Here is a 57,671-nt window from a genome sequence, read left to right on the forward strand (position 1 = left end):
AGATTGAAGCATGTAAATTAAAGGTTCCATATTCCGGAAACTTCCATACTTTTTCTGGCAACATTCTAAAAGCAACTACAACCTGTAGATTAGGGTTTAGTTCCTTAAGCTGTGCTTCAAATTCATCAGATTTTAAATTGGTTGGCTGTAAAATGGGCAAACCTTTGGTTAAAGCGAATTTTTTTACTGCGCTTTGGTTTAATTTTCTACCGCGACCCGCAGGGCGATCTGGCGCGGTAACTACACCAACAACATTATAGTCGGCTTCTAGAATTTTCGCAAGACCTTCTACAGCAAAGTCTGGCGTTCCCATAAATAATATTCGTAAATCTTTCATTTTATTGTGCTTTGTAGGTATTGGTTGGTGTTCTTTTTATTCGGTTTTTTTCTACTAAAAGGCGTAAAACTTCAAGAATATGTTCTTCAGCAAAAGGTAATTGTGCCACCAACTCTCTAGAAGATCTTTCTGCGGTTTTTAGTAGTTTGATAATTTCAAAATAGATGATATTCATTAAATCTCGAGTTAACTTTCCGGATTGCTTTTTTGTACAAACCGAGCAGATTCCGCAGTCATCAATCTCTTTTTCTCCAAAATAAGTTAAAAGTTGCTTACTACGGCAGGTTTCATTTTTATCGATATAAGTTAAAACCTGTTCTATTTTTTCTTTTTTATTCTGAAGATATTGCTCGATGAATTTAGTATGCGGAATTAACGTTCGTTCATCTTCACGCGGTACCAAAAAAGTGACCGAGGCATCATGTTGCGCATATTCAAATTCAATAATCTCATCTTTTTCTAATTTCTGAAGAATACGCAATGCTTCAGCATCTGAAATATTAGCTTTTTCAGCTAAAGAAGATAAATTAATAGCGGTAAGATTTTCAAAAATACCACCATAAGTTCTTAAAATACTTTTGGTAAATTCTGAAACTTCAGGTTGATTGTTTAAATAGGTATTTAAAGTGCCCGGAAAAACCTCGAATTTCACCAAAGTGCGTTTATGAAATTCTTCGCTTAACTTCAGTATAGAACAACGTTCTAAAATTTGCAATGCTGCGTAAGTTTTATGAATATTGAAGTTGTATTGCTTGCAAAACAGGTTAAAATTAAAATTAAAAGCTTCCTGTTCGCCTTCTCCATAGGCGATTCTAAAATAAGCGAGGATCTTTTTGTAGACTTCTTTAATTTCTAAAATAGATGGTAATTTTGCTAAAAATTGATTCTCTAAAACAGGAATATCGCTTTTATTGGTGATTATGCTAGCTTCCGCATATTTGCCATCCCGCCCGGCACGGCCTGCTTCCTGAAAATAACTTTCCAGGTTCTCGGGTAAATTTAAGTGAATTACATGCCTAACATCTGGTTTATCGATTCCCATTCCAAATGCAGTGGTCGCTACCATGATCCTAAATTTATTCTGAAGCCAATCTTCCAGTTTTCGTTTTTTATCGGCCATTTTCATTCCGCCATGAAAAGCTTCAGCTTTATAATCCTGAGATTGTAGGTAATTCGCAATTTCAGTAGTTGCATTTCGGCTTCTTACATAAATAATGGCAGTTTCTTCAATGGATTTTAGCAGCTTAGAAACTTCATAGAATTTATCTTCAGCATAAATAACATTATAGGCAATATTGGGCCTGTAAAAAGATTTTTTGTGCAACTTAAGATTGGGCAATTTTAGCTGCTCTTTTATATCTTCGATAACAGGCGGAGTTGCAGTTGCTGTTAATGCGATAAGCGGAACTTCTGGCTTTAATTCGTTAAAAATGGATATATTTCTATAAGCTGGTCTAAAGTCGTGCCCCCATTGTGAGATACAATGCGCTTCATCTACCGCGATTAGATTTACATTCATTAATCTAATGCGTTCCTGCACCAATTCCATTTGAAGTCTTTCAGGAGAGAGGTATAAGAATTTATAATTTCCGTAGATACAATTATCAAGTTTCTTATCAAGATCGGTATAAGAAATGCCACCTGTAATGGCCATAGCTTTTATGCCTTTAGCCTGTAAATTACTTACCTGGTCTTCCATTAAAGCGATAAGCGGAGAAACTACAATACAAATACCGCTACGCATTAAAGCAGGCACCTGAAAACAAATGGACTTTCCACCACCAGTTGGTAGTAGTGCCAATACGTTTTCGCCTTCTAAAACCGAAGCAATAATGGGCCACTGTAAAGGTCTAAATTCTTTGTGCCCCCAGTATTTATTTAGTATTTGTACAGCTTCCTGCAATATTATACCTCAATATTTTGTAAAATAAAATCGGCTCGTTCTTTAACTGTACCCGTTGGCACAATTAAAGGTTTGTAACCGTAATCGATATAAGTGTTAGAGAGGTATTTCGAGATTTTTACAGCTTCAGCAAAACTTTCGTAACGTTCGTTATCGCTCTGGTAAATCTCTTCCCAGGGAGGCAACATAAAAACCTGATCGTATTTTCGATCTTTACAGGTAGATATAAACGGCTCACCATATTTGGTATCAAAATAATCCATATAGGCTACCACATCGTGCACGCCCCGATCTATAAAGATAATATTTTCTTTAGATTTTTCAGCTTCGATAAATTGGGCATCTCTGCCTTCCAAAAGTTTTTCGCTAAACAACAAAGGTTGTTCTAAAAAAAGCTGGTCTATACCTTCTTTTTGAGCATCTAGCGTTACCTGTCTTGAAATTTCGTGCAGGCAGGTATAGCCGCGTTTTTCTAATTCGAAAATAATCGAAGATTTTCCTGTTCCGGGGCCACCGGTAATTACAATTTTCTTTGCTTTCACGCCGCAAATTTCGACATTTGATTTTGATTATAAAAATGGTATAAAGCTTGTATCTTTGTATCCTTTAAATTTGATGAAGAAAAATAATATGAGTGCATCCAATAATCCAGACGAATTTTACGCAAAACTGAAAACACAGCTTCAGGATACGGCAATGTGGCCTTCAGAATATCTATATAAATTTATTGTTCCTTCAAAAGAAGAAAAAATTAAAAGTGTAGAGAATATTTTTGATAATATGGGCGCTGTGATCACCACCAAGAAGTCTAAAAAAGGAACCTACACCAGTGTATCTGTAAATGTTAGGATGAAAAATCCAGATGCCGTGATCGAAAAATATAAAGAAGTAGGAGAGAAGGTAGAAGGCGTTATTTCGCTATAATAAGCCAATATTAGAGGTTTTAAAGCTGAATTTTCAGCACATATTTTCAATTGTTTTAAATTGAATTTACTTAAGAATCTTGTGGATATTAGCATCTTTTTTGTGCTTTTCTAGCCTTTAAAGCGATTTTTAATTGAAAATGATCTACTTATGCGCTTAGTTTATGACTTTATAGCGTTAAAATTTTGATTCTGGATTAAAAACCCGGGATCTTTTATACACATTAGTTAATATTTCTTATTTTGCAGGCAGAATTAACTTCTGCAATTTAATATTACCTAATTTAAATCGATTTTTTTTGACAAACGCATTAGAATATAACTCTGAGAGGAGTACGTTGATAATTCCTGAATATGGCAGGCACCTGCAAAAAATGGTAGAGCATGCTGTAAGTATTAAGGATGATGAAGAGCGAAACCGTGTAGCTAATTCTATAATCGCGGTAATGGGGAATATGAATCCGCATTTGCGTGATGTGCCAGATTTTCAGCATAAACTTTGGGATCAATTATTTATAATTAGTGATTTTAAACTAGATGTAGATTCTCCTTTTCCTAAACCAAGTAGGGAAATATTAGAAGAGCGTCCAGATCCTTTAAATTATCCTCAAAATCATCCAAAATATCGTTTCTACGGAAATAATATTAAACGAATGATCGACGAGGCTAAGAAGTATGATGATGGTGAGTTTAAAGATGCTTTGGTTTTAGCGATCGCTAACCACATGAAGAAATCTTTCCTTAATTGGAATCGTGATACGGTAGATGATAACGTAATTTTTGAGCATTTAAAAGAATTGAGTGAAGGAGCTTTAAATCTTAAAAACTCTGATGAAGATCTAAGTGATTCTTCTAACCTTATGCGTGGTAAAAAGAAATATACCAAGAACAATAATCCTAAAAGAACAGGCGGTCGTAAAAGCCGTAAACGCTACTAAAATTTAACCAATTTCATGGGAACTTTTCAGATAGAAGGAGGGCATCAGCTTCAAGGGAAAATACAACCTCAGGGAGCAAAAAACGAAGCCCTGCAGATTCTTTGTGCTGTTTTATTAACTTCAGAAGAAGTAATTATCAATAATATCCCAGATATTATCGATGTAAATAAACTTATAAGCTTACTAGAGAATCTAGGTGTTAAAATTCAGAAGTTAGGAAAAGGAAGTTATTCTTTTAAGAGCAACGAGCTGAACTTAGATTACCTGCAAAGTGAGCAATTTAAGAAAGATGGTAGCGGTTTGCGTGGTTCTATCATGATCGTTGGACCACTTTTGGCAAGATTTGGTAAAGGTTATATTCCAAAACCAGGCGGTGATAAAATAGGTCGCCGTCGTTTAGATACGCATTTTGAAGGTTTTATAAATCTTGGAGCCAGTTTTAGATATAATAAAGAAGAACGTTTTTATGGTGTAGAAGCACCAAACGGACTTAAAGGTAAATACATGCTTTTAGAAGAAGCATCTGTTACCGGTACCGCTAATATTGTTATGGCGGCTGTAATGGCTGAAGGTACTACAACAATTTACAATGCCGCTTGTGAGCCTTATTTACAGCAACTTTGTAAAATGCTTAATTCGATGGGAGCTAAAATAAGCGGAGTAGGTTCTAACTTACTTGTTATCGAAGGTGTTACAGAATTAGGGGGATGTGAGCATACTATTTTGCCAGATATGATTGAAATTGGATCGTGGATTGGTCTTGCCGCCATGACCAAAAGTGAGATCACTATCACGAATGTGAACTGGGAAATGCTAGGATTAATTCCTACCACTTTCAAGAAACTGGGAATTACGATAGAGCGTAGAGGAGATGATATTTTTATCCCGGCGCATAATAATGGTTACGAAGTGCAGAGTTTTATAGATGGCTCGATCATGAATATTAGCGATGCTCCCTGGCCAGGTTTTACACCCGATTTATTAAGTATTATTTTGGTGGTAGCAACGCAGGCAAGAGGTAGTGTACTAATACATCAAAAGATGTTTGAGAGTCGTTTATTCTTTGTAGATAAACTTATCGATATGGGAGCAAAGATCATCCTTTGTGATCCACACAGAGCTACCGTTATTGGGCACGATTTCCATTCGACATTAAAAGCGACTACAATGACGTCTCCAGATATTAGAGCCGGTATTTCGTTGTTAATCGCAGCACTTTCTGCAAAAGGAACGTCTACAATTCATAATATCGAGCAAATTGATAGAGGTTACGAAGATATCGAAGCGCGTTTAAAAAGTATTGGAGCTAAAATAGAGCGTGTAGATTAATTAATAATATCAACAAAAAAACCTCGGGAACATATTTTCTCGAGGTTTTTTGTTTAAAATAGGCTGCCCGTTATAAGAAGAAGGATAGGTTATGGGATTCTTTGTGAGCAAACGATATTGAACCCAAATTCGATGTTTTTCACATCTTTTTTCTTATGTAAGGGCAGCCATTCTTAGCTAGGTTGGCTAAATCAAATCAGGTTTTAAAGGATTTTCGTCAATTTTTTATTTATTTCTTCGGAAAACAATACGTGGCGCAATGCCAAATAAATTCGTAGTCTTCACCTTTATAAGTACCGGGTACATTTTCGTTTTTGGTGGTTTCTACCGTATATTTTGTATTCCACGGAAGTTTAAAAGAAATTTTTCCCTCAGCATCGGTACTTAGAGTTTTCGACCAAAGATCTGAAACGTAGATTTTTACCTCCTGTTCGCTAACTGGTTTGCCATGATAATAAACCTGAAGGATTTTTTCCTCATTTTTAGTAGGGAGTTCTTTGATGCTCAATCCTTCTTCAGTTATTTCTGAAGCTTTTGTAGCATTTCCCACATTTACTTTAGCGAAAGACTGATAATAAGTTTTAAAAATTCCGAAGTCATACTCTGTATAATCGATCACATCGATATTATCATTTTTAAGCTGAACGGTAAATGTACCTTCCTTTGTAGGAGTGAAATGTCCTAAATAATGATCGGCCTTTTTATCCAATTTTAGCTGAGTAGAAGTTCCATCTGGATTAATTACCCAAACTTCAAATTCTGAAACACTTTTAAAAGGATCGCCATCGGTTTTTTCAATGACTCCGTAGGTATATTCGCCATAATGAATTTTTACTTCCTGCTCTTTATTCAGTTTACCTGTTGGATTGGTCTCGATCCATAAATAATGGGCAAAAGAGGAGGTATAGCAAAGTAAGAATAGTAAAATTAGGCTCAGTTTTTTCATTAAAATAGAGATTTAAAGTGTTTGTTTTTAGTGTTCTGACTTTAATAATTAGTCTTAAAATTTATAATTCAGGCTTAATCTAAAATTTCTACCGGGTTCACTTTGCCAGTAAACATAAGTACCATAATCTGCACCCGAGTATAAGTATTCGTTTAGAAGATTATTTAGGTTAAGAGATACGCGGAAGTTGTCGTTTTCCCAGCTTAATGCACCGTCCATTCTAAAATAGTCTGGTAGATCTGTCTGGCCATCGGCTCCCCATACCCAAGAAGAGCGATCTACTAAATACTGGTAGCCCAGTGATACTCCAACTCCTTTTAAATTTTGTGTTTGAAATGTATAATCTAACCATCCATTAGTAACATGTTTAGAAAAGCCGGCAATTGGGTTTCCGTCAGCATCTTCTACATTGGTATAGGCGTAATTTAAAATAAGGTTTAAGCCTTTGGTAATTTCACCACGTGTATCAAATTCGAAACCACGCGAAGTAATATCGGTATCTACTTGTATAGAATAGTTAGCATCCTCTGGATCTGTAACCAGAAATTTATCTTTATGGATATCAAAATAAGTAGCCGTAGCATTCCAATTACCATCGGAAAATTCAAATTTTAATCCACCTTCGATATCTTCAGCCGTTACAGGATCAAATGGCTCACCGACTCTATTAGTTCCCTGTTCTGGTAAGAAAGTCTGGTCGTACATTCCGTAGACAATCAAATTATCTAAGATCGAATAGGAAACCGCAACACGTGGCGTAAATACTTTATCATCTGAAGGTACACCGTAAGCACTGCTTTCAAATTCTGTATATCTTCCTGCCAAGGTAAGGCGAAGATCATCATCTAAAAATCCTAATTGATCCTGAATGTAATAAGAAAGATAATTAGATGTGATAATTCCGCTAGCACGTTGTTGCAATGCTGTACTTCTGTCGAATTCTGGTATAATAGCAGCAGGTTGAGGATCGTAGATATTAAAAGGATTATCTTCTGTATCTATATTTACGGCTTGTGCCCAATCTGCGATATAATTTTTATTTCCGTAGTCTAAACCACCTAGGATCGTGTGGGAAACATCGCCAGTTAATTCTTTACCATTAATAAATACCTGTCCTAGTTTTTGCTCTTCTTTAGCGTCCCAGATACTAATACTTCGTAATAGATCACCATTTTCTTTAACTCCAAATGCGCTGTCTAACCAAAGACTAGAACCTTCGTGCTCATAATTAATGTAACTAAGCTGCGCGGTTAAATTCCAATTCTGATTTATCTGATGCTTAAAATTGATAAATCCATAATGCTCTTTCATAACCGCTGGCCCAAGTCTTGGATCAGATAATGTGAAATCTCTGTCTACATCGGCATACTCGTTTGGAGCGAAAACGTACGCAGAACCTATAAGTTTGGTTTTGTAGTATTGATAAGTATACTGGGCAGTTACCGATGTTTTATCGTTAAAATTGTATTTAATACTTGGTGCAATGGTATAACGATTTTCTGGCTCGTAATCTCTATGAGATTCTTTGGTTGAAGCCGCACCTACAAATCGATATTGGAGTTTTTTATCATCAGATAAATTTCCTTCGATATCTGCGGTAGCACGCAGCGTACTGTAACTACCGGTAAGAATACCAATTTCACCACCGGTATTTCCTGTTGGTTTTTTGGTAACCACATTATAAAGTCCGCCAGGTTCACCGCTAGAAAGCATAAAGGCAGATGGCCCTTTAACTACCTCAATTCTATCTACCAAAGCAAGATCCTCGGCCATTGGGCCCCAGGTAGAAAGAACATTCATTCCGTTTCGAAAAGGCGGAATTCTAAAGCCGCGCATATTGATTCTGGCAAAATTTCCCCAGTGTTCTATCATTTGTGCTCCACTTACATTTCGTGTAACATTTTCCATGATAGAAATAGTGGCCTGATCTTTTAAAACATCGTTGGTAATGATCTGGATATTTTGTGGAATATTAATTATTTCTTCATTTAATTTAAGAGAAGGTGAGACTTTACGAGTGCTGTATGAAGTTTCTTTTTCTCCTGAAATCAAAACGTCAGACAGCGAATTGATCTCTTTTTGAAGCTTAATCTCAATGTTTTCATTGGATTGAATATTGATCTTCAGTTCTTTTTTGATAAATCCGATTTCAGAAATTACAATCGTGTATTCTCCTTTTTTGATATTATCTAGTTTAAAAGAACCATCCTTATTGGTGTAGGTGCCGTAGGTTGAGTTTTTTAAATATACATTGGCATTACTAATGGGATTTTCTTGTTCATCAAAAACAAATCCGCTAAGTTCTACATTGACGTTTTGTGCATAACCGACGTAGAATCTACTTAGAATAAGAAGAAGTAAAAGTAGCGTTCTCTTCATTTTATTTTTATTTAGATTAGTTATAAATAATAAAACAAATGTATAAAAGCAGAACGAAGAATCACAAAAAAAGAAAACTTATTTTTAATGATTCTAGATAATGTTTTCACTAGTGAAATTTATATTGAAGTAAATTATTGAATTACAGTATTTTGATAATCGATAAAATTGAAGTGAAATTTTAAGTAAGTGAAGTTTTTCGATTAAGTCCGAAAAAAAAGCGATCAGATTACCTAATCGCTTTTCTATATATCTTATAACAAAGATTAGACTTTTTGAGCCTTTTCTTTATTTTCTTTATAATGAAATAAGTTTTGTTCTTTGATCATACTTGTGGTTTTTTCTGGTAGCATATCTTCCCACCCTTCTTTACCATCAGTGATCATTTGTAGCACTTCTCTAGAATAAATATCCAGAATATCTGGGTTATAATTTTCGATATCTTCTACACGGCCATTGTATTTAAAGAATTTATATAATTCTTTCATACGTGGGTGTACCATTAAGTTTTCACTTGTTGTAATTTCTCCAGTTTCTGGATCTTTTAGTGGATATAGATATACTTTAAGATCTTTAAAGAACAACTTACCAAATGCTTCAAGAATGCCTCCGCTTAAATGACGATAATATTTTTCATCAAAAACGTCTACCAGATTATTTACACCCATAGCAAGACCCATTCTCATCTTAGAATATTTGCTAAAGTATTCTACCACTTTATAATATTCCTGGAAATTAGAGATCATTACCGTTTGTCCTAAAGAACAAAGCAGTTTTGCACGATCCATAAAGTCTTTTTCATTAATCTCGCCTTCAGCTCTTAAGTTAGAAAGTGTAATCTCAAAAATTACTTCTGTATCTTCTTCAGAAACTCGGTTTTCACTAAAGAATAATTCTCGAGACTTCTCGAACATATCCATGTTCACTTTTGTCACTGGTCTAAAACTACCACGAAGTGCAAGGATATTTTTCTTGTAAAGAATTTTTGCCGGAAGTACATTGTTTCCATCTGGGCTAAACATTACCGCATCGGTCATTCCATTTTTAACCAGCTGTAAACTCATTAATCGGTTATCAACGCGTTCAAATCTTGGTCCAGAAAAGTTTATGGTGTCGATCTCTATTTGATCTTTATCAATATGATCGTATAAATATCTAAGTAATTTTTTAGGACTATCGTACTTGTAATAAGCACCGTAAATAAGATTTACTCCTAAAATCCCTAAAGTATTTTGTTGGTGACGGGCATCGTTTTCTTTAAAACGAATATGAAGACTAATCTCGTTATAATCTTCCTCTGGACTTACCTGATAGCGAATTCCTACCCAGCCATGTCCTTTATATTTTTTTGCAAAATCTATGGTTGCAACTGTATTGGCGTAGCTAAAGAAAAGTTTATTTGGGTGCTTTTCTCTGGAAATCCTTTCCTCAATTAGATTAATTTCATGAGAAAGCATTTTCTTTAGTCGGGCTTCTGTAACGTATCTTCTGTCGTTTTCTACGCCGTAAATAGCATCACTAAAGTCTTTATCGTAGGCACTCATCGCCTTCGCAATCGTACCAGAAGCACCGCCAGCTCTAAAAAAATTTCTTACAGTTTCCTGTCCTGCGCCAATTTCAGAAAAGGTACCATAAATATTTTCATTTAGATTGATGCGGAGTGCTTTACTCTTTATCGAAGGAACATTCTCAAATTCCTTGTCGCCCATTATGGTGATTGGCATATTTTTCCTTTTAGATGAATTTCCTTTTTACGCAGCCAAAGGTACTAAAACAGTAAAGTAAACAAAAAATAAATACCTAACTTTGTAACAAATATAACATTCTTGAAAGTTACATTTCTAGGTACAGGAACATCTCAGGGAATCCCCATCATAGGCAGCACACACCCAGTTTGCTTAAGTGAAAACCCTAAAGATAAGCGTTTAAGGGTCTCTGTAATGGTAGAGTGGGACGGGCTTAATATTTTAATAGATTGTGGTCCCGACTTTAGGATGCAAATGCTTGCAAACAATTTTTCCAGGCTGGATGCCATACTTTTTACCCACGAGCATAACGATCATGTAGCAGGTTTAGATGATATTAGACCCTTTTTTTTTAGACAGGGAGACATCCCAATTTATGCGCACCAACGTGTTTTAAATTCTTTAAAAAAACGCTTTGATTATATTTTTGTTACTGAAAATAAATATCCAGGTGCGCCCGGAGTAAAAGAGCATATTGTTACTGATAATGACTTCGAAATTGAAGGAAAGATAATTACTCCGGTAAGTTATATGCACAATAGGTTGCAGGTTTACGGTTACCGAATGGGTGATTTTGCATATTTAACGGATATAAAATCTATTTCTGAAAAAGAAGCCGAAAAATTAATGAATCTTGAAGTTGTAGTGGTAAGTGCGCTGCGAATAGAACCACATCATTCACACTTTAATCTTGCTGAAGCATTAGCTTTTATTGAGAAAATTCAACCAAAAAAAACTTATTTAACGCATATTAGTCATTTGCTGGGATTTCATGAAGAGGTCGAACAATCTTTACCTGAAAATGTTCATTTAGCTTATGATAATTTGAAAATTACTATCGATGAAAAATAAGATCCTACTATATTTATTCATTTTCGCCGCATTGTTTGCCATTTTCATTTATGTAAACGACAAGAAAATTCTAGACGATCAAATCGAAAAAATCGTGAGTTTACAAAAACAATTAGATGAAATAGAAGCTGAAAAAGAAAATGCAAAGACGACGGGATCTGAAGATTTTTATGATTTTAGCTTAAAAAGAAACGAACCTGCGATCACTTATTTTGAAAATATGGGATTAGAAGCAGCCGAAATTGAGCGTAAAGTTCAGGATGTTTTAATCGATATGAATAAAAGCAGTGAGGACAATAAAATGGTTCCTTTTGAAGGAATGAGTGGCCCAATGCGCATCAATAAAGTAAAGCTGCTAAATCACAAATGGCTTATCGCAAACTTCACCGATGGCGAACACTGGGGAGAAATTTTATTGAAGTATTACATCAACGAAGATGGGAGCATAGAATTTGAAGCTTTAAATTCATTTTTGTACCCTTCGGAATAATTTTTTATAGATAAACGTTAAGAAAATAATTATTTAATACCTTTATGGGAAATCTCTCATAAATGCAGAATTATTTACACTTTAATCGTTTAATTTTCTCAATACTTTTTATTCTAATTTTTGGTTCCTGTGATCAGTCAAAAGATGACGATGTAAAGGATAAGACAATTTTAGAAGGTACTATTAGGCAAAATTATAAGGATAGAACACTATTTTTAAAATATATTAAGGACGGCAATTTAGTTACTTCAAGCAAAACTCCATCAGAAAATGGAAAATTTGAGTTCGAATTGGATAGTATTTCAGAATATCCATTGCTTGCTACCCTATCTTTTGATACAGTTAATCATGCGCCAAAGGTTCCCCTTAAAAATCAATTTTTAGGTTTTGCAAATTTTCAATTTGGACTAAGTAACCCTGCCCAATACGGTCACGCTACAGATCGAAAAATTTTTATAATATCTAAGGGGAAAAATAAAATAGAAATAAAAGACTCATTAAAAACATCAAAAGTTTCTTCTAAAATCAATACAGAGTTAGATACTCTTTATCAAAATATTAATTTTTTGAAGGATATCAAAATGGAAAATACTAAGCTTTTTAATGATACAAAGGATGTAAAATATTTAACAGAGAATTCTAAGCATGATAAAAAAATTAATAATTTTCTTGATGCATTTATAAAGGATCATTCTAATTCTTTTTCTTCTGTTTTTGCCTTATATACTAAGCCATATTTACAGGAATCTGACACCAGTTTGGTAAAGGCTATTGATCCAAAACTTAGAAATCATTCTTTGATTAAAGATCATCTTACTGAGATTCAGAAAAAAGTGAACTCTGTTGAAGCTGGGGATACAATCTCTAATTTTAGTCTCAAAGATCAAAATGGAAAAACTATAGAATTTAAGGATATAAAAGCAAAATATGTGCTTGTAGATTTTTGGGCTTCCTGGTGCGCTCCTTGTAGAAAAGCAAATAAAGAAATAGTAAAGTTCTATTCAGATTATTCCAGAGAAGATTTTGAAATTATAAGTGTATCTGTAGATTCTGATGAAGAAAAATGGAAAAAAGCTATTGCTCAAGATAAGATAAACTGGATACATCTTTTGGATGAAAATGAAAAAGTCAATAATAAGTTTACGGTCTTAGGTTATCCAACCGCTTTTCTCTTAGATCCAGATCGTGTGGTTTTAAATGATAAAATTCATCCAGAAGAATTAAAGAAGAAATTGGACGAATTGTTAAACTAATTTTTCCCTGAAACAAATCTTTACCTGATTCGTCTTCAAAGAAAGACATCAATCATGAAAAGATTATCATCAGTTATTTTAGTTTCTTTATTCTTTATTTTTCAATCTGTTTTTGCTCAAAATCAGCAAATTTCAGCAGACTTAGATGCTATTTGGAAAACCGATCAGGGGATAAGAATGGAACTCATTCAACTTCAGCAACAGGGAAAAACGAATACTTCAGAATTTAAGGAGCTTATTGGCGCAATGAAAACACAGGATTCAATCAATCAAAAAAAAGTGATTGAAATCTTACAAAATGGATGGCCAGAAAACCTGAATTTGCAGCAAAATCAAACCATATTTTTAGTGATTCAGCATGCCGATGTAGATACGCAAAAAAAGTATCTACCTATTATCGAATCTGCGGTTATAAATGGTAAAACCTTAGCTTCTAATCTTGCTTTGCTGAAAGATCGAATAGCTTTAAGGGAAGGAGGGAAGCAAATTTATGGTAGCCAGGTGTGGTATGATGCAAAAACCGGTAAAAACTATGTTCAGCCTATCGAAAATCCTGAAAAAGTGGATAGTTTACGAGCAGAAGTTGGTCTTCCAGATATGAAAACCTATCTTCAGCAGGCTTTTCAGATGAATTGGAGCCTGGAGCAATATTATAAGGATCTACCAAAGCTAAAAGAATTACTTTCGAAGAAATAATTATAAAAATACAACTTAAAAAATAAGCTCAGATTTTAACGAATCTGAGCTTATTCAACTTAACAGATAAATATATTAGTTCACCAAAGCATATGACTGCTTGGCAATCTCTAATTCTTCGTTGGTAGGAACAATTAAAATTTGTTTCTCTGCATCAGGGGAATTTATTGGACGAATCGTTTTTCCACGAACATCATTTTTGCGATGATCCAGATGAAGTCCCAAATATTCCATATCCTCTAAAGCTATTTTTCTAATCACGCTACTGTTTTCGCCAATTCCGGCAGTAAAAATAACAGCATCTACACCATTCATAGCCGCGATATAAGATCCAATATATTTTTTGATCTTATAACCATTGATGTAAAGTGCAAGTCTGCAATTTTCGTCACCTTCAGCAGATCGTTCTTCGATATCACGCATATCGCTATAGCCGGTAAGGCCTAACATTCCGCTTTCTTTAAGTAAAATATTATTAACCTCTTCAGCAGTGTAACCAAGTTTATCGATTAGATAAAAAATAACCGATTGGTCGATATCGCCTGCACGAGTTCCCATTATCAATCCGTTTGCAGGTCCCATTCCTAAAGAGTGGTCGATGGCTTTTCCGTTTTTGATAGCGGTAATACTACAACCGTTACCAAGGTGAACGCTTATGATTTTTTCTGAAGGAAGTCCTTTTTCGTTTAAATATTCGATTGCTTTTTCAGAAACATATTTATGGCTGGTTCCATGAAATCCATAGGCTCTAACATCATGATCCTCTAAAAATTTCTTCGGAATTGCATATTGATAAGCTTTTTGAGGCATGGTTTGAAAATAAGCCGTATCGAAAACTACTACTTGTTTTGCTTCAGGAAAAACACTTTCAGCAACCTCGATTCCTCTTAAATTGTGAGGATTATGTAATGGCGCTAAAGGAAAAAGATTTCTAATTTTTGCTTTTACATCTTCGGTAACTTCAACAGTTTTAGAAAAACTTTTTCCGCCGTGAACCACACGATGTCCTACAACTTGAATATGTTTTTCATCCTCAACAACACCCACTTCTTTATCCATTAAAAACTGAGTGATTTGCTTTAAACCAGTTTCGTGATTAGGGATATCTATTTCTTTAGTGAGTTTAGTTTCGCCAGCTTTATAGTGAAGCAAAGAACCCTCTAGACCAATACGTTCTACGAGTCCGCTTGCTGCCACCGTTTCTTCTGGCATTTTTATAAGTTGGTATTTTATGGAAGAACTCCCTGAGTTGATTACTAAAATATTCATATTAAATTCCTTGTGCCTGGATCGCGGTTATTATTACGGTGTTAAATACGTCGTCTACGGTGCAGCCTCTACTAAGATCGTTAACAGGTTTGTTAAGCCCCTGTAACATTGGGCCAATAGCCAAAGCTCCGGTTTCACGTTGTACAGCCTTGTAGGTATTGTTCCCGGTGTTAAGATCTGGGAAAATAAGTACGCTGGCCTGTCCTGCAACTTCAGAATCTGGTAGTTTGCTTTTTCCTACCGTAGCATCTACTGCAGCGTCGTACTGAATAGGACCTTCAATCTTAAGATCTGGGCGTTTGCTTCTTACAATTTCTGTAGCCTCCCGAACACGATCTACATCTTCACCTTTTCCAGAGGTTCCAGAAGAGTAAGACAGCATCGCAATTTTTGGTTCGATACCAAAGGCTTTACTACTTTCTGCGGAAGAAATAGCGATTTCAGCAAGCTCGGCAGCATTAGGGTTTGGATTGATTGCGCAATCACCAAATACTGAAACACGATCTTCTAAACACATAAAGAACACTGAAGAAACTACAGATACCCCTGGTTTTGTTTTGATGAATTGAAGCGCCGGTCTAATGGTATGCTGAGTGGTATGTGCAGCTCCTGAAACCATCCCATCGGCATCACCTTTATGGATCATCATAGTTCCAAAATAAGACACATCTGCCATCATATCGCGAGCCATATCCATATTTACATTTTTATGTTTTCTAAGCTCGTAGAAGGTTTCAGAATAGTCTTCGTATTTATCGGAATGTACAGGATCGATCACGCTAACTTTACTTAGATCGATATTTAAACCAAGATCTGCAATTTTATTTTTAATCTTATCGATATTTCCAAGAAGGGTAATATCTACAATGTCCAGAGCGATTAAACGCATAGTCGCAATAAGAATTCGTTCATCTGTTCCCTCGGGAAGTACAATGCGTTTTCTAGATTGTTGTGCACGTTTATAAAGGCTATACTGAAACATTTTTGGCGTAAGCGCTTTTGGCTGAAAATTGAATAGTTTTTCGGTAAGGCTATCAAGATTCAGGTATTTATCAGACACCGCAAGGGAGGTCATGATCTTTTGCTTACTGTCCTTATAAATTTGGGATTTAATGCTTCCAATCTGGTTAGTCACTCCAAAAGTACCTCCTTGTACAGATACGATAGGGACAATTTGAGAAAGTCCTTCAATAAGCTTTAGAATGCTGTCTTCAGGAATTAATCCTCCTGTAAGTATAATTCCTGAAATTGGTGGATAATTAGCCGAAATATGAGCCTGTAATGCGCCAAGAATAATATCTGCACGATCTCCCGGAGTAATTACAAGGCTATTTTCTTTAAGCTTGGTGATATAATTTCTAAGCTGCATGGCACCAACGCCAAAGCTACCGGTTTGATTATTTAGGTGTGTTTCACCAAAAAGAACCTTACCATCTAATTCTTCTACGATTTCCTTAATGGTTGGATGCAAAAGAGTATTGATCATTGGTACGATAGAAACTTCTACCTCTTTTGGGAAAAATTTATCCAGATCTACCTTGACCTTTTCTATATTTTCTTCCTGAATTTTATTGGCAACAACACCAATAACTTTTACATCACGATTATTAAAAGAACTATATGCAAAGTTTAGCGCATCAACCAGTTCTTTCTGAGTTTTATCTTTTCCGCTGGAAATAATGATTGTTGGTAATCCCAGGTTCTTTGCCACTGTTACGTTGGTGTCGAACTCGAATACATTTCCCTTCACAGAAAAGTCAGTCCCTTCAACCAAAACAAAATTAAACTGTTCTTCCAGATCCTTGTATTTCTGGATAATTACGTCGATGATTTCGCCAGCTTTGCCTTCGTTTCTCTTATCTACTAACTCTTTACGGGTAACTCCGTATGCTTTTTCATAAGGGATTTCGATATCAAAATGGGAAAGAATAGTTTCAATGTGATTGTCTTTTTGACCTTCGGGGAAATCGTCGATGATGGGTCTAAAATATCCTACTTTATCGGTTTTTCCCAAAAGTGTTTGCATTAGCCCCAAGGAGATTAAAGACTTTCCACTGTCTTCTTCCATGGTAGCAATGTAGATACCTTTATTCATAGTGCTTATTTTTTCTCACTTAGTGAGATTTTTGATGCTAATTCCCTGTTTTATGGGGATATTTAACAATTAAATTAGTTTCAAAACACTTCTATTTTATTTAGAAGTGGTACAAATTTACCAGTAATTTGAAGCATGAAACCTAATAAATGTCATATTATAAAGTTAAAATAACTTTAAAAGGGATTCGAATTGATTCATTAAATTTACCAGAATAAAAAACTGAGTGTAGAAACACCTGTATTTAATTTTATGAAGCGAATTAAACTTAGCAAGAATAAATGGTTCTTTTATACGATTTTTATTCTAAGTATTTTATCGATGATAAGGACCTTTATAATCCCTCTTCAGGCAGATGAAATTACTTATTTCCAAATTGCTAAGAATATTTTAGAAGGTAGATATTATCAAGTAGATAATCCATCGACTGTAGCTCCTGTAATGCCTTTAATTTTGGCTTTCTTTTACAGTTTAGAATTTCCTGAGCTTTCAATTTTGATTGCTAAAATTTTCCCCATATTATTATTTTTGGGAGGACTTTTTTTTCTTTATAAATTTTTAAAAAACATAGAACTTGAAAAAAAGATTATTCTAACTATTATTTCTCTAACAATAGTTAATCCCATAGGAATAGTCTTTTATTCTAGTTTTTATCCAGAATCAGTGCTTTTCGTATGTTTTTGGGGGCTTATGTATTATTTATCTAAAAAAGAATATTCTGTTTCTAATTTTTATAAGATTGTTCTATTGTTCTTATTGATTTCTTTAACAAGGTATTTATATTTTATTCTTGGAGCAATAGTGGTTTACGATTTCATAATGGTGATGAAGCAAAATAATTTAAGAAATAGAATAAAATTATGTTTGTTTATCTGTATCGCCTTAATGCCAATCATTTTATGGTTTAAGTATGTATATATGATAGAACTCTCTAATTTATCTGAGATTAGCTATTTCAACAGGTTCAAAACTGAAAGCAAAACTCTTTATAATATAAAAGCAGGATTAGGGCTAATTCAGCATGAAGAGGTAAACAAAATTAATGGAATTCCTGCCTTTATTTCTTTGTTTTTACCGGTGACTGGATTACGGGATTTTTTTTCAAGCCTACTATTGATTTTTACTTTTATTTTAGGTTATATTTTGAACTTCAATTATCTAAGTAAAGGAATTCGAGTATTGTTTTTTGCACTTATTCTAACTATGTTAGGTTTAATTTACGCAGGAACTGGTTTTAGCCGATATTGGTTAATATTATTACCAGGATTCTTAATCGGATTTTATTTATTTTTTGATAAAATAGACTTTCCTAAAAAATGGTTTATTATTGTATCGCAGTTAATCTGTATAGTTTATGTCTTAAATGAAATAAGGATTGATATTCTGTATTTTGAAAGATATTTTTAGAATCTAATGATAGAAAAATCTAAAACGCTAGTTTATATACCAGCATTTAACGAAGAAAAAACCATTGAAGGTGTTATCAAATCAATCTTTAATTTAGATTCGCTTAAATGTGAGGTTCTTGTCGTGGATGACGGAAGTAATGATCTAACAGCTAAAGTTTCTAAAGAAGCAGGAGCCAAAGTCATAAGCCATTACTCTAATAAAGGAGTTGGTAAAGCATTTGAAACTGCGCTAAATTACTCTGTCAATAATAGGTATGATTTCCTAGTGAGTATAGATGCAGATGGACAATTTGATGTAAATCAGATATTGGATTTAGTAAATCCAATTATGCTTAAAGAAGCAGATTTTAGTATAGGTGATAGGTTTTACAATAGAAGACCTAATGAAATGCCAAAAATTAAATATTGGGGCAATAAAAGAATTAGTAATATTATTTCGGTTATTACTAAGATAAGAATTAGTGACTCTTCCTGTGGTTTTCGAGCATATTCAAGGGAATGTTTGATAAGTTTAAATTTACAGGGAGCGTTTACTTATACCCATGAAACAATCCTAGATCTTTTAGATAAAAATTTTAGAGTAGCTCAAATTCCTGTTAAAGTGAAGTATTTTGAAGGTAGGGTATCTAGAGTTGCTAACAATCTATTTAGATATGCTTTTAAAACGAGCATAATTATTTTTAAGGCATTGAAAGATTATAAACCATTTCAGTTCTTTTTTACCATAGCTTCAATAGTTTTTTTACTTGCAGTCATCATAGGTGGGTTTGTATTCTATCATTGGTTAGATACAGGATATATAACACCATATAAGAGCTTAGGAATATTTTCTTTGGCATTATTAGGGATGTCCGTATTACTGGTTATACTTGCTCTTATAGCAGATATGTTAAACAGGATAAGACGAAATCAAGAAAAGATTTTATTACTTCTTAAAAATAAATAAATTGGAGAAATTTGATCATTCAACTTTACAGGCTACCCCAGAGAACGAGGATTTTGCAGGTAAATATGAAAATAATGGTTTTATAGCTAAAAGATTAGTACATAACTATTTTCGATCTGTTGAAATATTAGTGAATCGAATTCCTGAAAATAATAAATCTTTGATAGCACATGAAATAGGTTGTGGAGAAGGCTTTTCTACAAAAAAACTTAATCAATTTAAGTTTAAAAAACTTTCTGCTTCAGAATATGTACAAAAATTAGTACCTAAAAGCATAAAAAATAACCCTACTTTAAATATTTTTCAGGAAAGCGTGTATCAACTAAAATATGACAGTTCAAAAGTAGATTTAGTTTTTTTACTAGAAGTTTTAGAACATTTAGATTATCCAAAACAAGCTCTTAAAGAAATTTCAAGAATTAGTTCCAATTATCTAATATTAGGTGTCCCGAGAGAACCATTATGGAGAATTCTTAATATGTGCAGATTAAAATATCTCAATAAATTTGGTAATACGCCTGGGCACTTAAATCACTGGTCAAGAAAAGGAATTATAGAATTCGTAGAAAAATATTTTGGAGAAGTGATCGCCGTTCAATCTCCTTTACCTTGGACAATTCTATTAGCTAAGAAAAGAAATGAATGAGTTTTTTAAAAATAATAGACTTTTATATAGATACATTTTTATTAGCATTGCTAGCTATGCCTTCGTTTTTATTAGCTTATATCTTTTTATTGAGATTTTAAAAATAAATAATCAAGAAGCTTTTTGTTTAGCTTATGCATTAAATTATATTCTATTATATGTAGTTCAGCTAAAATACCTGTTCAGAACCAAACATGATAATAAAAAATTATTGAAGTTTATTGTTTATATATTAAGCTTCTATGGGCTAGCTAATGTATTGTTTTTTCTTTTTTCAAAATTGGCTATTCATTATTTATTATGTACTATGTTGACAGTATCTATCCTAATGCCCTTTAGATTTTTAATATCTAAAAAGATAGTATTCTCAGATTAACTACCCATTCTTCTCTAACCATTCCTTAAGCTCATAGAAATTTTGTGGAGCAACACCATGACCTACGGGAAATTCAGAATAAGTGTTTTTGATAGTTAATTGATCCAGGAAAGGTTTGGTTTCTCTTGCCCATTCGATTGGGATTACCTGGTCTACCGTTCCGTGAGAACAGTAAAAATTTAAATGCTCAAAATCGTTATTTTCGAAGCCGTTTTTTATGATTGCTTTATTCACGTAGCCGCTTAGCGCAATAACATTTTTCACTTTTTCTGGATATGAAAGGGCAACAGCATAACTTAAAATACTTCCCTGGCTAAAACCTAAGAGCGTAACTTTATTTTTGTTTATAGGATAAGCTTCAATCGCTTCATCTATAAATTTAGCAATTAGATCTCTAGATTCGATCGCTTGCTCATCATCACTAAACTTTCCTTTTACATCATCAAAATAAATGGCGTACCAGGCATTTCCGCTGGGCTGCATTGGGTAGGGCGCTTTTACCGAGATCACAAAAAACTCTTCTGGTAACTCACCAGCAAAACTAAAAAGGTCCTGTTCATTGCTACCATAGCCATGAAACATAAAAACTACCGGAGCTTTTTCGGTTTGTCCTTTTGGTTGTTTAATAAGATGTTCTAAAGAAAGATTTGCAGTTTGCATTAAGTAATCGATTTAAACCATTTTTGAAAATAAACTCCGATATAAGGGATCATTTTAAATTCTCCCTGAACAGCAGCAACCAAACCATAAATCCAAATAATTACAGAGACTAAATAAAAAGCTGAAGGAATAAAAAGATCGCTAAACATTGAAGCTACAGCTCCTAATAAATAAAAGATGATATGAGCTCCAAAGGCCTGGCGAATATGAAAACTAGCCAGTTTATCTTTATCGTCCATATTCATAAATATGGCAATGATAAAACCTATGATTGTGATATAGGCGACGATAGCCGTGGTTTTTCCGTTTTTAGAAGTATTTTGGGCTTGATTCATTATTTCAGAATTACTCTTTAATAATTAATTGATTATTATTGAAGATCCCGATAGCTTTTCCTTTTAAAGACTGACCTAAAAATATACTGTTTTGTGAGGTAGAAAGAATATCAGATTTCTCGAAAGTATATTTCTCTTCAGGTAAAAAGAAACTCAGTTTCGCCGATTCTTCTTCAGCGATTTTAGAATTTTCAGCTTTAAAACGAACTCTTCCACGGGTTAAGATCTCGATAGTTTCTTCCGTAGAAAAAATTGTTTGTAAAGCTCCAAAAGCACTTTCTAAACCAATACTTCCGTAGCTGGCATTATCAAATTCTACTTTTTTATTCTCTATATCGATTGGATCGTGATCGCTGGTTACAAAATCGATCGTTCCTTCTTTTAATCCTTTAATTAAAGCTTTTGTATCGCTTTTAGTCCTTAGTGGAGGTAATACTTTTGCCCGAGTATCAAATTCGCTAAGTAAATCATCGGTTAATACAAGATTGTGAATGGCAACACTACAGGTGACATCCAGACCTTTTTTCTTAGCTTCTTTAATTAGCGCAACAGATTTTTCTGTAGAAACGGTTGGGATATGGAGTTTCCCGCCGGTATATTCTAAAAGATAAAGATCACGTGCAATTTGTAGATCTTCAGCAAGATTAGGGATTCCTTTTAAACCTAAAAGTGTGCTGTTATGATGCTCGTTTACAATTCCCTTACCAGCAATTTTCTTTTCTAACGGAAAAGATTGCACCAATCCGTCAAAATTTTGTGCGTATTGCAATGCAATTTTTAGAAGATTAGGATTGCTTACCGGTTTTTTATAATCTGCAAAACTCACCGCACCGGCATTGCTCATATCGTAAAGTTCGGCTAGATCTACACCTTCGGCCTTTACGGTTAACGTACCGGTTGGCAATAGATTTACCGCATTTGCATGGGCCTTCGCCTTTACCGAATATAATGCAGCACTATTATCGATAGTAGGATTACTTTGCGCATTTAAAACTACATCTGTAAAACCGCTAAAAGCAGCTGTTTTTAGTCCGTTTTCTATCGTTTCACGTTCTTCATAACCCGGTTCTCCAAAACTCACGCTGGTATCAAACCATCCTTGCGAAACGTGCAATCCTTCGATGTTAATTTCTTTATCGGCTTTATCTTCAATAGTATTTCCGATTTTTTTGATAACGCCATCTTCAATAAGAATATCGGCTTGTTTTAAATGATAATCGCTTTGCTGGTCTACGATTGTGGCAGATTTTATAAGTAGCTTCATTTAAAGAATTTTAAGAGGAGCATTTCTATGGTTAAAAAGATCAATGCAAAAATAACAAACCATTTCCAAAGCACATCGATTTGTTGCGCAGCTTTTGCACTTTCAAAATAAGTATTTAGGTCGGTTTGCTTTTCGATATTTTTAAATTCGTTAATATCCAGATAATTAAGGTCGCTTTCGTTTCTTGGATAATTATAACTAATTGGTAAAATTCTATTTTGTTGATACATTATCATGTAATTTCCTGCATTTTCAGGCAGCTCTGTGGTGGTTACCGTAATTTTATCTGTGGTATTTTGTTGATGCGGAATAAAAGCTTCTCCTGAATTTTGCTTAATTTCGACTACCTGATCGCCACTTCCTGCAATGTTTACATCGAAGGTGTTTTCTTTGCCAACTTCAAAATATAAGCTTGCCATTTTTAAGGCTGAAATTCCTAAATTATAAAAAACAGGAACGATTAATGGAGAATTCTGGAAGTTGGAGTTCTCCTGATTTATGGCTGCTGAAAATAAATAGCTATTGCCAGAATTCATTAAAAAGGCGTTCCTATTTTGAAAGGATAATGCCGCTGAAGCATCTTTATTAAAATTATAAAAGCTTTGTACTTCAGGATATTGAAAGTTACTGATCTCTTTTTCAAAAGTATCCTCAAAAAGTGGATGCTGAAAGGCAATTTCAGTAATTAATAATTCCTTATTTTGTTTATTCTGAATCATTGGTAAGCCAAGATTCGATAAAAACGGGTTGTAATTTTGAAGCTGAAGAGTAGAAGCCGGGATGATGCAAACCAAAGTTCCTTGCTTTGCTTTTTCCAACACCTGGTTTTGTAAAGCAGTGTTTATTTGTTCTACTTCGTTTAAAATGATCAAATCTGCTGCGCTAAAAGCACTAAAATCGACCTCATTTTCATCAAAATTCGTGTAAATGAACTGGTCTTCAGTAAAAATTCGGCTAAGAAAGTCGGCATCGGTGCCAGAAACACTCAAAACATTGATTTTTGGCGTTTCAGCATAACTGAAAAATAGTTCATTATCGTAATAAAGTCCGTTATCTTCAATAGAAATAATTCCGTTTTCAATTTCTTCGGCCTGTAATCGAAATTCGATTCCCTGTTGCTTATTTTCTTTAAAATTGATGCTCTTTTTAGCTAAAATCTGCTCGCCGTTTTTCAGACTTATAGGAATATCGCGATCTAATTTCTCAGTAGTGCTAAATTTGGTTTTTAATGTAATCTGATTTAGGTTTTTATCGATCACAAAAGCCGAATCTATACTGATATTGGCGATATTTTGGGCTTTGTTTTTTATAAAGTGATATTCTACGTTTTCAAGCTTATTTAAATCGCCAAAGTTTTGCTGAAAATCTGAAATTAAAACCAGCCTCTGGACATCTGCCGGATGCTCATTAAAAAACTGTCGGGCTTTTAAATTAATTAGGTCGAAATTCATCGAATTTGAACTGTAATCGATGTCCTGAAGTTCAGATTGATTTTCTGCAGGAGAAATTATTCCGAAGTCATTAGAATTGGTAAACAATCCAAAAGCCTGGTTTTCCTGATTACTTTCTAAAAGTTGCTGAATATTATGTTGCAGCATTGGCCCGTGTTCGCCACGCAGCTGCATGCTAAACGAATTATCCAGATATAGCAGGGTAGAGGTGCTTTGTTTTGCCGTTTTCCCCGATGGAATAAATGGCTGCGCAAAGGCAAGGATCAAAAAGGCCAAAGCTAAAGTACGCGCTGTAAGAATCAGCCATTTTTTAAGCTGATTGCTTTTGCGATTTTCCTGAACTACTTTTTTAAGAAATTTTACGTTGGTAAAAGCCTCTTTTTGAAATCTACGAAGCTTAAATAAATGAACAATAAAAGGGATAACCAGTAAAATTAAAGCATATAGAAGTTCTGGATATTTAAACTGCATACCGATTTTTAAGATACTTCAAATATAAAGAAATTGTATGGCAGGGAAACTTGATAATCAAGATTAAATGTTGCGCATTTAATTTATGCGATAATCAAGAATTTATGCATCTTTTTTTCAGTAAAATTTCTAGTGAATTCAACTAAAATTAAGCACGTTTGATGTCGAATTTAAAACTGGTGTTTTCACCCAGGACAGAGGATACACTAATCTTTCCGTTTAAAGATTCCACCAGCTTTTTAACCGTTGAAAGTCCGATACCGTTCCCCTGGTTGCCCTGCCTATCGGTAATATAAAGTGTTTTAAAAAGTTTAAAGATATTGGATAATTGATCTTCAGGAATACCAATTCCGTTATCGGTTACTGTGAAGTGATAATAATTTTCGTCCATAGAACTTTCAATATCAATTACAATTTTTTCTTTGTTGTTGTATTTAATACTGTTGTTTATAAGGTTTATGAAAATTTGCTCTAAAGCTGATCTATTGCATTTTAGAAACATATTTTCTTGCGGAAAATTGATCTCACAGTTATCATTAATATTCAGTAAATCAATAATATCTTCTAGTAGATGATGAAGATCAAATTCAACTTCTTCTGAAGCTACAATGCGATCACTCTCGTAATGATTTAAAATCCCATTGATATAATCACTTAATTTTAATGCCGATTTTTTAAGATTTAAAAGCAGTTCCTGGCCTTTTTCGTCTACTGCATCTTTATACCTTACTTTAAGCAAATCTGCAGTAATAATCATATTTGCCAAAGGCATTTTCATGTCATGTGATACAACGCCGGCAAAATCTTTTAATAGCGAGTTGTGATCGTCCAACTGTTGCTTTATTTTTTCCAGATACAGGTTTTTTCGGCGTAACTCAAAAAGTTTTTCTACCTGTTTAGCCAGAGTTTTCAGCGCTGTTTTTTGCTCATCATTCAGCTTGTTAATTTTGGTATCCAAAACGCATAAAGTTCCTAAGGCAAAACCTTCATTGTCGATTAACGGCATCCCGGCGTAATAAAGGATGGGCAGCTCTGGATTTGTGGTAAAAGGATTATCTCTAAATCTAAGATCTTTACGCATATCTTCAACCTCCATTAGATCGTGAGGTTCTAAGATTGCATGGCCGCAATGAGAATATTTTCGTTCAGATTCAGTAATCGGCGGCCCACCGTGATTGGATTTAAACCAGTTTTTTTCCTCTTCAACCAGCGTAATTAAAGAAATAGGTGTTTTGCAAATGTAAGAAGCCAGTTTAGTGATATTATCAAACTCCTCTTCAGAAATTCCTTTAAGAAGCTCGATCGAGTTAAGTGCATTTAACCGCTCTTTTTCATTTATAGGTTTAGCTGGATGAATCATTGGGATTTATCAATTTTTAAGATGAAAAACTGAGGTAATATTAACTGTTAAGACAAATTTAACAATTATTTTGGAATTGATATTAACAGTTTTCTATCAATATTTTTCGAAAGCTCCAAGGCCAAATAAAGCGAAATCATATTTCACAGGATCCTGGTGGTCTAGCCTTCGCAAAGCTGTATCTAATTCAGCCAAAGCTTTTGCGTCGTTTTGTTTTCGTTTAAGCAGCTTTAATTTTCTCGCGATGTTGCCTGAATGTACATCAAGCGGACAACTAAGTTGTGAAGGAGAAAGTGATTCCCAGATCCCAAAATCGACACCACAATTATCCTTTCTTACCATCCATCGCAAATACATATTTATACGTTTTGCAGCGGAATTTTTTAGAGGATCGCTTACGTGTTTTTGCGTGCGTTTTTCATGCGGAAGTTCAAAAAATATCTTCTTGAATTCGTGAATCGCTGGTTGAAGCGAATTTGCCGAAGCATGAGTGTTAAAAATCGCTTCTAAACCATCGTGATTTTTATAAATGTTTTGAAGCGCCAGCATAAAATAGCAAAGATCGATGTTATTAAAGGTTCTGTGAACAAAACCTTCCATGCCTTCTATGTCTTTTTTACTGAAATTCAGAATAAAATCATGCGGACTATTTTCCATACGCAGCATAAGATCATTGGCATTTTTCAGGATGCTTTTTCGATTTCCCCAGGCAATAGTTGCCGCCAGAAAACCTGCAATTTCGATATCTTCTTTTTTGCTGAATTGATGCGGAATCTGAATAGGGTCTGTACCAATAAATTGCGGATTGTTGTATTGATCTACCTTAAAATCCAGAAATTCTTTTAACTCGCTTTTCTTCAAAAACTTATCTTTTTAATGCTATGATCAGTCGAAAATTGATGCGAAAATTACACAATTTCGCCATCTACCATGGTAAGTTTTCTATCGGCCATATCGGCTAGTTCTTCGTTATGCGTCACAATTACGAAAGTTTGCCCAAATTCGTCTCTTAACTTAAAAAACAATTGGTGCAAATTCTCTGCAGATTCACTATCTAAATTCCCAGAAGGTTCATCGGCAAAGATCACGGCAGGATTATTCATTAGTGCCCTGGCAACTGCAATTCTTTGCTGCTCACCACCACTTAAGGCGGAAGGTTTGTGATGCGCTCTATTTTGTAACCCTAAAAAGCCCAAAAGTTCCATCGCTCGCTTTTCTGCTTCAGCTTTTGGTGTATTTTTTATAAAAGCAGGAATGCAAATGTTCTCTATCGCGGTAAATTCTGGCAATAATTGATGAAACTGAAATATAAAACCAATATGATCATTCCTGAATTTCGCCAGGCTTTTTTGGCTTAGACCATAAATATCGGTTTCATTAATAATTAATTTTGAAGCTTTATTTTTTTCAGGCAAATCTAAAGTTCCCAAAATTTGAAGTAAAGTGGTTTTTCCGGCACCTGAAGCCCCTACAACCGAGACAATTTCGCCTTTTTCAATATGAAGATCTACACCTTTTAAAACATGTAAATCACCATAATATTTATGAATATTTTCAATAGTTATCATAAGCTCTGTAAAGTGCCCGAAAATTAGCCAAATAAATCGCCAACCCCAAGTTTAAAATATTATTAATTGGTTTTGTACAATTTCAGCAACAATTATTTATCTAACATATGCTAAAATTAGCCAAATAGCCTATGCGTTTTTTTAGCTATGCCTTACATTTGAAAAAATCATTAGTGTTATGAAAGAACAGGTAGCGACATTAGCTGCAGGATGTTTTTGGTGTACAGAGGCTGTTTTTCAGCGATTAGAAGGTGTAAACAATGTAATTTCGGGCTTTACGGGAGGTTTTATTAAAAATCCGCCGTATCGTGAAGTGGTAACCGGTAGAACGGGGCATGCTGAAGGAATTCAGTTTAATTATGATCCTGAAATTATAAGTTTTCAGGAATTATTATTAATATTCTTTTCTACTCACGATCCTACGACTTTAAATCGCCAGCAAAATGATGTTGGGACGCAATATCGTAGCGGGATTTTTTATCATTCTGAAGAACAAAAGCAAATCGCAGAACAGGTTATTGCAAAATTGGAAGCGCAACAGGTTTTCAAGGATCCTATTGTTACTGAAGTTACCGAAGCTTCTCCCTTTTATGAAGCTGAAGCAGAACATCATAATTTTTATAACGAACATCCTAGTCAGCCATATTGCCAATATATTATCGATCCAAAAATCCATAAATTACAATCGCTTTTTGCTGAAAAATTAAAGAAATAAATTTCCGATATGGCTTATCAAAGTTTTGAAGAATATTCGATAGAAGTAACCAATTCCTTAAAGGATAATTATAAAAGTATTATTACTGAATTGGGAGAAGATCCCGATAGGGAAGGTGTTTTAAAAACACCAGAGCGTGCTGCCAAAGCAATGCAATTTCTTACGCAGGGTTACGAACTGGATGCTGAAAAGATCCTGAAAAAAGCCATGTTTAAGGAAGATTATGACGAAATGGTGGTGGTAAAAAATATCGAACTTTATTCACTTTGTGAGCATCATATGCTTCCGTTCTTTGGAAAAGCTCATATCGCCTATATTCCAAACGGACAAATAGTTGGATTAAGCAAATTGCCAAGAATCGTAGATGTTTTTGCAAGGAGATTACAGGTACAAGAACGTTTAACGCACGATATTTTAGAATGTTTAAACAACGTATTAAAACCACAGGGAGTTGCAGTAGTGATTGAAGCACAGCATATGTGTATGATGATGCGCGGAGTACAAAAGCAAAATAGTACCACCACAACATCTGGATTTAGAGGACAATTTGAAAAAATAGAAACCAGGAACGAGTTTTTAAAACTCATAAGCTCAGACCTTTCGTGAAAACTGGCATCTTATTTGATTCTATAGAATGAATCAACACAAAAAAAGATGCTAAAAGATAAATTATTTTTAAAGGGTTTAATGTTAGATGCCATTGGTATGCTAACAGTTGGTATTCCAGTAATAGGTCCTTTTTTAGATATTGTATGGGCACCATTCGCGGCTCGTAAAATGAGAGAAATGTATCCTGGTAAAAATGGAAAATTAGCTTCTGTGATCGTATTTATAGAAGAGATTTTACCTTTTACAGATATAATTCCAACCTTTACTTTAATGTACTTATATACCTATGTTTTCAAAAAGGAAAGCAGAAAACAAGTACGAACAATCGAAGTAGAAAGTTATTAAACCAAGAATCCCCTTATAAAGCGAAAGCCTGTTTGAGTTATTCAAACAGGCTTTTTTAATTGCTTTCAATTTATAGGTTTACAAAAACCATTGTAAAGAAACCATGATATTTCGGCCAATATTGGCAATACCATCGGTTTTTAATCTTGATAAATGAGAGATATAAGTTTTGTTTAAAAGGTTATTTCCGTTAACCGAGATCTGAACTTCAGAATCTGCTAGTTGTACGCGTCCACCAAATCCCGCTCCTAATAAAGAATATCCACCGGTTCTGGTTTCAAAACTACTGGTATTTTCTTTATCAAAAACATTTTTAAGACGAACAAAAGCATACTTATTTTCGATAATTTCACCCTGATTAAATTCAACTCTAAAAGTATTGGTGATACTGTTTGCAGGAATTAAAGGAAGATAAGTGTTATCATTTCTTTTTCCGGTAACTGTTTCAAAACTACTTTCTATATGCATCCAATCCCAAGGATGTGGGTGAACGTGTATCCCAACTTCACCACCGTATAATTCAGCATCGTCCTGAACATAATCGTAAACAGGATTATCATCAATACTTTCGCCTGTTGGCGATAAATAAATATAGTCGTTTATGGTATTATGGAAAGCATTGGCAAAAGCTTCAAAATGCTCATTTCTCCATTCTAAAGACAGATCTACCTGGAAGTTTTGCTCGTTGTCTAATTCAGGATTTCCAACTTCGTAGCGGTTTGCACCATGGTGAGAACCATTACTGGTAAGTTCAGCTAAATTGGGCGCTCTAAATCCGCTTGCAAGATTTAATCTCGCATTTAATTGATCAGAAAATTGATATTTCGCTCCAAAAGCTCCATTTACACTATTAAAGCTTCTGTCTACCGCTTGCATATAACCGGTTTCGCCTTCGTGACCATGAGTTTCACTATCGATATTACGGGTGTCATAACGTAAACCCGCCTGAAAATCCCATGCACTTAAATGCAAATGTGTTGTAGCAAATACACCAAAATCTACAGTATTAGCATCTGGGATTAAGATTTCTTCGCCGGTATTTACATTGCTTTGCCACATTCCCTGGATTCCGGCAATGGTTTCAAACTTCCCTAATTTTGGAAGATTGTATTTAATATTATAATTAAAGGTTTCCAGTTCCATGTCTAAAGCAGGATGTAATTCCTCACTTTCTTCATCATGTTCATCTTCGTGCTCATCTTCATGTTCATCTGCATGATCTTCCTCATGTTCGTGATCTTCTTCAGCATGTTCTTCATCATGATCATGATGATCTTCAAATTCTTTTCTGTTGTTGAACTGATATCCAAATTTCGCATCCAGGCTAGAATTAGCGAAATAGATCTTATTATCTAAACTCAAAATATGGTTATCAATCTGCTGATATGGAAGCACTAAAGTTTTAGAAGTGGTTTGTTCACCAATTTCTTCAGGAATACCAAGTTCACTTCGATTAAAGTTATAGCGAAGATCAGATTTAAATTTTTCGTTTTGATATGCAATACCTGTCTTTAAATCTTTTTCGTTGAATCTTGTATTGGTTACGCGTTCACCATCTCCAGTTTTGTAATCTGAATGTTCAGCCAAACTTCCGCGAGCAATAAATTTTAATTTTTCTCCGGAAGTTTTAGCCATTGCGCTGGCCTGATATCCCAAAGTATTACTGAAATAATCACCATTAACTTCAGCACTAGTGGTTCCGGCTGAAGCATATTGTTCGGGATTTAGATAAAGCACACCACCAATCGCATCACTTCCGTAGAGTAGGGAAGCAGGACCTTTAATAACCTCGACGCTTCCAATACCTTTAGAACTAATGCCAAGACCATGTTCGCCACCAAATTGCTGATTTTCCATACGAACACCCTGGGTGTAAGTAAGTACACGATTAGAACTTAAACCACGAATTACAGGTTTTCCTATACCAACACCGGTGCTTAGATTTTCTACTCCGGCCATTTGGGAAATACCATCAGCTAAAGTTACAGCTCCTTTTTTATTTAATTCTGAAACACTTTCGCGTTCTACTCGCATTACGTTTTCGCTTTGCAACTGGTGAAAGGGAGTAGAAACGATAACTTCTTCCATCTCTACTGCTGAAGGTTTTAATACCAGCTCAAAATTATCTGAAGGTATGCTAACTTCCTGCGAGTAAGAAGTAAAGCCTATAGAGGAAACAACGAGTTTATAATTTCCTGAAGGTAAATTTTTCATAGTAAAATTACCGTCGATATCTGTAGTTGTTCCTTTTTCTAATTTTGGAAAGTAAACGGTCGCGCTAAAAACAGCTTCTCCTGTTTCCTGATTTTTTACATTTCCGCTAAATTGATTTTGCGCAAATAGAATAGGGGATACCGCTAAAAATAGCAGTGTAATGAGTAAGTTTCTCATTGTATGGGATTTTAAACGATTAAATAGAATTTGTCCTTTTTCGATCATGAAAAAGGATTGGGGTAAATTTGATTAAGCAATTATAGAAGGTGGTCCTCTAAGCTCGAATAATCGACGTTGATAATCGTTTAAAAATTCGTAGAAACTAAATATATGTTTTACCTGCTTTGTAAAAACAACAGGTTCAAAATGTAGAATTTCAAGATTTAATGCTGGGTTTTGATGAAATTTGTGAAGATTACAATCCAAATCTGGATGATGAATATGCTGCTTGGCATAATTATCACAAAGTCCATGTTGGTGACCGCTAAAAATATGTGCAAAGTTGGCAATTGCCGGGAATACGATGATAAACGCCGCAAAAACAAATAATATATTTTTAAGCGTTTTTTTCACTTATTCTTTAAATAATTTACCTAATCCCAATCTGCTAAGCATTTTCTTTTCAAATGCCCAGAAAAACTCAAATTGGCCAAAAATCCAGCCAATTACTACCAGTAAAACCTGGTAAATAGGAAACAAAAAAAGGATTCTTGCAGGCCAGTAAATATACCATTCGTGCTGCGGAGTAATACCTAACATTGCTGTTACTGGTGCCGCTAATTTTGCAGCCGTAGATCCTGTAATTGCAAAAACTAATAGGATAACAACCAACTGGCGGTTAGATGTTAATCCCCAACGTTCTTTTAATTTCTCCATGCTGCAAAGATATTAAAAGGAATTAAGTTTTAAAGTCTTAGGCACTTAAATACGTGTGGGTATGCTAAATCGTTGATTATACTGCCTGCTTAGGTAAACAAAATAGTTGTATAGTAAATAATTTACCTCGTAGCCGTAATCTATTTGTGGATTGTAATTAATTTCCTGAACATAAAGATTGGTGTTGTAACGCATAGGCTGGCGAACACGATTATTATAATCGTTTACCAAAATCTGATTTTTATTCTCTAAATAGCTTTGTGAGTAATAGCCTTCTGGTCTTGCAATACTATTAATAAACAGATTAAAGCCAGGTTCGATAATAATAATTTCATATTCCAGACTATCATTAGCGATTCTTACCGTATCATTTTCAGTAGCATTATTTCTACCGCTTCGGCCATTATTTTTGGTTAAACCGCAGCTGTAAACAAACAGCACCATCAAAATTATGTAGAGTACATTTTTCATTTCGGCAATTTAGTTAAAAAGCTTTTTATTTACCACCAGTGTAACCTTTTAAAATACTTTCTTTTTTCTTTTCTGAATTTAAAAGAATTTCAGAAGCTTCAAGAATGATATTAGGATCTTCATTTCTATTAAAAATCGTTTCGAAAAACGAATCATTATATTTAGAAGAACTTCCCAAAGCACTATCAATTAAGGTTTCGATATCTTTATTTTGAATGTTCTCTTTTTGTTTCTGAATGCTTAAAATGGCGATTACAACCGGAGTAGCAATTTTAGTAATTTTTTGTACCGCATCTTCATCAATACTTAATGAAGCACTTATAGTTTTTGAAATATTATCGAAGTTTTCGCCCAAAATGATTTCGCCATAATCATTACCGCAATCCAATAAATCGTTTGTTTCTTTTTCTGAAAAAACCTTCATGAATTTAAAAGGATCTGGAGCTTCTTCCAGCATTTCGATTAAAGCTTCTTCATGGCCTTCCTGAATTTTATTTTTGAAGTTTCCTAAAATCAAAGGAAGTACCATTCCTAAAACAGAAGCTACTTTTTCCTTTTTTTCTGTAGTTTCTTTAGAAGCTTTGTGTATAAGTTCCTTTCCTAAATTAGTATTTAAAACATCTAATATTGAAGCCATTTAAATTTAATTTTTAGAATTCGCTGTTTGAAATATCAGTATGAGATACCTTAAGCGTACTATTAATAATAGTTAGCGTATTGTACTAAAATTAATCAATAAAAATTGGGCTGGCTGTTAAAGCTTTATTATAATCTGATTTTGGAAATAGAATTTTTTAGGAAGAGCTAAATAAAAACCCGGGCTGAAAATATCGATTTTCAGCCCGGGTTTTTTAACTATTTTAGGTAGCAACTAAGCTATATCGAATTATTTAAAAAAATCCATTCCCGATTTTCCATGAAATTTGGCAATAATTTCTTTAGCGATTAAATCACCTGCATTATCTGTCGCCGCACCTGTTAGTCCGCCAATATGCGGCGTTAAAGAAATACGCTCATTCATTAAAAGTTTTATGGCTGGTGTTGGCTCGTTATCGTAAGTATCTAAACCGGCAAATTTCAATTTAGCATCCTCTAAAGCTTCAATTAGAGCTTCTTCATCGATCGCATTTCCGTTAGAGATGTTTACAATTCCTGAATTTGGTTTCATTAGTGCGATTTCCTTTGCACCAATAATTGGTTTTTTCTGCTCAGAAACACTTAAAGAAATGATATCTGAATTTTCTAAAACCTGCTCTAAATTCACCGTTTTTAATCCAATTTCGATATTTTGATCCTGAATTTTAAGTTGAAGTTTAGCACCGACTACATTTGGATCTGTAGCGATAACCTTCATCCCGAAACCTAAGGCGATTTTAGCTATTTCCTGGCCAATTTTTCCAAAACCAATAATTCCTATTGTTTTTCCCTGAAGTTCGATTCCGCCAGAATAGAAGTTTCTTAGATCCTTAAAGTTCATATCGCCTTCCAGAGGCATATTCCGATTAGAATGATGTAAAAATCGGCTTCCACCAAGAATATGTGCAAAAACAAGTTCAGCTACAGATCTTGTTGCCGCAACAGGAGCGGTGATAAACTGAATCCCATTTTTCTCGGCTTCAGCAACAGAACTTACTACCTGCTCATCACCAATTACAGCGATAAATTTTAATTGTGGCGCACCTGTAATAACTTCATTTTCTATAAATGTTGTGCGAGAAATTATCCCTTCAATGTTTTTGGCATTGATATATTCTTTTAGCTGAGATTGGGCAACTTTCACAGATAAAACATTAAACCCAGCTTCAGTTAATTGAGAAACTGCGGCTTGTGAAAGCCCATCGGTAACTAAAATATTCATGAATTTTTATTTTTCTTATTTATGAAATCTTTTCAAAATGCTGCATCACATCAACCAAAACCTGCACGCTTTCTAAAGGCATCGCGTTGTACATCGAAGCACGATAACCACCAACGCTTCTATGACCGTTAATTCCGTTAATATTGGCCTCTTTCCAAAGTTTATCGAAAGTTGCTTTATCGGCAGCTTCGGCAAGGTTAAAGGTTGGATTCATGGTAGAGCGATCTTCTTTTTCAGCAAAACCTTTGAATAATGGATTTCGATCTATTTCAGCATAAAGCAAGTCTGCTTTTTTATTGTTTAAATCTTCAATTCCTGCAATTCCTCCTAAATTTTTAAGCCATCTTAAATTCAGTAAAGAAGTATAGATCGCAAAAACAGATGGCGTATTAAACATACTGTCTTTATCGATATGAACCTGGTAATTCATCATCGATGGAATTTGACGCTCCACTTTTCCTAAAATATCTTCTTTTACCACGGCAAGTGTTACACCCGCTGGTCCCATATTTTTTTGTGCACCGGCATAGATTAAATCAAACTGACTAAAATCCATCGTTCTTGATAAAATATCGCTACTCATATCGCAAACCAATGGCACATCGGTTTTTGGGAAAGATTTCATTTGCGTTCCATAAATAGTATTGTTACTGGTGCAGTGAAAATAATCTGCATCTTCAGGAATGCTGTAATCTTTAGGAATATAGTTGAAGTTTTTGTCTTTAGAAGAAGCAACTTCCTGCACTTCTCCAAACAATTTAGCTTCTTTAATTGCTTTACTGCTCCATGTTCCGGTATTGGTGTAGGCAGCTTTTTTCTGCAATAAATTATAAGCAACCATTAAAAACTGCATACTGGCACCGCCATGTAAAAATAGCGCCTGGTATCCTTTATTCTGAAGTCCTAATAGCTCTAAAACCAAAGCACGGGCCTCTTCGATCACAGAAACAAAAGCTTCACTACGATGCGAAATTTCAAGAATCGAAAGTCCGCTATTATTAAAATCCAATACTGCTGCAGAAGCTTTTTCGAAAACTTCTTGAGGTAAAATGCAAGGTCCTGCGCTAAAATTATGTTTTTTCATATGGTATTTAGGTTAAGCTTTTAAATGGAGCTTTTCTTTGCTGTATGTCGTAAATTTTGAAATTACTTTCCAAAATTCGATAAAAACAGCGCCAAATTTATTGGCGCCGCCAAAGGGTTTAATATAACGAGGCTTGCCTCGAAATTAAAAATTTGTTTCTAACGATAGCCTCGTGGGTTTGCCCCGAGCTAGTTTACTGGTTTAAATCTATTAAAAATTGCAACGTGTCTACACCATCTGCATAATCCCAAAGGTGTGGTTGCTGAGTTTCGCCAAATTTCACTTCATTTTTTGCAGAAGCTTCCTTTCTTACCACACATTGCAATTGATCTGCTTTTTCTTCTAATTCTTGCTGAAGTTGTGCTTCATCCTCATAATATTCATAGAAAAGTACAGAAATTGGTGATCCAAAACCTTCATCTTCTTTCAGCATTAAAAATCCGTTATCCAGAATATTAAATTCACTCATTAAATACACGGCTTTATTATAATCGTAGTTATTGGCGTATTTATTTTGATTAATAATATCGTTCCAATGATAAATTCCTTTATAGAAATGGTCAAAATCGTAATTTTTAGGCAAAAATAATTTAGAGACATTACGACAACCAAGTCCGTAGTATCTAAAAATATCTTCAGCTAAGCCCTTTAATTCGGTTTCGGTTTCATCTCCGCGAATAATGGCAACCGAGTTTCGGTTTTTACGAATGATATTAGGTTTATTTTTAAAATAATATTCAAAATAACGCGCAGTATTGTTGCTTCCGGTAGCAATAACAGCATCAAAATTCTCTAATTTCTCCTGAGTGAAGGTGATCTTGGATTCGAATTCGCTATTTAATTCCGCTAAATAATTGCACAAAATCGGCAAAAGCTGCTTATCATTATCAGAAGGTTTTATAAGTACATTATTGCCAGACATTAAAACACTCAAAAAATCATGGAAACCAACCAGCGGAATATTTCCGGCCATGATGATAGCAATGGTTTTTGGTGAAATATCGTCTTTAATCACATAATCTTTTACCCAGGCTTCAAGATTAGCCGTAGTTAAAGCTTCACTCCATTGTTTTAGAGCGAATAGAACATTGTCTTTTGTAAACCAGCCGTTATAATGTACTGCTGAATTGATTTTGTATTCCAGTTCGTCGAAATATTTTTTATCGATTTCTGAAAGATTTAGCGCTGAGTCACTTTCAGCATTAAAATTCTTAAGAAAATCGCCCAATTTTGAAAAATATGAAATACGTTCTTTAATTGTCATTCGTAATTTGGTTATGAAAAGCCTTCACGTTAAATTTGTAACGGCGAAATTAAAACTTCCTAGCTGGAAAAACTATAAAATTTCCTAAAACTGGAAGTAAAACTGAAGAATCGCCTTATTTTTACAAACTAAAAAAACAGCTATGGCAATCATTATAACAGATGAATGTATAAACTGCGGCGCTTGCGAACCAGAATGCCCTAATACAGCAATTTACGAAGGAGCAGATGACTGGCGTTACGCAGATGGTACAGAACTTTCTGGTGATATCGTCTTACCATCGGGTACCGAGGCTAATGCTGAAGAAGCCCAAGAGCCGGTAAGTGATGAGTTTTACTATATCGTACCAGATAAATGTACAGAATGTAAAGGTTTTCATGAAGAACCACAATGTGCGGCGGTTTGCCCGGTAGATTGTTGTGTTCCTGATGAAGATCACGTTGAAAGTGAAGAAGAGCTTTTGGCAAAACAAAAGTTTATGCACGATTAATCGCAAAACTTAATTTTCAGAATATAAAAGTCCGTTTTCTTAAACGGACTTTTTTTATGAGATATTTACACGTAGTTCGTTTCTATACTTAGAAGGAGACTTGCCGGTAAATTTTTTAAACTGCTTATTAAAATGACTAAAGTTATTAAAGCCGCACTCAAAACAAATATCGGTAATACTCATTTGCTCTTCATGTAAAAGTTTGGCTGCGTGTGCAAGGCGATATTCGTTAACAAACTGCGTAAATGTTTTACCTGTGATCTTTTTAAAGAATCTGCAAAAGGCGGGTACCGTCATACTGGTAAGCTCGGCAACTTCTTCTAAAGGAATCGACCTTTTAAACTCTTCCTTTACAAAATTAAAGATTTGATTAATACGATTATTATCCTGAAGCTCGGTTTCCAAAACAAAACCCTGTGCATTAAGAATGGTGTAATTCCTGGCCTCTTCTAAGTGTTTAAAGATTTCCAGTAGCGCTACCAGGCGGCCAAATGGTGAGCGGTGTTTTAGTTCTTCAATTTTTTCCCCTATGTACCTTTTATCTTCCCCATGAAAAACAATTCCTTTTTTTGCCGTTTCTAATAAGGTGACAATATTTTTGGTTTCAGGAATATTAAAAAAGGTTTTTCCCAGAAAATCGGGATGAATTTGGATCACCGTTTCTCTTTCGTATCTATTTAATGTATTTGTAAAACCGCAATGCGGTAAATTAGAACCTATAAGTATAAGATCTCCCTGGCGATAATAAGAAACATGGCTTCCAATTTGTCTTTTTCCTGAACCACTACTTATATATACCAATTCAATTTCTGGATGGTAATGCCAAAAATTGTTGTTTTTATTCTGGTTGAAATAGTCAAATGTTTTGTATTTAAATGAACTACCAAATTGAGGTTCAATCTTTTCGAAAACTGCTTTTTGTGATTTTATCATATCGATAACGTTTTAGCTGAATTGGGACTTCAAATTATGGATATTTTAATATGTCGAAAATTAACCTAAAAATGTTCTCATTACAAAATTAACCATTTACGATAATATTTTCGGTTAAAATAGCACATATTTTAGTTTATTTTCTATTAAGCTTCACATATGTTTCGATATATATTTGTTGACGGATAATTAGTAATTTAACAAAAACGCCGAAAATCATGAAAAATCTATTAAGAGTAACAGTTTTGGTTTTAGCATTAGTATTAGGAAATACAGTAAATGCTAAAGATATAGACGTAAAAGTGAGCGAAGAAAAATTAGTAGTTGAATTAGAGAACACTCAGGAAGGTTCAACTTTAATTTTAACAGATATGGATGGTGAAGTTCTTTTTAAAGACGCTCTTATGGAGTCTTCTTATAAGAAAGCTTTGGATCTACATAGTATCCCTACAGGAACTTATTTCTTAAATTTTGAGAAAAACGATAGTATCTTAACTACAGTAATCACTAAAGATGCTGAGGGAGTAACTGTAAATAAAACAGCTTCTAAAATTTTCTTTAAGCCTTTCTATAAGACTTTAGAAAATAAAGTATTAGTTTCTTTTACTAATCCAGGTTACGAAGATGCAACTTTTAGAGTATATGATGCTGAAGGTACTTTAATGACTTCTTCTACAAATAATGATTTAGTTGTTAAGAAAACTTTCGATTTCTCTGAAGTTCCAGCTGGAGAATATGTAATCTCATTAAAAGTAGGAGAGCGCACAATTACTAAAACTATCACATTAGGATAAGATATTGGATTAATATCCAAACAACTTAAAAAAAGCCGACTAATTTTAGTCGGCTTTTTTGTTTTATAATTTAAAGGAAAACCCATCTTCGGTTTTCCGTTTATATTTTTCCTGATCAAACTTGTAAAGAAAGCTTCCTTTTCTGGAAGAACTCATGTCTTTTTCATCCAATTTCACCAAAATATCAAAAGAGTTTATTTTATTGATAAAGTTACGTTTATCTAATTCTTCTCCTAAAATAGCTTCATATAATTTTTGAAGCTGGCGCATGGTAAATTTTTCGGGAAGTAACTCAAAACCTATAGGTCCGCTAGAAGCACGATAACGCAATCTACTAATTGCATGTTGCACCATTTTGCCATGATCAAAAATTAAAGAAGGAGCTTCAGATAGCGTAAACCACTTAGCAGAGTAGTTTTCGGTTAATTCGGTATTATGTTCCGCAATATTGATAAGGGCAAAATAAGATACCGATAAAGTTCTTTCTACCGGATCACGATCTACCTTACTAAAATTATAGAGTTGCTCCAGATAAACATTATTAATTCCTGTTAAGTGGTGTAAAATTCTATTGGCGGCATGATCCAGATTTTCATCCTTCTTAAGGAATCCACCCATAAGCGACCACTTGCCACGTTCAGGTTCAAAATCTCTTTTAATAAGTAAAATCTTAAGTTCTTCTTCATCGAAGCCAAAAATGATACAGTCTACAGCGAGTAGAACTTTATCTTCAGAACTATAATTATGAATCATTGGTAGAATTTAAAAATTGCCAATTTAGAATAATTTAAAAGTAAATCATAATAGAAACCGGTTTCTAAAGTAATTCAAAAAATTAAGAAATTAAGCAGGACACCACAGTACGGTAGGAATAGAGTAGGATAGAATTATGAAATTCGTTTATTTGATATACTAAAGTTAAAAATATGTAAAAAAATATTTGCTTTTTTAATGAAACTTTAATTAAATTTGGAAATGTAAAATTCACACTTATAAAACTAAAGTTTAACTTATGCTAATTTCAAAATTACTAATTAGCGCATTGGGAAAATCACGAAAAGGTTTTCGTATTTTTTCATATTCATGATGATGTTGGGGATATCATCATTCGCGCAATCGCAGGAATTAATTACTGGTATGGTAACATCTGAAAGTGATGGGATGCCTTTACCAGGAGTTAACGTTATTATTCAGGGTACTTCTACAGGAACAGTTACTGATATTGATGGTAATTATTCTATAGAAGCAAGCGAAAACGATATACTGGTATTTTCTTTTTTAGGTTTTAAACAACAGGAAATACAAGTTGGAACTCAAACGGAAATTAATGTTTCTTTAGCTGAAGACATGAATGCTTTAGAGGACGTTGTTGTAGTAGGTTATGGTACGCAACGAAAGGAAGATCTTACCAGTGCGGTTTCATCTGTAAATTCTGAAGATTTTATTCAATCTAACGTTACTGATGCAGGACAGTTGATCCAGGGTAAAGTTGCTGGTCTATCTATATCGATGCCTAGCGGTGATCCAACAGCTAGTTCGCAAATTCGATTGAGGGGAACAAGTTCTATACTGGGGAGCAATACCAACCCTTTGATCTTAATTGACGGAATCCCTGGTGACCTAAAAACTGTTCCTCCAGAGGATATTAAATCTATTGATGTACTTAAAGACGGTTCTGCAGCAGCAATATACGGTACCAGAGGTACAAATGGAGTTATTTTAATCACTACCAAAAGAGCTTCGGGAGCTTACACTAATCAGGTTGATTATTCAGTAAGCTTAAGTACACAACAAATTTTTAATCAATTAGATGTTTTATCGGCTAGTGACTATAGAAGACAAATTGAAAACGGTACGAGAGACGCTTCAGCTGATGCGGGTAGTAGTACAAATTGGTTAGACGAGATTACACAAACTCCTTTTACCCAGGTACATAATTTAACTTTAAGAGGAGGAAATAACACAACTAATTATTTGGCGACGATCAATCTTAGAGATCTTGAAGGAATATTCTTGAAATCTGATAATACCATTTTTACAGGTCGTGTGGACATCAATCATTATATGTTTGATGAAAAACTTAAAATTAATCTAGGTATTATAGGGCGCTCTGTTAATTATACAACTACCGGAGATGGATCAAGCTTTAACGGATATACCTATAGACAGGCACTTATCAGAAATCCAACAGAACCTATAAAAAATCCTGATGGTAGCTGGTATGAAGTTCCTGGAAATTTCAATTATGATAATCCCGTTTCGAGATTGAATGAATCTGATGGAGAAAACAAGTCTCAGTTTTTAAGATATAATGCACAACTTACCTATGAGCCTATAGAAGACTTAAAGCTTTCAGCACTTGGATCTTTATCTCGATATAATCAAACCAGGGGATATGCAGAATCTAAAGATCATATCTCTAACGTAAGAGGTGGAGTAAATGGATTTGTTTCTAATGGAACCCAAGAAACTGAAGATCGCTTGTTAGAGTTAACCGCACAATACTCTAAAACACTATTGAACGATCATGATTTTAATCTTTTAGCAGGTTATAGTTATCAGGAAAATTATTACAGAGATTATTATATGACGAACTCAGATTTTCCTACAGATATTTTCACGTATCATAATATAGGCTTAGGTAGACGTTTAGAAGAAGGTCAGGCAGGTATGGGAAGTAATACCTCTAAAACTAATTTGATAGGTTTCTTTGGAAGATTAAATTACAACTATAAAGATAAATATTTATTGATGGGTAGTGTACGTCACGAAGCAGCAAGTCAGTTATATAAAACCGACGAACCATGGGGTACTTTCCCTGCATTTTCTGCTGGATGGCGAGTTTCTGAAGAAGAATTTCTAAGAAATTCGAACATTATCGATAATTTAAAACTAAGATTTGGATATGGTGTAACTGGTATTCCTAATCAGCTTGGTTTTGGAGCTGTCGCTCTTTTAGGGTATGGCCAATATTTCTATTATAATGATACATGGGTAAGAACCCTGGCACCATCGCAAAACCCTAATCCAGATCTAAAATGGGAAGAGAAACATGAATATAACTATGGTATAGATTTTACGCTTTTCAATAATATTGTTAGTGGTAGTATAGATTATTATAATAGGAATGTACAGGATCTTTTATTCGATTTCGCGGTTCCAACACCACCAAACCTTTATGGTACAACAAGAGCTAATGTTGGGGAAATGAAAAACTCTGGGTTAGAAGTAATGCTGAACATTAATCCAATAAACAAAGAGGATTTCCAATGGAGTACAAATATTGGTTTCTCTACGAATTCTAACGAATTGGTAAGCTTATCGAATAATCTTTATCAAACCGAAAATGATTATTTCACGACAGGAGGTACAGGAGAGCCTATTCAAACTTTTACACATAGAGTAAGAGTGGGTGACCCAATTGGAAACTTCTATGGTTTTAAAGTAGTAGATATTGACGATGACGGTAGATGGATTTATGAAACTCCTTCTGGAGAAATTCAAAATTATGATGAATTTGGGCATTCTTTCGAAGATAAACAGGTGCTCGGTAACGGATTACCAAATTACTATGCTAACTGGAATAATACTTTTAAATATAAAGACTTTGATCTTAGCATTACCATGAGAGGTGCTTTCGATTACCAAATATTAAACTTTGAAAGAATGTACCTTGAAAATCCTACAATAGATAATTATAATCGTCTTCAAAGCTCTGAAGATCCTGTGTTTGGTAAAACAACATTAACCTCACCTTTAGAGTATAATAGTTACTATATTGAGGATGGAGATTTTTGGAAGATTGATAATATTACACTAGGATATAATTTTAGTGAGATTGGTAAATACATAAAATCTGCTAGAGTCTATGTTTCAACATTAAATACATTTACATTTACTGGATATGATGGAATAGATCCAGAGGTAGATCGATCTGGTTTAGCTCCTGGAAATGACGGAAGAGATAAATATCCAACAACTAGAACCTATACTCTTGGGTTTAATGTATCATTTTAATCTAAAGCATTATGAAATTTAATAATAGAATATCAATAGCAATTCTAATATTGTCCCTAGGTATTAGCTGGGGATGTACAGAGTTAGAAGATAGAAACTATAATACCATAGTTTCAGAAGAGTTTGTTCCTGAAGGGGAAGATGTCGCAGCCTTAGTTGGTGCAGCTTATGTACCTTGGAGATCTACCTTGTTGGAGTGGAATGGGATATGGCGGACTCAGGAAGTGACTGCAGATGGTTTTATTATACCGGGACGCCCTAATGGATGGGTAGATGGTGGCGTTTATAAACGGCTTCATCAACATGAATGGTTTGCAGATGATGATCCAGTGAATCAGGCATGGAATAGAACTTATGGAGGGGTTACTAACTGTAATCGTTTGATCTACCAAATAGAAGAAGGTTTAATTCCTTTTACAGAAGACGAAAGAATCTCTACGTTAGCTGAATTAAGAGTCCTAAGAGCATCTTATTATTATTTGCTATTAGACTTATTTGGAAATGTGCCTATTGAAACGGAATATGATGTTCCTGAAGGTTATTCCCCAGAACAAAATACCAGACAGGAAGTTTATGATTTCGTGGTTGATGAAATTACTGAAAATGTAGACAATCTAAGTGAAGATTCTGGAGTAGAAATGTATGGTAGGTTCAACAAATGGGCGGCTTATACTTTGCTTGCTAAAGTTTACCTTAATGCCGAGGTATATACGGGAACACCGCAATGGCAAAATTGTATTGATGCCTGCCAGCAGGTGATCGATTCCGGACTTTATATTTTAGAAGAAAATCAGAAAAATAATTTCATAGTTGAGAATCAAAACTCCAGAGAAATCATATTTGCATTAGCTTTAGATGAGGTTTATACTGATAATTGGAATGCATTCGATTTGCATATGCAAACTTTACAACCTGCAAATCAGGCCACCTATAACTTATTGCAAACACCATGGGGAGGTATTTGTGCTACACCACAATTTGTTTCCTCTTTTGATCCCGATGATAGTAGATTATTAGATAATTTTATTTTTGGACAGCAATATTCTTCTGCAGGCGACCCTCTAACTGTGCAATTAGGAGCATTCAATGGTCAGCCTTTAAATTATATTAATGAAGTGCCAAGTATAGACGGGTCTGAAGCTATACACGGCTATCGTCTTGGGAAATTCGAAATTGCCCAGGGTGCAACCAATATACTTAGTAATGATTTTCCTGTTTTCCGTTATGCTGATATTTTATTGATGAAAGCTGAATCTTTACTTAGAAGTGGTAGTAGTGATGAGGCCGCACAAATTGTGACTTCAGTAAGAGAACGTTCTTTTAGAGATACTCCTGAAAAAGCTGAAGTTACTGGGGCCGAGTTGATGGGAGGTTCTACCTATGATTATGGCCTTAGAAACGAAAACACAAGTACAAATGAAGGTGGAGATGATATCGCTTATGGAAGATTTTTAGATGAACTTGGATGGGAGTTTCATCAGGAAGGACACCGTAGACAAGACATGATAAGATTTGGAGCTTTTAGCCAGAAATCATGGTTTTCTCATTCAGCTAGTGAAAATTATAGAACTTTATATCCAATACCGCAACCAGCTTTAAATAGTAATACAAATCTGGAACAAAACCCAGGATATTAAATTTAACTAAATGAACACCATTTATAAATTATAAATGGTGTTCTATCCTTTGATATTTAATAATTAGAATTATGAACAGAAAATTTATCCTTTCTTTATTCCTGTGCTTTCCACTAGGATTATTTGCCCAAACAACAGTATCCGTAAAAAATGATCAGGATGCACCGGTTATTAACCGTAATATTTATGGTCATTTTGCAGAACATTTAGGAAGATGTATCTATGGCGGATTGTACGTAGGTGAAGACAGCGAAATTCCTAATATAGACGGAGTTCGTACAGATCTTATTGAAGCACTTAAAGATCTTCAAATCCCTATTCTTAGATGGCCGGGTGGTTGCTTTGCAGATACCTACCACTGGAAGGATGGAATTGGTCCTTTAGAAGATCGTCCAACTATTGTAAACCAATGGTGGGGAGGAACAACAGAGGATAACAGTTTTGGTACTCACAACTTTTTAAATCTTTGTGAAGAACTTGGTGCAGAGCCTTATCTTGCTGCTAACATTGGGAGTGGTACAGTAAAGGAATTTGCAGATTGGATCCAATATGTAAATCACGATGGTACAAGCCCAATGGCAGATCTTCGTAAAGAAAACGGAAGAGAAAAACCTTGGGGTGTGAAATACTGGGGTGTTGGTAACGAAATGTGGGGTTGTGGAGGAAACATGACACCAGAATATTACGCTAATCTTTACCGCCAGTATGCGACTTTTATGACAAGCTGGGATAACGAAACCGGATTGTACAGAATTGCTTCTGGGGCAAACGTAGACGATTATCACTGGACAGAAGTTCTAATGCGTGATGTGCCTAATAGTTTGATCGAAGGTGTGGCTTTACACTCTTATTCTTTTGTAGAATGGGGAGATAAAGGAGATGCTGTAGATTATAATGAAGCTCAATATTTCTCAACTATGCAAACAGCGCTAAAGATGGAAGAGCTAGTAACGAAGCATAGCGAAATTATGGATAAATACGATCCAAAAGGAGAGATCGATCTTATCGTAGACGAATGGGGTGGATGGTACGAAGTCCAGGAAGGAACAAATCCTGGATTCTTATATCAGCAAAATACAATGCGTGATGCAATGATCGCGGGTGTTTCATTAAACATTTTCAACAATCATAGTAAGCGTGTGAAGATGGCTAATTTGGCTCAGACAGTTAATGTTTTGCAAGCTGTTGCTTTAACCGATGGAGCTAAAATGCTTCTTACACCAACGTATCACGTGATGGAAATGTATAAAGTTCACCAAGATGCACAATTACTTCCGGTTGAATTTGATTCACCAGAATATACATTCGAAGGAGAATCTTTACCAGCAGTATCAGTATCTGCTTCTAAAGATAGCACTGGTGTGGTACATATTTCAGCAGTAAATATTGATTCTGAAAAAGAAAATGAAGTAGAATTTGACCTTTCTGGATTCGATATTGATGATTTTAATGCTGAAATTTTAGTTTCAGAAGGGTTACAGGATCACAATACTTTTGATGAGCCAAAGAAAATAACTCCTTCAGAATTTAAAGATTTCAAGTTTAAAAAAGGAACTCTAAAAATGACACTACCTCCTTTCTCTGTAGTGGTTTTAGAGAGTAAATAAGCCTATGTTTATTGTAAATAATATAGTGTTTTTAAAAAGATTAGTATTGATTTTAATCATCATCGGAGCATTTAGTTGCTCTGATGATGATACTTCATTTACAGGGATACCTGAAGGTGAAGAAGATGAGGAAATTGAGGAATCAGATTTTGATGGTCCAACGTATAGTGATGATTATACTTCTATGGCATCATGGGCAGAACGGTCTTCATGGAATTTAGCAAATGTTCACGATCCCAGTATTACTAAGGATGGTGATTATTTTTATATGTACCAAACCGATGCTTCTTATGGTAATTCGCATGCAGGTAATGGTCATTTTCCATACAGGCGATCAACAGATCTGGTAAATTGGGATTTCCAGGGAATGGCTTTTCAGGAAGTACCATCCTGGGTTAAAGATTCATTAAACAGTCTTAGAGCACAAATGGATCCACCGCTAGATCCAATTGAAAATCCAAATTATGGATTTTGGGCACCAGAAATTGCAGAGATTAACGGCACTTATCGATTGTATTACAGTATCGTAGTTCATAATCCTATAATCGGTAATGATAATACCGAATATTGGACAGAACGTGCTTTTATAGGTTTAGCTGAAACAAACGATCTTTCTTCAAACCAATGGGAAGATAAAGGAATGGTGGTAAGTTCTGTGCCAGATGGGCGAGAAACTTATACTCGGAATGGTGGAGGTGATTGGAGTGGTTATTTCAAATTTAATGCAATAGATCCTAGTTTTATCGAAACTCCAAATGGTAAACAGTATTTAATTTATGGATCGTGGCATTCTGGGATTTCATTATTAAAATTAGATCCTTCAACGGGAAAACCTACCGAGTTAAATTCTCTGGAAGATTATGGCACAAGAATCGCAGGTAGAGGAGATGTGAACAATAATCGCTGGCAGGGATTAGAAGCTCCGGAAATTATTTATAACGAAGAAACTGGATATTATTATTTATTTTTAGCTTACGATGAGTTATCTGTTGCGTATAATACTCGGGTAGCACGATCAGAAAATATTGAAGGACCTTACTACGGAATTAATGGTGGTAATGTTACCAATGGAGCGGAAGCTTTTCCAGTTTTAACCCATCCTTACAAATTCGATAATCAGCCTGGTTGGGTTGGTATTTCGCATTGTACGGTTTTTAAAGATGAAGCTACAGGAAAATGGTTTTATAGTTCGCAGGGGAGATTACCAGAAGGTGTTCCAGGAATTAATGCATCAAATGCGGTGATGATGGGGCAGGTTCGTGAAATTTACTGGACAGAAGATGGCTGGCCGGTAGTGGCTCCAGAACGTTACGCAGCGGTGCCAGACGAACCGGTAACCGAAGAAGATTTATTGGGGAAATGGGAGCAAATCACCTTACAATACGAATATAGGACAATGCAAACCTCTGTAGATATCGTACTTAATGAAAATAATACTTTAGGCGGTGCGCTTAGTGGATCATGGTCTTTTGATGAATCTACACAGATATTGCAAATAAATGGAAACGATTTTATAATAGATAAAGCATGGGATTGGGAAGCTTCCCCAAGAAGAACCACAATTACCTATGCAGGAATTTCTAATAATGGATATTCTATCTGGGGTAAAAAATCAAAATAATTAATTACAGAATGAAAATTAGAATTCTCAGTTTAAAAAAAGCAGGATTAGTTGTAGGATCGCTGATTCTTTATACAAGCGCTTTTGCGCAACAAAGTCAGCTTTCACTTTTCGATCTTAAGGACGTAAAGCTTCATGAAAGTATGTTTGAAGAAGCAATGCATACAGATTTGGATTATATCATGCAAATGGATCCAGATCGTTTGCTGGCGCCTTTTTTACGTGAGGCTGGTTTAGAACCAAAGGCAGAAAGTTATCCAAACTGGGAAAATACAGGTTTAGATGGTCATATTGGTGGCCACTATCTAACCGCCCTCGCTCAAATGTATGCTTCAGCGGGTAGCGAAGAAGCTTTAGAGCGATTAAATTATATGATCGTTGAATTAAAAAAAGCTCAAGATGCCAATGGAAACGGTTACGTAGGAGGAATTCCTGAAAGTGACCGAATTTGGAAGGAAATTTCAGAAGGAAAAATAAATGCAGGCGGATTTAGCCTTAACGGTGGTTGGGTGCCGCTTTATAATATTCATAAAACCTATTCCGGATTGCGTGATGCTTATCTTATTGCGGGTAACGAGGACGCAAAGCAAATGCTTATCGACCTAACCGATTGGATGATCGATATCACCGCAAATCTTTCCGAAGCACAAATTCAGGAGATGTTGGCTTCAGAACATGGCGGTTTAAATGAAACTTTTGCTGATGTTTACAAAATGACCGGCGATCAAAAATATCTTGATCTGGCTTATGCTTTCACTCAAAAGCAGGTTTTAGATCCTTTAGAGAATGAAAAAGATATTTTAAACGGAATGCATGCAAATACGCAGATTCCAAAAGTAATAGGTTTTCAAACTATTGCCGCTTTAGATCAAAATAAGGATTATCATAATGCGGCAACCTATTTTTGGGAAAACGTGGTGAATAATCGAACTGTTTCTATTGGAGGAAATAGTGTTAGAGAACATTTTCATCCAGCCGATGATTTTTCGAGTATGGTAAGTAGCGTACAGGGGCCAGAAACCTGTAATACCTATAATATGCTGAAGTTAAGTGAAAAGCTGTTCTTAGCTGATGCTGAAGAAAGATATATGGATTTTTACGAGCAGGGATTGTACAATCATATTCTTTCTTCGCAGCATCCAGAAGGCGGATTTGTATATTTCACACCAATGCGTCCCGGCCATTATCGCGTGTATTCTCAGCCAGAAACCAGTATGTGGTGTTGTGTAGGTTCAGGATTAGAAAATCATGGGAAATACAACGAAATGATCTACGCACACAGTGAAGATGAGTTGTATGTAAATCTTTTTATTGCTTCTGAAGTAAATTGGTCAGCCAAGAATTTTAATCTGATACAGGAAACCGATTTCCCAAATTCAGAAGAGACTTCTTTTAAAATTGAAACTCGAAAATCGCAAAAATTGACTATAAATCTTCGTTATCCATCCTGGGCAGGCGAAGGTTTTAATGTTGAGGTAAATGGCAAAGAGGTGAAATTCGATAAAAAACCGGGTTCTTTTATTTCTATCAATAGAAAATGGAAAGATGGAGATCGAATTTCGATGAATTTGCCTATGAATATTTCTTCGGAAAGACTACCAGACGATTCTAATTACGAATCTTTAAAATATGGGCCTTTAGTTTTGGCTGCAAAAACCGGAAAAGAGGATTTAAAAGGACTTTTTGCAGATACAAGTAGAGGAGGGCATATTGCTGAAGGTAAAAAGATCCCACTTTCAGAAACACCAATGTTCCTTTTAGATAATTTAGATAATCTTGCTTCTAAAGTTGAAGTAGATTCTAAAAAAGAGCTTCGATTTTCAGCAAAATCGGTTTTATATCCTTCAGAATTTCAGGATCTGGAATTCGAACCTTTTTATAAAGTGCATGATTCCAGGTATGTTATTTACCTACCGGTACAAACTCCAGAAAGTCTTGAGGCTATTCAGCAAAAAAGAAAAGAACAGGAAATTGCTGAACGTGAGCTAGAAGAAAAAACGATCGATTATGTAAGCCCCGGTGAGCAACAACCAGAATCAGATCATTTTATTAAAACCGAAAATTCGAATGCGGGTGTAAATCAAGATCGTCATTGGCGTGATGCCACAGGTTGGTTTAGCTACGAATTTAAAGATTCAAATAACGAAGCTGCCAGAATTAGACTAACCTATTTTGGGCAAGATAGTGATCGAAAATTCAAGATTTTGGTCAATGGTGAGTTGGTTGCCCGTGAACATCTAAAAGGTGAAAATGGAGCCGAATTTTTTACAAAGGATTACGAGTTACCTAAAAAGATCGTAGAACAAAAAAATGATACCCTAACGATACGCTTTGAAGCCGAGGCTGGTTCTAGAACTGCCGGAATTTATGGCGTAAGACTAATGAAAAAACAATGAGAAAACTTACAAAATTAATACTTGGTGGTGCGCTAATGGCGACTTCAGCGGTTACGCTCGCACAGGAAGACAACTTCAATAATCCGATTATTACAGATAAATACACTGCAGATCCTGCTGCTTTGGTTTATAAAGATTCGGTTTATATCTATGCTGGTCACGATCAGGCGCCAGATGATAGAGATCGTTACGAAATGCACGAGTGGTTGGTGTACAGCTCAGCCGATATGGTGAATTGGAATGAGCATCCTGTACCATTAAAACCAACAGATTTTGAATGGGCAACCGGCGCAGCCTGGGCCGCCCAGGTTATCGAAAGGGATGGTAAATTTTACTGGTATGTAACCGTACAGCATGACGAAACACATCACGGGAAAGCAATTGGTGTAGCGGTTTCAGATTCACCAACAGGACCTTTTAAAGATGCTCGCGGTAGCGCAATGATCACTAATGATATGACAACCGAATATACAGGGATTTCCTGGGATGATATCGATCCAACAGTTTGGATCGAGGATAATGGCGATGCTTATATGTATTGGGGAAATACTCAGTTATATTGGGTGAAATTAAAGGATAATATGATCGAATTTGAAGGTGAAATTCAAACGGTAGATCTTCCGCATTTTACCGAGGCTCCCTGGATTCATAAAAAAGATGACTGGTATTATCTTTCGTATGCTTATAAATTTCCGGAGAAAACAGCTTACGCGATGAGTAAGTCTATCGAAGGGCCATGGGAATATAAAGGCATTTTAAACGAAGTTGCCGGTAATTCTAATACCAATCACCAATCGATCATCGAATTTAAAGACAAATGGTATTTTATTTATCATAACGGAAGCATTCCAACGCACGGCGGTAGTTTTAGACGTTCGGTTTGTATCGATCGTTTGTATTATAACGATGATAATACTTTAAAGAGAGTGATCATGACTTCAGAAGGAATACAGGAATAATGACAGCTTCAAAATATCTAATATTGGCCATTTTGCTGAATAGTTTTTTATTCTGTTCAGCACAAGAAAGAATAACACCAACCGAGGAAACCATTGTTCACGATCCGGTGGCAATTCAGACTAACGGAAAATATTATATGTTCTGCACGGGTAGGGGAATTTCAATGTTTTCTTCGGAAGATCTTAAAGAATGGAAACATGAAGCTCCTGTTTTTGCTGAGAAGCCAGCGTGGACAGACGATGTGGTTCCAGATTTTGGAAATCATATCTGGGCACCTGATATTACTGAATTTGATGGTAAATTTTATTTGTACTATTCAGTTTCAGCATTTGCGAAAAACACTTCAGCAATAGGATTGGTAACCAATGAAACTTTAGATGTAGATAATCCTAATTATAAATGGGAAGATCAGGGGATCGTTGTTCAGTCTATCCCTAACCGTGACTTATGGAACGCCATCGATCCTAATCTTATTTTTGATGAAGAAGGAACACCTTGGTTAAGTTTTGGTTCGTTTTGGGAAGGGTTGAAATTGGTTAAATTAAGCCCCGATTTAAAATCGATTGCGCAACCACAGGAATGGGAAACGATTGCCAGAAGAGAACGCTCTTTCAAGATCGCCGATAGTAATCCTGGAGATGCTGCTTTAGAAGCACCATTTATTTTCAAAAAAGGAGATTGGTATTACCTGTTTATTTCCTGGGATCTATGTTGCAGAGGAGAAGATAGTACTTATAAAGTTGTTGTAGGTCGTTCAAAATCTGTAAAAGGTCCGTTTTTAGATAAATCTGGCAAATCTTTATTTAATGGTGGCGGAAGTTTGGTTGTAGAAGGAAATGAAAATTGGTATGGCGCCGGTCACAACAGTGTTTACTCTTTCGATGGTAAAGACTATATGTTTTTTCATGCTTATGATGCTGAAGATGGTGCAAAACCCAAACTTAAGATTAAAGAACTAAGTTGGGAAAACGGATGGCCAAAACAGCTAAAATTGAAATAAAAAAACTCACACGTAAAATCAACAATATGAAGTACAAATCATTATTAAATATGGTTTTAGCGGCACTTTCCATTTTTGGAATGGCCAGCTATTCGCAGATACATGCGCAGGAAACATCTGAAGGTGAAAATTTTGTTAGATCTAATGATCCAATAGTGCTTCAACGTGCAGATCCTTTTATCTATAAGCATACAGATGGTTACTACTATTTTACCGGTTCTGTACCTACTTACGATGCCATTGAAATTAGACGAGCAAAAACCATAGAAGGTTTGCAGGACGCCAAACCCGTTAGAGTTTGGGAAAAGCACGAAAGCGGACCTATGAGTCGGCATATCTGGGCGCCAGAAATTCATTATTTAGATGGAGAATGGTACGTGTATTTTGCAGGAAGCGAAGAGAGCGACATTTGGAAGTTAAGACCTTATGTTATTAAATGTTCAGGACAGGATCCTTTAAAAGACGATTGGATCGAACTTGGACAAATGCAGGCTGCAGATAATGATCCAAAAAGTTTTACTGATTTTTCTTTAGACGGAACGGTATTCGAACATAACGGAAAGCGCTATTTCTGTTGGGCTGAAAAAACCGGCGGGCAGTTCGCAGCTTCAAATTTATATTTAGCTGAAATGGAATCTCCAATTAAATTAAAGACCGTTCAGTTTATGTTAACTACGCCAGATTATGACTGGGAGCGTATTGATTTTTGGGTGAATGAAGGGCCTGCTGTGATCAAGAATGATGGTAAGATATTTATCACTTTTTCTGCAAGTGCTACCGGTGCCTGCTACAGTATGGGAATCATGGAAGCTGATGCAGATGCCGATCTATTAGATAGAAATTCGTGGACAAAATCCAGATATCCGGTTTTAAAAACAAATGAAGCGAAGGATATTTATGGGCCAGGTCACAATTCTTTTACTGTAGACGAAAATGGCAATCCATTAATGATCTATCACGCCAGAGATTATGAAAAAGCAGTTGGTGATCCTAAAATGGTACCTGAATCAGATAAAAGATCACTGGAAGAAATAAAAGCCGATCCTTTGTACGATCCTAATCGACATGCCAGATTGATGGAAGTAAAATTTGATGAAAATGGGAGACCTGTTTTTGAATTTTATTAATCTCCAAAAATGAAATTGAATATATAAAGTATTGATATTGTATAAATAAAAGCTCTTTTTTATTGGCACCGCCAAATGGTATAATACCCGGGGCTTACCTCGAAATTAAAAATTTGTTTTCAACGAAAGCCTCGAGGGCTTGCCCAGAGGTAGTTTACTCAATTTTTAAAATAGCATTCTTTGAGAAAGAGGTAAAATTACTGAGCTTAAAAACCATGAAATTGAAGCCTTATTTATTTAACGAATAAAAATTAAAGAAATCTTAAAATTATAAGTGTTTTTATTACACTTAATAAAAACTAATTTATATATTTGTTTCAGACAAAAAGTTAGAATACATGGAAACATATGTAATAGGACTTGATTACGGGACAGATTCGGTAAGAGCTGTACTTGTAGATACCACCAGTGGAAAAGAACTTGCTTCAGATACATTTTGGTATCCTCGTTGGAAAAAACAGCTTTACTGTGATGCTAGCCTCAATCGATTTCGGCAACATCCTTTAGATCATATTGAAGGTCTGGAGAAAACAATAAAAGGAGTTATTGAAAAAAGCGGAGTTAATGGCGAAGCTGTTAAAGGTATTTGTATAGATACTACAGGTTCTTCACCTGTTCCAGTTACCGAAGATGGTACTCCTCTGGCTCTTGTAGAAGGATTTACAGATAATCCAAATGCAATGATGGTACTTTGGAAAGATCATACCGCAATTAAAGAAGCTAATGAGATCAACGAGTTGGCAGAAACCTGGGGTGGTGAAAACTACACCAAATACGAAGGAGGAATTTATTCTTCAGAGTGGTTTTGGGCAAAAATAACACATATTGTTCGTGAGGATGAAGCGGTGAAAAATGCTGCGTATTCCTGGATGGAACATTGTGATATTATGACCTATATTCTTATTGAAGATACAGATTTGGCTTCATTTAAAAGAAGTAGATGTGGTGCAGGTCATAAAGCTATGTGGCACGAAAGCTGGGGCGGTTTACCATCAGAAGAATTTTTAGGAAAATTACACCCATATTGTGCAGATTTACGATCTAGATTATATAATGAGACTTATACTTCAGATGAAGTTGCGGGTAAGATCAGTAAAGAATGGGCTTCTAAACTAGGCCTTTCTGAAGATACTGTTATTGCCGTTGGAACATTCGATGCACATTCTGGAGCGGTAGGAGCAAAAGTAGAGGAACATGCATTAGTACGTGTTATGGGAACTTCAACTTGTGATATTATTGTTTCTCCTTACGATGTGGTAGGAGACAAGACCGTTAGAGGAATTTGTGGACAGGTAGATGGTTCTGTAATTCCTGGAATGGTTGGATTAGAAGCAGGACAATCTGCGTTTGGAGATGTGCTGGCCTGGTTCAAAAATGTACTTTCCTGGCCTTTAAATCATTTAGTCTATAATTCATCAGAAGTACTTTCCGAAGAACAAATAGCGGCATTAAAAGAAGAAGTAGATAAGAAATTTATTAAAGAATTAGCTGCTGAAGCTGAAGCTTTAGAACTTAATGAAAGTATACCTGTAGCTTTAGATTGGATTAACGGTCGCCGAACTCCAGATGCAAATCAGGAGTTAAAAAGTGCGATAAGTAATCTTTCTTTAGGAAGTAAAGCGCCACATATTTTTAAAGCTCTTGTGAATTCTATCTGTTTTGGTGCTAAGGAAATCGTAGATCGTTTTAAAGAAGAAGGTGTAGAAATTAAGACAGTAATTGGTATTGGTGGTGTGGCAAGAAAATCTGCTTATATCATGCAAACTCTCGCAAACACTTTAAATATGCCTATTAAAGTTGCAGCTTCAGATGAAGCGCCAGCATTAGGATCTGCAGTTTATGCTGCAGTTGCTGCAGGAATTTATGAAGACGTGATAACCGCCAGTAAAACTTTAGGTAGTGATTTTGAAGCCGAATATTATCCACAACCAGAAATGGTAGGAGAGTTTGAAAAACAAATGGCTGCTTATAAAGAATTAAGTCATTTTGTTGAAGAAAGCATAACTAAAAAATCATAGATCATGAGTTCTAAATATCAATCTTTAAAAGAGGAATGTTACGAGGCAAATATGCAGCTTGATGCATTAGATCTTGTAATTTACACCTTTGGTAATGTAAGTGCAGTAGACCGTAAAGAAGGAGTTTTTGCTATAAAACCCAGTGGTGTGCCTTATGCCGAATTAAAGCCTGAAGATATCGTGATCCTTGATTTTGATAATAATGTTATCGAAGGAACTATGCGACCATCTTCAGATACAAAAACACATGCATATTTATACAAAAACTGGGAAAATATTGGGGGAATTGCTCACACCCATGCAACATATTCTGTAGCGTGGGCCCAGTCCCAGTTAGATATTCCAATTTTTGGAACTACCCACGCCGATCATTTAACGGCAGATATTCCTTGCGCGCCTCCAATGAAGGATGAACTTATTGCAGGAAACTACGAATATAATACTGGTATCCAAATCCTGGATTGCTTCAAGGAAAAAGGTTTGTCTTATGAAGAAGTACAGATGATCCTTATTGGTAACCATGGGCCTTTTACCTGGGGACCAACTGCTGCTAAAGCGGTTTACAATAGTAAAGTCTTAGAAGAAGTAGGCAGAATGGCTTATTTAACTTTACAGATTAATCCGAAAGCACCTAGATTAAAAGATTCTTTAATTAAAAAACATTATGAGCGTAAGCATGGTAAAAATGCGTATTACGGTCAAAATTAATAACCTTAACAAATTATCCAATGATTGCTATAGAGAGTAAAGAAATCTGGTTTATTACAGGAAGCCAGCATTTATACGGACCTGAAACTTTAGAACAGGTTGCTAAAAACTCAAAAGAGATTGTAGAAGGCTTAGATGCTTCTGCAGAAATTCCGGTTAAAATTGTTTACAAAGACACGGTAAAAACTGAAGATGAGATTGCTGCAGTAATGCGCGAAGCGAATAATTCAGAAAAATGTATTGGTCTTGTTGCCTGGATGCATACTTTTTCTCCAGCTAAGATGTGGATAAAAGGTTTAACATTACTAGGTAAACCAATTTGTCACTTACACACTCAGTTTAATGCTGAAGTGCCGTGGAGTGATATCGATATGGACTTTATGAACCTCAATCAATCTGCTCATGGAGATCGTGAGTTTGGATTTATGATGTCCAGAATGCGTAAAAAACGTAAAGTTATCGTTGGGCACTGGAAAAGTGACAGAGTACAAAAGAAACTTGGTATCTGGTCTCGTGTAGCTTTAGGCTGGGACGAAATGCAAAATCTTAAAGTTGCACGTTTTGGAGACAACATGCGTAATGTAGCCGTAACCGAAGGCGATAAGGTTGAAGCACAAATGAAATTTGGAGTTTCAGTAAATGCTTATGATTCTTCAGATATCGTTGCGAAAATTAATGAAGTTACTGAAGATGAATTGAATAAATTATTAGATACATATGCGACCGAGTATAATTTAACTGATAGTTTAAAAGAAGGTGGAGAAAAGAGACAATCTTTAATAGATGCGGCAAAAATCGAATTAGGTTTACGCAAGTTTTTAGAAGAAGGTGGTTTTAAAGCCTTTACAGATACTTTTGAAAATCTTGGAGAATTAAAGCAATTACCAGGTCTTGCTGTACAACGTTTAATGGCAGATGGCTATGGTTTTGGTGGAGAAGGAGACTGGAAAACAGCTGCCTTAACCCGAGTGATGAAAGTAATGGCACAAGGTCTAGAAGGTGGAACTTCTTTTATGGAAGATTACACTTATCACTTTACTCCAGAGAAATCTTTGGTAATGGGATCGCATATGTTAGAGATTTGCCCAAGTATTGCAGATTCAAAACCATCTTGTGAAGTTCATCCTCTGGGAATTGGCGGAAAAGAAGATCCTGTTAGATTAGTATTTAATTCTCCTGTTGGTGATGCTCTAAATGCAACTTTAGTTGATATGGGTAACCGTTTTAGAATTATTGTAAACGAAGTTGAAGCAGTAGCACCAGAGCAGGAATTACCTAAATTACCA

Annotated in this window: 52 protein-coding genes (2 of these 52 cut by a window edge); 27 read left to right on the top strand and 25 right to left on the bottom strand. The window is 35.1% G+C overall.

Annotation, left to right across the window (positions count from 1 at the left end):
* The 3 genes in view from fmt to IIF7_RS12780 are tightly spaced (at most 2 nt apart) and all read right to left on the bottom strand, a layout consistent with a single transcriptional unit that may run on beyond the window.
* Positions 1–337 carry the beginning of a methionyl-tRNA formyltransferase gene (gene fmt / locus IIF7_RS12770; protein WP_176218952.1) on the bottom strand. It extends 608 nt beyond the left edge of the window, so 337 of the gene's 945 nt are visible here — the first part of the coding sequence; its start codon is at positions 335–337; the stop codon falls past the left edge of the window.
* Position 338: 1 nt separating this feature from the next.
* Positions 339–2,240, bottom strand: a complete 1,902-nt coding sequence (locus IIF7_RS12775; protein ID WP_084842085.1) for a RecQ family ATP-dependent DNA helicase — start codon at positions 2,238–2,240, stop codon at positions 339–341.
* Positions 2,241–2,242: 2 nt separating this feature from the next.
* Positions 2,243–2,782, bottom strand: coding sequence for an AAA family ATPase (locus tag IIF7_RS12780; protein ID WP_084842086.1), 540 nt, complete (start codon positions 2,780–2,782; stop codon positions 2,243–2,245).
* Between the two features lie 88 nt (positions 2,783–2,870).
* On the opposite strand from IIF7_RS12780, the gene IIF7_RS12785 reads away from it, so the two are divergent.
* The 3 genes from IIF7_RS12785 (at position 2,871) to murA (ending at position 5,430) form a co-directional block, all read left to right on the top strand.
* Positions 2,871–3,164: a DUF493 family protein gene (locus IIF7_RS12785; RefSeq protein WP_084842185.1), complete on the top strand. Its 294-nt coding sequence runs from the start codon at positions 2,871–2,873 to the stop codon at positions 3,162–3,164.
* A gap of 298 nt (positions 3,165–3,462) precedes the next feature.
* A complete protein-coding gene (locus IIF7_RS12790; RefSeq protein ID WP_084842087.1) occupies positions 3,463–4,101 on the top strand; it encodes a DUF4290 domain-containing protein in 639 nt (212 codons plus the stop codon).
* Between the two features lie 15 nt (positions 4,102–4,116).
* A complete protein-coding gene (murA, locus tag IIF7_RS12795; RefSeq protein WP_084842088.1) occupies positions 4,117–5,430 on the top strand; it encodes a UDP-N-acetylglucosamine 1-carboxyvinyltransferase in 1,314 nt (437 codons plus the stop codon).
* A 229-nt stretch (positions 5,431–5,659) separates the two neighbouring features.
* Here murA and IIF7_RS12800 read toward each other — a convergent pair whose 3' ends face one another.
* The 3 genes from IIF7_RS12800 to IIF7_RS12810 form a co-directional block, all read right to left on the bottom strand.
* The gene (locus IIF7_RS12800; protein ID WP_084842089.1) at positions 5,660–6,376 is read right to left on the bottom strand and encodes a DUF4198 domain-containing protein; all 717 of its coding nucleotides are present in this window, start codon (positions 6,374–6,376) and stop codon (positions 5,660–5,662) included.
* Between the two features lie 54 nt (positions 6,377–6,430).
* Positions 6,431–8,755 carry a TonB-dependent receptor gene (locus IIF7_RS12805; protein ID WP_084842090.1) on the bottom strand — a complete coding sequence of 775 codons (2,325 nt, stop codon included), beginning with the start codon at positions 8,753–8,755 and terminating at the stop codon, positions 6,431–6,433.
* 266 nt (positions 8,756–9,021) lie between these two features.
* Entirely contained in the window at positions 9,022–10,479 is a 1,458-nt protein-coding gene (locus tag IIF7_RS12810) for a nicotinate-nucleotide adenylyltransferase (protein ID WP_084842091.1), read from the bottom strand.
* A gap of 102 nt (positions 10,480–10,581) precedes the next feature.
* Here IIF7_RS12810 and IIF7_RS12815 point away from each other — a divergent pair, with 102 nt between their 5' ends.
* The 4 genes from IIF7_RS12815 to IIF7_RS12830 all read left to right on the top strand — a co-directional run bounded on the left by IIF7_RS12815 (position 10,582) and on the right by IIF7_RS12830 (position 13,791).
* Positions 10,582–11,352, top strand: a complete 771-nt coding sequence (locus tag IIF7_RS12815; RefSeq protein ID WP_084842092.1) for an MBL fold metallo-hydrolase — start codon at positions 10,582–10,584, stop codon at positions 11,350–11,352.
* Positions 11,342–11,842 (top strand): hypothetical protein, encoded by a 501-nt coding sequence (locus IIF7_RS12820; protein ID WP_245801629.1) that lies wholly within the window; start codon positions 11,342–11,344, stop codon positions 11,840–11,842. Before IIF7_RS12815 ends, IIF7_RS12820 begins: the two co-directional genes overlap by 11 nt.
* A 62-nt stretch (positions 11,843–11,904) precedes the next feature.
* Positions 11,905–13,095, top strand: a complete 1,191-nt coding sequence (locus IIF7_RS12825) for a TlpA family protein disulfide reductase (protein ID WP_084842093.1) — start codon at positions 11,905–11,907, stop codon at positions 13,093–13,095.
* 54 nt (positions 13,096–13,149) lie between these two features.
* Entirely contained in the window at positions 13,150–13,791 is a 642-nt protein-coding gene (locus IIF7_RS12830) for a DUF6624 domain-containing protein (protein WP_084842094.1), read from the top strand.
* A 75-nt stretch (positions 13,792–13,866) separates the two neighbouring features.
* On the opposite strand, the gene IIF7_RS12835 is transcribed toward IIF7_RS12830, so the two are convergent.
* Together IIF7_RS12835 and pta are read right to left on the bottom strand one after the other, a co-directional pair.
* Positions 13,867–15,060 (bottom strand): acetate/propionate family kinase, encoded by a 1,194-nt coding sequence (locus IIF7_RS12835; RefSeq protein WP_084842095.1) that lies wholly within the window; start codon positions 15,058–15,060, stop codon positions 13,867–13,869.
* 1 nt (position 15,061) lies between these two features.
* Positions 15,062–17,155, bottom strand: a complete 2,094-nt coding sequence (gene pta, locus IIF7_RS12840) for a phosphate acetyltransferase (RefSeq protein ID WP_084842096.1) — start codon at positions 17,153–17,155, stop codon at positions 15,062–15,064.
* A gap of 252 nt (positions 17,156–17,407) precedes the next feature.
* Between pta and IIF7_RS12845 the strand changes: the two genes are divergently transcribed.
* Genes IIF7_RS12845 through IIF7_RS21215 form a run of 4 tightly spaced genes read left to right on the top strand, consistent with a single transcriptional unit; the run spans position 17,408 to position 20,532 of the window.
* Positions 17,408–18,562 carry a hypothetical protein gene (locus IIF7_RS12845; protein ID WP_176218953.1) on the top strand — a complete coding sequence of 385 codons (1,155 nt, stop codon included), beginning with the start codon at positions 17,408–17,410 and terminating at the stop codon, positions 18,560–18,562.
* Positions 18,563–18,568: 6 nt separating this feature from the next.
* A complete protein-coding gene (locus IIF7_RS12850; RefSeq protein ID WP_084842098.1) occupies positions 18,569–19,510 on the top strand; it encodes a glycosyltransferase family 2 protein in 942 nt (313 codons plus the stop codon).
* 1 nt (position 19,511) lies between these two features.
* On the top strand, positions 19,512–20,156 hold the full coding sequence (locus IIF7_RS12855) for a class I SAM-dependent methyltransferase (RefSeq protein ID WP_176218954.1): 645 nt from the start codon (positions 19,512–19,514) through the stop codon (positions 20,154–20,156).
* Positions 20,149–20,532: a GtrA family protein gene (locus tag IIF7_RS21215; protein ID WP_084842100.1), complete on the top strand. Its 384-nt coding sequence runs from the start codon at positions 20,149–20,151 to the stop codon at positions 20,530–20,532. Before IIF7_RS12855 ends, IIF7_RS21215 begins: the two co-directional genes overlap by 8 nt.
* On the opposite strand, the gene IIF7_RS12865 is transcribed toward IIF7_RS21215, so the two are convergent.
* From IIF7_RS12865 to IIF7_RS12895, 7 genes are all read right to left on the bottom strand, one after another.
* Positions 20,533–21,192: an alpha/beta hydrolase gene (locus IIF7_RS12865; protein WP_084842101.1), complete on the bottom strand. Its 660-nt coding sequence runs from the start codon at positions 21,190–21,192 to the stop codon at positions 20,533–20,535. It lies immediately after the preceding gene.
* Entirely contained in the window at positions 21,192–21,527 is a 336-nt protein-coding gene (locus IIF7_RS12870; protein ID WP_084842102.1) for a hypothetical protein, read from the bottom strand. The genes IIF7_RS12865 and IIF7_RS12870 overlap by 1 nt, the downstream gene beginning before the upstream one ends.
* A 10-nt stretch (positions 21,528–21,537) precedes the next feature.
* On the bottom strand, positions 21,538–22,791 hold the full coding sequence (locus tag IIF7_RS12875) for a dihydroorotase (RefSeq protein WP_084842103.1): 1,254 nt from the start codon (positions 22,789–22,791) through the stop codon (positions 21,538–21,540).
* The gene (locus IIF7_RS12880; protein ID WP_084842104.1) at positions 22,788–24,713 is read right to left on the bottom strand and encodes a BatA domain-containing protein; all 1,926 of its coding nucleotides are present in this window, start codon (positions 24,711–24,713) and stop codon (positions 22,788–22,790) included. Before IIF7_RS12880 ends, IIF7_RS12875 begins: the two co-directional genes overlap by 4 nt.
* Before the next feature lie 148 nt (positions 24,714–24,861).
* Positions 24,862–26,073, bottom strand: a complete 1,212-nt coding sequence (locus IIF7_RS12885; protein ID WP_084842105.1) for a sensor histidine kinase — start codon at positions 26,071–26,073, stop codon at positions 24,862–24,864.
* Positions 26,074–26,169: 96 nt separating this feature from the next.
* Entirely contained in the window at positions 26,170–26,934 is a 765-nt protein-coding gene (locus IIF7_RS12890; RefSeq protein ID WP_084842106.1) for a TIGR02757 family protein, read from the bottom strand.
* Between the two features lie 47 nt (positions 26,935–26,981).
* On the bottom strand, positions 26,982–27,641 hold the full coding sequence (locus tag IIF7_RS12895; RefSeq protein ID WP_084842107.1) for an ABC transporter ATP-binding protein: 660 nt from the start codon (positions 27,639–27,641) through the stop codon (positions 26,982–26,984).
* 178 nt (positions 27,642–27,819) lie between these two features.
* Between IIF7_RS12895 and msrA the strand changes: the two genes are divergently transcribed.
* From msrA to IIF7_RS12910, 3 genes are read left to right on the top strand one after another with little or no spacing between them, the layout of a single operon-like run.
* Entirely contained in the window at positions 27,820–28,356 is a 537-nt protein-coding gene (gene msrA / locus IIF7_RS12900; protein WP_084842108.1) for a peptide-methionine (S)-S-oxide reductase MsrA, read from the top strand.
* Positions 28,357–28,365: 9 nt separating this feature from the next.
* Complete coding sequence (folE, locus tag IIF7_RS12905) at positions 28,366–28,962, top strand: GTP cyclohydrolase I FolE (protein ID WP_084842109.1); 597 nt, start codon at positions 28,366–28,368, stop codon at positions 28,960–28,962.
* Between the two features lie 48 nt (positions 28,963–29,010).
* Positions 29,011–29,310, top strand: coding sequence for a hypothetical protein (locus tag IIF7_RS12910; RefSeq protein WP_084842110.1), 300 nt, complete (start codon positions 29,011–29,013; stop codon positions 29,308–29,310).
* A gap of 78 nt (positions 29,311–29,388) precedes the next feature.
* Here IIF7_RS12910 and IIF7_RS12915 read toward each other — a convergent pair whose 3' ends face one another.
* The 8 genes from IIF7_RS12915 to IIF7_RS12950 all read right to left on the bottom strand — a co-directional run bounded on the left by IIF7_RS12915 (position 29,389) and on the right by IIF7_RS12950 (position 37,077).
* Entirely contained in the window at positions 29,389–31,701 is a 2,313-nt protein-coding gene (locus IIF7_RS12915) for a TonB-dependent receptor (protein ID WP_176218955.1), read from the bottom strand.
* A 72-nt stretch (positions 31,702–31,773) separates the two neighbouring features.
* Positions 31,774–32,097 carry a hypothetical protein gene (locus tag IIF7_RS12920; RefSeq protein ID WP_084842111.1) on the bottom strand — a complete coding sequence of 108 codons (324 nt, stop codon included), beginning with the start codon at positions 32,095–32,097 and terminating at the stop codon, positions 31,774–31,776.
* The gene (locus IIF7_RS12925; protein WP_084842112.1) at positions 32,098–32,400 is read right to left on the bottom strand and encodes a DUF6787 family protein; all 303 of its coding nucleotides are present in this window, start codon (positions 32,398–32,400) and stop codon (positions 32,098–32,100) included.
* A gap of 45 nt (positions 32,401–32,445) precedes the next feature.
* Positions 32,446–32,871, bottom strand: a complete 426-nt coding sequence (locus IIF7_RS12930; RefSeq protein WP_084842113.1) for a DUF6146 family protein — start codon at positions 32,869–32,871, stop codon at positions 32,446–32,448.
* Between the two features lie 25 nt (positions 32,872–32,896).
* Entirely contained in the window at positions 32,897–33,508 is a 612-nt protein-coding gene (locus IIF7_RS12935) for a DUF937 domain-containing protein (RefSeq protein WP_084842114.1), read from the bottom strand.
* Positions 33,509–33,757: 249 nt separating this feature from the next.
* Positions 33,758–34,729: an NAD(P)-dependent oxidoreductase gene (locus IIF7_RS12940; protein ID WP_084842115.1), complete on the bottom strand. Its 972-nt coding sequence runs from the start codon at positions 34,727–34,729 to the stop codon at positions 33,758–33,760.
* A gap of 19 nt (positions 34,730–34,748) precedes the next feature.
* On the bottom strand, positions 34,749–35,813 hold the full coding sequence (serC, locus tag IIF7_RS12945) for a 3-phosphoserine/phosphohydroxythreonine transaminase (protein WP_084842116.1): 1,065 nt from the start codon (positions 35,811–35,813) through the stop codon (positions 34,749–34,751).
* A gap of 193 nt (positions 35,814–36,006) precedes the next feature.
* Positions 36,007–37,077 carry an acyl-CoA reductase gene (locus IIF7_RS12950; protein WP_084842117.1) on the bottom strand — a complete coding sequence of 357 codons (1,071 nt, stop codon included), beginning with the start codon at positions 37,075–37,077 and terminating at the stop codon, positions 36,007–36,009.
* Positions 37,078–37,219: 142 nt separating this feature from the next.
* Between IIF7_RS12950 and IIF7_RS12955 the strand changes: the two genes are divergently transcribed.
* Positions 37,220–37,567 carry a 4Fe-4S dicluster domain-containing protein gene (locus IIF7_RS12955; RefSeq protein WP_084842118.1) on the top strand — a complete coding sequence of 116 codons (348 nt, stop codon included), beginning with the start codon at positions 37,220–37,222 and terminating at the stop codon, positions 37,565–37,567.
* A 54-nt stretch (positions 37,568–37,621) separates the two neighbouring features.
* On the opposite strand, the gene IIF7_RS12960 is transcribed toward IIF7_RS12955, so the two are convergent.
* Positions 37,622–38,500: an AraC family transcriptional regulator gene (locus tag IIF7_RS12960; protein ID WP_084842119.1), complete on the bottom strand. Its 879-nt coding sequence runs from the start codon at positions 38,498–38,500 to the stop codon at positions 37,622–37,624.
* Between the two features lie 218 nt (positions 38,501–38,718).
* Here IIF7_RS12960 and IIF7_RS12965 point away from each other — a divergent pair, with 218 nt between their 5' ends.
* Positions 38,719–39,294: a T9SS type A sorting domain-containing protein gene (locus IIF7_RS12965; protein ID WP_084842120.1), complete on the top strand. Its 576-nt coding sequence runs from the start codon at positions 38,719–38,721 to the stop codon at positions 39,292–39,294.
* 63 nt (positions 39,295–39,357) lie between these two features.
* Here the strand turns inward: IIF7_RS12965 and IIF7_RS12970 are convergent, their stop codons facing one another.
* Positions 39,358–40,047 carry an NUDIX hydrolase gene (locus IIF7_RS12970; RefSeq protein ID WP_084842121.1) on the bottom strand — a complete coding sequence of 230 codons (690 nt, stop codon included), beginning with the start codon at positions 40,045–40,047 and terminating at the stop codon, positions 39,358–39,360.
* 384 nt (positions 40,048–40,431) lie between these two features.
* Here IIF7_RS12970 and IIF7_RS12975 point away from each other — a divergent pair, with 384 nt between their 5' ends.
* The 11 genes from IIF7_RS12975 to araA all read left to right on the top strand — a co-directional run.
* Complete coding sequence (locus tag IIF7_RS12975; protein WP_245801630.1) at positions 40,432–43,311, top strand: SusC/RagA family TonB-linked outer membrane protein; 2,880 nt, start codon at positions 40,432–40,434, stop codon at positions 43,309–43,311.
* An 11-nt stretch (positions 43,312–43,322) separates the two neighbouring features.
* A complete protein-coding gene (locus IIF7_RS12980) occupies positions 43,323–44,948 on the top strand; it encodes a RagB/SusD family nutrient uptake outer membrane protein (protein WP_084842122.1) in 1,626 nt (541 codons plus the stop codon).
* Between the two features lie 71 nt (positions 44,949–45,019).
* Positions 45,020–46,555 (top strand): alpha-N-arabinofuranosidase, encoded by a 1,536-nt coding sequence (locus tag IIF7_RS12985; RefSeq protein ID WP_084842123.1) that lies wholly within the window; start codon positions 45,020–45,022, stop codon positions 46,553–46,555.
* A 46-nt stretch (positions 46,556–46,601) separates the two neighbouring features.
* On the top strand, positions 46,602–48,176 hold the full coding sequence (locus IIF7_RS12990) for an arabinan endo-1,5-alpha-L-arabinosidase (RefSeq protein ID WP_245801631.1): 1,575 nt from the start codon (positions 46,602–46,604) through the stop codon (positions 48,174–48,176).
* An 11-nt stretch (positions 48,177–48,187) separates the two neighbouring features.
* On the top strand, positions 48,188–50,572 hold the full coding sequence (locus IIF7_RS12995; protein ID WP_084842125.1) for a glycoside hydrolase family 127 protein: 2,385 nt from the start codon (positions 48,188–48,190) through the stop codon (positions 50,570–50,572).
* A 35-nt stretch (positions 50,573–50,607) separates the two neighbouring features.
* Positions 50,608–51,531 carry a glycoside hydrolase family 43 protein gene (locus tag IIF7_RS13000; protein WP_245801639.1) on the top strand — a complete coding sequence of 308 codons (924 nt, stop codon included), beginning with the start codon at positions 50,608–50,610 and terminating at the stop codon, positions 51,529–51,531.
* Entirely contained in the window at positions 51,531–52,532 is a 1,002-nt protein-coding gene (locus tag IIF7_RS13005) for an arabinan endo-1,5-alpha-L-arabinosidase (protein ID WP_084842127.1), read from the top strand. Before IIF7_RS13000 ends, IIF7_RS13005 begins: the two co-directional genes overlap by 1 nt.
* A 26-nt stretch (positions 52,533–52,558) precedes the next feature.
* The gene (locus IIF7_RS13010; protein ID WP_084842189.1) at positions 52,559–53,659 is read left to right on the top strand and encodes a family 43 glycosylhydrolase; all 1,101 of its coding nucleotides are present in this window, start codon (positions 52,559–52,561) and stop codon (positions 53,657–53,659) included.
* A gap of 338 nt (positions 53,660–53,997) precedes the next feature.
* Positions 53,998–55,677 carry a ribulokinase gene (locus tag IIF7_RS13015; protein WP_139801327.1) on the top strand — a complete coding sequence of 560 codons (1,680 nt, stop codon included), beginning with the start codon at positions 53,998–54,000 and terminating at the stop codon, positions 55,675–55,677.
* A gap of 3 nt (positions 55,678–55,680) precedes the next feature.
* Complete coding sequence (locus tag IIF7_RS13020; RefSeq protein ID WP_084842128.1) at positions 55,681–56,385, top strand: L-ribulose-5-phosphate 4-epimerase; 705 nt, start codon at positions 55,681–55,683, stop codon at positions 56,383–56,385.
* A 20-nt stretch (positions 56,386–56,405) separates the two neighbouring features.
* On the top strand, positions 56,406–57,671 hold the 5' portion of the coding sequence (gene araA, locus IIF7_RS13025; protein ID WP_084842129.1) for an L-arabinose isomerase. 243 nt of this gene lie beyond the right edge of the window; the window shows 1,266 of its 1,509 coding nt (coding positions 1–1,266); its start codon is at positions 56,406–56,408; its stop codon lies off the right edge, out of view.

The organism is Zunongwangia atlantica 22II14-10F7, assembly GCF_002094855.1.
GTDB classification, from domain to species: domain Bacteria; phylum Bacteroidota; class Bacteroidia; order Flavobacteriales; family Flavobacteriaceae; genus Zunongwangia; species Zunongwangia atlantica.

Excerpts from the sequence above, each read along its gene's own strand:
- IIF7_RS13000 (WP_245801639.1), top strand. The coding sequence starts at position 50,608 with ATGGCGACTTCAGCGGTTACGCTCGCACAGGAAGACAACTTCAATAAT.
- folE (WP_084842109.1), top strand. The coding sequence starts at position 28,366 with ATGGCTTATCAAAGTTTTGAAGAATATTCGATAGAAGTAACCAATTCC.
- IIF7_RS12875 (WP_084842103.1), bottom strand. The coding sequence starts at position 22,791 with ATGAAGCTACTTATAAAATCTGCCACAATCGTAGACCAGCAAAGCGAT.
- IIF7_RS12950 (WP_084842117.1), bottom strand. The coding sequence starts at position 37,077 with ATGACAATTAAAGAACGTATTTCATATTTTTCAAAATTGGGCGATTTT.
- IIF7_RS12930 (WP_084842113.1), bottom strand. The coding sequence starts at position 32,871 with ATGAAAAATGTACTCTACATAATTTTGATGGTGCTGTTTGTTTACAGC.
- IIF7_RS12805 (WP_084842090.1), bottom strand. The coding sequence starts at position 8,755 with ATGAAGAGAACGCTACTTTTACTTCTTCTTATTCTAAGTAGATTCTAC.
- msrA (WP_084842108.1), top strand. The coding sequence starts at position 27,820 with ATGAAAGAACAGGTAGCGACATTAGCTGCAGGATGTTTTTGGTGTACA.
- IIF7_RS13005 (WP_084842127.1), top strand. The coding sequence starts at position 51,531 with ATGACAGCTTCAAAATATCTAATATTGGCCATTTTGCTGAATAGTTTT.
- IIF7_RS12800 (WP_084842089.1), bottom strand. The coding sequence starts at position 6,376 with ATGAAAAAACTGAGCCTAATTTTACTATTCTTACTTTGCTATACCTCC.
- IIF7_RS12970 (WP_084842121.1), bottom strand. The coding sequence starts at position 40,047 with ATGATTCATAATTATAGTTCTGAAGATAAAGTTCTACTCGCTGTAGAC.
- IIF7_RS12865 (WP_084842101.1), bottom strand. The coding sequence starts at position 21,192 with ATGCAAACTGCAAATCTTTCTTTAGAACATCTTATTAAACAACCAAAA.
- IIF7_RS12850 (WP_084842098.1), top strand. The coding sequence starts at position 18,569 with ATGATAGAAAAATCTAAAACGCTAGTTTATATACCAGCATTTAACGAA.
- IIF7_RS12810 (WP_084842091.1), bottom strand. The coding sequence starts at position 10,479 with ATGCCAATCACCATAATGGGCGACAAGGAATTTGAGAATGTTCCTTCG.
- IIF7_RS12910 (WP_084842110.1), top strand. The coding sequence starts at position 29,011 with ATGCTAAAAGATAAATTATTTTTAAAGGGTTTAATGTTAGATGCCATT.
- IIF7_RS12785 (WP_084842185.1), top strand. The coding sequence starts at position 2,871 with ATGAGTGCATCCAATAATCCAGACGAATTTTACGCAAAACTGAAAACA.
- IIF7_RS12825 (WP_084842093.1), top strand. The coding sequence starts at position 11,905 with ATGCAGAATTATTTACACTTTAATCGTTTAATTTTCTCAATACTTTTT.
- IIF7_RS12820 (WP_245801629.1), top strand. The coding sequence starts at position 11,342 with ATGAAAAATAAGATCCTACTATATTTATTCATTTTCGCCGCATTGTTT.
- IIF7_RS13015 (WP_139801327.1), top strand. The coding sequence starts at position 53,998 with ATGGAAACATATGTAATAGGACTTGATTACGGGACAGATTCGGTAAGA.
- IIF7_RS12980 (WP_084842122.1), top strand. The coding sequence starts at position 43,323 with ATGAAATTTAATAATAGAATATCAATAGCAATTCTAATATTGTCCCTA.
- IIF7_RS12995 (WP_084842125.1), top strand. The coding sequence starts at position 48,188 with ATGAAAATTAGAATTCTCAGTTTAAAAAAAGCAGGATTAGTTGTAGGA.
- IIF7_RS12870 (WP_084842102.1), bottom strand. The coding sequence starts at position 21,527 with ATGAATCAAGCCCAAAATACTTCTAAAAACGGAAAAACCACGGCTATC.
- IIF7_RS12960 (WP_084842119.1), bottom strand. The coding sequence starts at position 38,500 with ATGATAAAATCACAAAAAGCAGTTTTCGAAAAGATTGAACCTCAATTT.
- IIF7_RS13010 (WP_084842189.1), top strand. The coding sequence starts at position 52,559 with ATGAAGTACAAATCATTATTAAATATGGTTTTAGCGGCACTTTCCATT.
- IIF7_RS12925 (WP_084842112.1), bottom strand. The coding sequence starts at position 32,400 with ATGGAGAAATTAAAAGAACGTTGGGGATTAACATCTAACCGCCAGTTG.
- IIF7_RS12885 (WP_084842105.1), bottom strand. The coding sequence starts at position 26,073 with ATGATTCATCCAGCTAAACCTATAAATGAAAAAGAGCGGTTAAATGCA.
- IIF7_RS12880 (WP_084842104.1), bottom strand. The coding sequence starts at position 24,713 with ATGCAGTTTAAATATCCAGAACTTCTATATGCTTTAATTTTACTGGTT.
- IIF7_RS12940 (WP_084842115.1), bottom strand. The coding sequence starts at position 34,729 with ATGAATATTTTAGTTACCGATGGGCTTTCACAAGCCGCAGTTTCTCAA.
- IIF7_RS12835 (WP_084842095.1), bottom strand. The coding sequence starts at position 15,060 with ATGAATATTTTAGTAATCAACTCAGGGAGTTCTTCCATAAAATACCAA.
- IIF7_RS21215 (WP_084842100.1), top strand. The coding sequence starts at position 20,149 with ATGAATGAGTTTTTTAAAAATAATAGACTTTTATATAGATACATTTTT.
- IIF7_RS12975 (WP_245801630.1), top strand. The coding sequence starts at position 40,432 with ATGGTAACATCTGAAAGTGATGGGATGCCTTTACCAGGAGTTAACGTT.
- IIF7_RS12830 (WP_084842094.1), top strand. The coding sequence starts at position 13,150 with ATGAAAAGATTATCATCAGTTATTTTAGTTTCTTTATTCTTTATTTTT.
- pta (WP_084842096.1), bottom strand. The coding sequence starts at position 17,155 with ATGAATAAAGGTATCTACATTGCTACCATGGAAGAAGACAGTGGAAAG.
- IIF7_RS12915 (WP_176218955.1), bottom strand. The coding sequence starts at position 31,701 with ATGAGAAACTTACTCATTACACTGCTATTTTTAGCGGTATCCCCTATT.
- IIF7_RS13020 (WP_084842128.1), top strand. The coding sequence starts at position 55,681 with ATGAGTTCTAAATATCAATCTTTAAAAGAGGAATGTTACGAGGCAAAT.
- murA (WP_084842088.1), top strand. The coding sequence starts at position 4,117 with ATGGGAACTTTTCAGATAGAAGGAGGGCATCAGCTTCAAGGGAAAATA.
- IIF7_RS12985 (WP_084842123.1), top strand. The coding sequence starts at position 45,020 with ATGAACAGAAAATTTATCCTTTCTTTATTCCTGTGCTTTCCACTAGGA.
- IIF7_RS12955 (WP_084842118.1), top strand. The coding sequence starts at position 37,220 with ATGGCAATCATTATAACAGATGAATGTATAAACTGCGGCGCTTGCGAA.
- IIF7_RS12845 (WP_176218953.1), top strand. The coding sequence starts at position 17,408 with ATGAAGCGAATTAAACTTAGCAAGAATAAATGGTTCTTTTATACGATT.
- IIF7_RS12965 (WP_084842120.1), top strand. The coding sequence starts at position 38,719 with ATGAAAAATCTATTAAGAGTAACAGTTTTGGTTTTAGCATTAGTATTA.
- IIF7_RS12895 (WP_084842107.1), bottom strand. The coding sequence starts at position 27,641 with ATGATAACTATTGAAAATATTCATAAATATTATGGTGATTTACATGTT.
- serC (WP_084842116.1), bottom strand. The coding sequence starts at position 35,813 with ATGAAAAAACATAATTTTAGCGCAGGACCTTGCATTTTACCTCAAGAA.
- IIF7_RS12935 (WP_084842114.1), bottom strand. The coding sequence starts at position 33,508 with ATGGCTTCAATATTAGATGTTTTAAATACTAATTTAGGAAAGGAACTT.